52 protein-coding genes and 1 tRNA gene (1 of these 53 cut by a window edge) are annotated in these 56,893 nt (G+C 57.0%); 14 read left to right on the top strand and 39 right to left on the bottom strand.

Annotation, left to right across the window (positions count from 1 at the left end):
- A protein-coding gene (locus HMPREF2796_RS02735; RefSeq protein WP_246826816.1) for a hypothetical protein crosses the window boundary here: on the top strand, positions 1-601 show its 3' portion. The gene continues 80 nt to the left of window position 1, outside the view; 601 of the gene's 681 nt are visible here — the last part of the coding sequence; its start codon lies beyond the left edge, outside the window; the stop codon is at positions 599-601.
- Positions 602-724: 123 nt separating this feature from the next.
- Positions 725-800 (top strand) — tRNA-Lys (locus HMPREF2796_RS02730).
- A gap of 94 nt (positions 801-894) precedes the next feature.
- Here HMPREF2796_RS02730 and HMPREF2796_RS02725 read toward each other — a convergent pair.
- From HMPREF2796_RS02725 to dapF, 3 genes are read right to left on the bottom strand one after another with little or no spacing between them, the layout of a single operon-like run.
- Positions 895-1,539 (bottom strand): hypothetical protein, encoded by a 645-nt coding sequence (locus HMPREF2796_RS02725; RefSeq protein ID WP_070630791.1) that lies wholly within the window; start codon positions 1,537-1,539, stop codon positions 895-897.
- A complete protein-coding gene (locus HMPREF2796_RS02720; protein ID WP_070630789.1) occupies positions 1,539-2,189 on the bottom strand; it encodes a DUF484 family protein in 651 nt (216 codons plus the stop codon). The genes HMPREF2796_RS02725 and HMPREF2796_RS02720 overlap by 1 nt, the downstream gene beginning before the upstream one ends.
- A complete protein-coding gene (dapF, locus tag HMPREF2796_RS02715; RefSeq protein ID WP_070630787.1) occupies positions 2,189-3,037 on the bottom strand; it encodes a diaminopimelate epimerase in 849 nt (282 codons plus the stop codon). The genes HMPREF2796_RS02720 and dapF overlap by 1 nt, the downstream gene beginning before the upstream one ends.
- A 361-nt stretch (positions 3,038-3,398) precedes the next feature.
- Here dapF and lgt point away from each other — a divergent pair, with 361 nt between their 5' ends.
- Positions 3,399-4,274, top strand: coding sequence for a prolipoprotein diacylglyceryl transferase (gene lgt / locus HMPREF2796_RS02710; RefSeq protein WP_070631021.1), 876 nt, complete (start codon positions 3,399-3,401; stop codon positions 4,272-4,274).
- Positions 4,275-4,352: 78 nt separating this feature from the next.
- Positions 4,353-4,898 carry a DUF1697 domain-containing protein gene (locus HMPREF2796_RS02705; RefSeq protein ID WP_070630785.1) on the top strand — a complete coding sequence of 182 codons (546 nt, stop codon included), beginning with the start codon at positions 4,353-4,355 and terminating at the stop codon, positions 4,896-4,898.
- Positions 4,899-5,064: 166 nt separating this feature from the next.
- Here HMPREF2796_RS02705 and HMPREF2796_RS02700 read toward each other — a convergent pair whose 3' ends face one another.
- The 4 genes from HMPREF2796_RS02700 to HMPREF2796_RS02685 all read right to left on the bottom strand — a co-directional run bounded on the left by HMPREF2796_RS02700 (position 5,065) and on the right by HMPREF2796_RS02685 (position 11,032).
- Positions 5,065-8,076 carry a YadA-like family protein gene (locus HMPREF2796_RS02700; protein ID WP_070630783.1) on the bottom strand — a complete coding sequence of 1,004 codons (3,012 nt, stop codon included), beginning with the start codon at positions 8,074-8,076 and terminating at the stop codon, positions 5,065-5,067.
- Positions 8,077-8,514: 438 nt separating this feature from the next.
- Positions 8,515-9,291, bottom strand: a complete 777-nt coding sequence (locus HMPREF2796_RS02695; protein ID WP_070630781.1) for a 1-acyl-sn-glycerol-3-phosphate acyltransferase — start codon at positions 9,289-9,291, stop codon at positions 8,515-8,517.
- 45 nt (positions 9,292-9,336) lie between these two features.
- Entirely contained in the window at positions 9,337-10,158 is an 822-nt protein-coding gene (gene mutM / locus HMPREF2796_RS02690) for a bifunctional DNA-formamidopyrimidine glycosylase/DNA-(apurinic or apyrimidinic site) lyase (protein ID WP_064087134.1), read from the bottom strand.
- 217 nt (positions 10,159-10,375) lie between these two features.
- A complete protein-coding gene (locus tag HMPREF2796_RS02685; RefSeq protein ID WP_070630779.1) occupies positions 10,376-11,032 on the bottom strand; it encodes a hypothetical protein in 657 nt (218 codons plus the stop codon).
- Between the two features lie 337 nt (positions 11,033-11,369).
- Here HMPREF2796_RS02685 and rarD point away from each other — a divergent pair, with 337 nt between their 5' ends.
- The 5 genes from rarD to HMPREF2796_RS02655 all read left to right on the top strand — a co-directional run bounded on the left by rarD (position 11,370) and on the right by HMPREF2796_RS02655 (position 16,737).
- Positions 11,370-12,305: an EamA family transporter RarD gene (rarD, locus tag HMPREF2796_RS02675; RefSeq protein ID WP_246826979.1), complete on the top strand. Its 936-nt coding sequence runs from the start codon at positions 11,370-11,372 to the stop codon at positions 12,303-12,305.
- Positions 12,306-12,463: 158 nt separating this feature from the next.
- Positions 12,464-12,874, top strand: coding sequence for a hypothetical protein (locus HMPREF2796_RS02670; RefSeq protein WP_070630774.1), 411 nt, complete (start codon positions 12,464-12,466; stop codon positions 12,872-12,874).
- A gap of 115 nt (positions 12,875-12,989) precedes the next feature.
- Complete coding sequence (gene gyrB / locus HMPREF2796_RS02665) at positions 12,990-15,389, top strand: DNA topoisomerase (ATP-hydrolyzing) subunit B (RefSeq protein WP_070630772.1); 2,400 nt, start codon at positions 12,990-12,992, stop codon at positions 15,387-15,389.
- Positions 15,390-15,486: 97 nt separating this feature from the next.
- Positions 15,487-16,008 carry a hypothetical protein gene (locus tag HMPREF2796_RS02660; protein WP_070630770.1) on the top strand — a complete coding sequence of 174 codons (522 nt, stop codon included), beginning with the start codon at positions 15,487-15,489 and terminating at the stop codon, positions 16,006-16,008.
- A gap of 60 nt (positions 16,009-16,068) precedes the next feature.
- Positions 16,069-16,737, top strand: a complete 669-nt coding sequence (locus tag HMPREF2796_RS02655) for a hypothetical protein (RefSeq protein ID WP_070630768.1) — start codon at positions 16,069-16,071, stop codon at positions 16,735-16,737.
- A gap of 345 nt (positions 16,738-17,082) precedes the next feature.
- On the opposite strand, the gene ftsZ is transcribed toward HMPREF2796_RS02655, so the two are convergent.
- The 13 genes from ftsZ to mraY form a co-directional block, all read right to left on the bottom strand.
- Positions 17,083-18,255 carry a cell division protein FtsZ gene (gene ftsZ / locus HMPREF2796_RS02650; protein WP_064087023.1) on the bottom strand — a complete coding sequence of 391 codons (1,173 nt, stop codon included), beginning with the start codon at positions 18,253-18,255 and terminating at the stop codon, positions 17,083-17,085.
- Positions 18,256-18,354: 99 nt separating this feature from the next.
- Positions 18,355-19,593 (bottom strand): cell division protein FtsA, encoded by a 1,239-nt coding sequence (ftsA, locus tag HMPREF2796_RS02645; protein WP_070630767.1) that lies wholly within the window; start codon positions 19,591-19,593, stop codon positions 18,355-18,357.
- A 131-nt stretch (positions 19,594-19,724) separates the two neighbouring features.
- Positions 19,725-20,480, bottom strand: coding sequence for a cell division protein FtsQ/DivIB (locus HMPREF2796_RS02640; protein WP_070630764.1), 756 nt, complete (start codon positions 20,478-20,480; stop codon positions 19,725-19,727).
- The gene (locus tag HMPREF2796_RS02635; protein WP_070630762.1) at positions 20,464-21,384 is read right to left on the bottom strand and encodes a D-alanine--D-alanine ligase; all 921 of its coding nucleotides are present in this window, start codon (positions 21,382-21,384) and stop codon (positions 20,464-20,466) included. The genes HMPREF2796_RS02640 and HMPREF2796_RS02635 overlap by 17 nt, the downstream gene beginning before the upstream one ends.
- Before the next feature lie 73 nt (positions 21,385-21,457).
- A complete protein-coding gene (locus tag HMPREF2796_RS02630) occupies positions 21,458-22,504 on the bottom strand; it encodes a hypothetical protein (RefSeq protein ID WP_070630759.1) in 1,047 nt (348 codons plus the stop codon).
- Between the two features lie 3 nt (positions 22,505-22,507).
- Positions 22,508-23,557 (bottom strand): hypothetical protein, encoded by a 1,050-nt coding sequence (locus HMPREF2796_RS02625; protein ID WP_070630757.1) that lies wholly within the window; start codon positions 23,555-23,557, stop codon positions 22,508-22,510.
- Complete coding sequence (murC, locus tag HMPREF2796_RS02620) at positions 23,550-24,947, bottom strand: UDP-N-acetylmuramate--L-alanine ligase (protein ID WP_070630755.1); 1,398 nt, start codon at positions 24,945-24,947, stop codon at positions 23,550-23,552. Before murC ends, HMPREF2796_RS02625 begins: the two co-directional genes overlap by 8 nt.
- Before the next feature lie 296 nt (positions 24,948-25,243).
- The gene (murG, locus tag HMPREF2796_RS02615) at positions 25,244-26,314 is read right to left on the bottom strand and encodes an undecaprenyldiphospho-muramoylpentapeptide beta-N-acetylglucosaminyltransferase (protein ID WP_070630753.1); all 1,071 of its coding nucleotides are present in this window, start codon (positions 26,312-26,314) and stop codon (positions 25,244-25,246) included.
- A 10-nt stretch (positions 26,315-26,324) separates the two neighbouring features.
- Positions 26,325-27,479 (bottom strand): putative lipid II flippase FtsW, encoded by a 1,155-nt coding sequence (gene ftsW / locus HMPREF2796_RS02610; protein ID WP_070630751.1) that lies wholly within the window; start codon positions 27,477-27,479, stop codon positions 26,325-26,327.
- 110 nt (positions 27,480-27,589) lie between these two features.
- Complete coding sequence (locus HMPREF2796_RS02605) at positions 27,590-28,234, bottom strand: hypothetical protein (protein ID WP_246826818.1); 645 nt, start codon at positions 28,232-28,234, stop codon at positions 27,590-27,592.
- Between the two features lie 16 nt (positions 28,235-28,250).
- The gene (gene murD / locus HMPREF2796_RS02600) at positions 28,251-29,594 is read right to left on the bottom strand and encodes a UDP-N-acetylmuramoyl-L-alanine--D-glutamate ligase (RefSeq protein WP_070630749.1); all 1,344 of its coding nucleotides are present in this window, start codon (positions 29,592-29,594) and stop codon (positions 28,251-28,253) included.
- 101 nt (positions 29,595-29,695) lie between these two features.
- Complete coding sequence (locus HMPREF2796_RS02595; protein ID WP_083308624.1) at positions 29,696-29,998, bottom strand: hypothetical protein; 303 nt, start codon at positions 29,996-29,998, stop codon at positions 29,696-29,698.
- 109 nt (positions 29,999-30,107) lie between these two features.
- Positions 30,108-31,190, bottom strand: coding sequence for a phospho-N-acetylmuramoyl-pentapeptide-transferase (gene mraY, locus HMPREF2796_RS02590; RefSeq protein ID WP_023887042.1), 1,083 nt, complete (start codon positions 31,188-31,190; stop codon positions 30,108-30,110).
- A gap of 283 nt (positions 31,191-31,473) precedes the next feature.
- Between mraY and HMPREF2796_RS02585 the strand changes: the two genes are divergently transcribed.
- A complete protein-coding gene (locus HMPREF2796_RS02585) occupies positions 31,474-32,241 on the top strand; it encodes an alpha/beta fold hydrolase (protein ID WP_070630748.1) in 768 nt (255 codons plus the stop codon).
- Between the two features lie 93 nt (positions 32,242-32,334).
- Here HMPREF2796_RS02585 and HMPREF2796_RS02580 read toward each other — a convergent pair whose 3' ends face one another.
- The 7 genes from HMPREF2796_RS02580 to mraZ form a co-directional block, all read right to left on the bottom strand.
- Positions 32,335-33,363, bottom strand: coding sequence for an MBL fold metallo-hydrolase (locus tag HMPREF2796_RS02580; protein WP_070630746.1), 1,029 nt, complete (start codon positions 33,361-33,363; stop codon positions 32,335-32,337).
- Entirely contained in the window at positions 33,353-34,735 is a 1,383-nt protein-coding gene (murF, locus tag HMPREF2796_RS02575; RefSeq protein ID WP_070630743.1) for a UDP-N-acetylmuramoyl-tripeptide--D-alanyl-D-alanine ligase, read from the bottom strand. The genes HMPREF2796_RS02580 and murF overlap by 11 nt, the downstream gene beginning before the upstream one ends.
- 113 nt (positions 34,736-34,848) lie before the next feature.
- Positions 34,849-36,330: a UDP-N-acetylmuramoyl-L-alanyl-D-glutamate--2,6-diaminopimelate ligase gene (locus tag HMPREF2796_RS02570; RefSeq protein ID WP_070630741.1), complete on the bottom strand. Its 1,482-nt coding sequence runs from the start codon at positions 36,328-36,330 to the stop codon at positions 34,849-34,851.
- 20 nt (positions 36,331-36,350) lie between these two features.
- A complete protein-coding gene (locus HMPREF2796_RS02565) occupies positions 36,351-38,087 on the bottom strand; it encodes a peptidoglycan D,D-transpeptidase FtsI family protein (RefSeq protein ID WP_070630739.1) in 1,737 nt (578 codons plus the stop codon).
- A gap of 89 nt (positions 38,088-38,176) precedes the next feature.
- Positions 38,177-38,440 (bottom strand): cell division protein FtsL, encoded by a 264-nt coding sequence (gene ftsL / locus HMPREF2796_RS02560; protein ID WP_023887048.1) that lies wholly within the window; start codon positions 38,438-38,440, stop codon positions 38,177-38,179.
- Positions 38,433-39,389, bottom strand: coding sequence for a 16S rRNA (cytosine(1402)-N(4))-methyltransferase RsmH (rsmH, locus tag HMPREF2796_RS02555; protein ID WP_070630737.1), 957 nt, complete (start codon positions 39,387-39,389; stop codon positions 38,433-38,435). The genes ftsL and rsmH overlap by 8 nt, the downstream gene beginning before the upstream one ends.
- Entirely contained in the window at positions 39,386-39,841 is a 456-nt protein-coding gene (gene mraZ / locus HMPREF2796_RS02550) for a division/cell wall cluster transcriptional repressor MraZ (RefSeq protein ID WP_070630735.1), read from the bottom strand. Before mraZ ends, rsmH begins: the two co-directional genes overlap by 4 nt.
- Positions 39,842-40,101: 260 nt before the next feature.
- Between mraZ and HMPREF2796_RS02545 the strand changes: the two genes are divergently transcribed.
- Positions 40,102-41,253, top strand: a complete 1,152-nt coding sequence (locus HMPREF2796_RS02545) for a class I SAM-dependent methyltransferase (RefSeq protein ID WP_070630733.1) — start codon at positions 40,102-40,104, stop codon at positions 41,251-41,253.
- A gap of 408 nt (positions 41,254-41,661) precedes the next feature.
- On the top strand, positions 41,662-42,057 hold the full coding sequence (locus HMPREF2796_RS02540) for a nuclear transport factor 2 family protein (protein ID WP_067440452.1): 396 nt from the start codon (positions 41,662-41,664) through the stop codon (positions 42,055-42,057).
- An 86-nt stretch (positions 42,058-42,143) separates the two neighbouring features.
- On the opposite strand, the gene HMPREF2796_RS02535 is transcribed toward HMPREF2796_RS02540, so the two are convergent.
- The 3 genes from HMPREF2796_RS02535 to HMPREF2796_RS02525 form a co-directional block, all read right to left on the bottom strand.
- Positions 42,144-42,515, bottom strand: a complete 372-nt coding sequence (locus tag HMPREF2796_RS02535; RefSeq protein WP_023887054.1) for a SirB2 family protein — start codon at positions 42,513-42,515, stop codon at positions 42,144-42,146.
- A 174-nt stretch (positions 42,516-42,689) separates the two neighbouring features.
- Complete coding sequence (locus tag HMPREF2796_RS02530; RefSeq protein ID WP_070630732.1) at positions 42,690-43,127, bottom strand: hypothetical protein; 438 nt, start codon at positions 43,125-43,127, stop codon at positions 42,690-42,692.
- Positions 43,128-43,132: 5 nt separating this feature from the next.
- The gene (locus tag HMPREF2796_RS02525) at positions 43,133-43,717 is read right to left on the bottom strand and encodes a tRNA 5-(aminomethyl)-2-thiouridylate-methyltransferase MnmM (protein WP_070630730.1); all 585 of its coding nucleotides are present in this window, start codon (positions 43,715-43,717) and stop codon (positions 43,133-43,135) included.
- A 108-nt stretch (positions 43,718-43,825) separates the two neighbouring features.
- Between HMPREF2796_RS02525 and gshA the strand changes: the two genes are divergently transcribed.
- Positions 43,826-45,169 (top strand): glutamate--cysteine ligase, encoded by a 1,344-nt coding sequence (gene gshA, locus HMPREF2796_RS02520; RefSeq protein ID WP_070630728.1) that lies wholly within the window; start codon positions 43,826-43,828, stop codon positions 45,167-45,169.
- A gap of 184 nt (positions 45,170-45,353) precedes the next feature.
- On the opposite strand, the gene HMPREF2796_RS02515 is transcribed toward gshA, so the two are convergent.
- The 4 genes from HMPREF2796_RS02515 to rpe form a co-directional block, all read right to left on the bottom strand.
- Positions 45,354-46,691, bottom strand: coding sequence for a sodium-dependent transporter (locus tag HMPREF2796_RS02515; RefSeq protein ID WP_070630725.1), 1,338 nt, complete (start codon positions 46,689-46,691; stop codon positions 45,354-45,356).
- Positions 46,692-47,030: 339 nt separating this feature from the next.
- A complete protein-coding gene (locus tag HMPREF2796_RS02510) occupies positions 47,031-47,579 on the bottom strand; it encodes a carboxymuconolactone decarboxylase family protein (protein WP_070630723.1) in 549 nt (182 codons plus the stop codon).
- A 302-nt stretch (positions 47,580-47,881) separates the two neighbouring features.
- Positions 47,882-49,594: a proline--tRNA ligase gene (locus tag HMPREF2796_RS02505; protein ID WP_070630722.1), complete on the bottom strand. Its 1,713-nt coding sequence runs from the start codon at positions 49,592-49,594 to the stop codon at positions 47,882-47,884.
- A gap of 260 nt (positions 49,595-49,854) precedes the next feature.
- Positions 49,855-50,538: a ribulose-phosphate 3-epimerase gene (rpe, locus tag HMPREF2796_RS02500; RefSeq protein WP_070630720.1), complete on the bottom strand. Its 684-nt coding sequence runs from the start codon at positions 50,536-50,538 to the stop codon at positions 49,855-49,857.
- Between the two features lie 183 nt (positions 50,539-50,721).
- Here rpe and HMPREF2796_RS02495 point away from each other — a divergent pair, with 183 nt between their 5' ends.
- Complete coding sequence (locus HMPREF2796_RS02495; protein ID WP_070630718.1) at positions 50,722-51,129, top strand: Spy/CpxP family protein refolding chaperone; 408 nt, start codon at positions 50,722-50,724, stop codon at positions 51,127-51,129.
- A gap of 135 nt (positions 51,130-51,264) precedes the next feature.
- On the opposite strand, the gene HMPREF2796_RS02490 is transcribed toward HMPREF2796_RS02495, so the two are convergent.
- The 5 genes from HMPREF2796_RS02490 to HMPREF2796_RS02470 form a co-directional block, all read right to left on the bottom strand.
- Complete coding sequence (locus tag HMPREF2796_RS02490) at positions 51,265-52,500, bottom strand: sugar transferase (protein WP_083308623.1); 1,236 nt, start codon at positions 52,498-52,500, stop codon at positions 51,265-51,267.
- A gap of 252 nt (positions 52,501-52,752) precedes the next feature.
- Positions 52,753-53,616 (bottom strand): glycosyltransferase family 2 protein, encoded by an 864-nt coding sequence (locus HMPREF2796_RS02485; protein WP_070630716.1) that lies wholly within the window; start codon positions 53,614-53,616, stop codon positions 52,753-52,755.
- Positions 53,613-54,437, bottom strand: coding sequence for a beta-1,6-N-acetylglucosaminyltransferase (locus HMPREF2796_RS02480; protein ID WP_070630713.1), 825 nt, complete (start codon positions 54,435-54,437; stop codon positions 53,613-53,615). Before HMPREF2796_RS02480 ends, HMPREF2796_RS02485 begins: the two co-directional genes overlap by 4 nt.
- Before the next feature lie 24 nt (positions 54,438-54,461).
- Positions 54,462-55,547, bottom strand: a complete 1,086-nt coding sequence (locus HMPREF2796_RS02475; protein ID WP_070630711.1) for a glycosyltransferase family 52 — start codon at positions 55,545-55,547, stop codon at positions 54,462-54,464.
- A complete protein-coding gene (locus tag HMPREF2796_RS02470) occupies positions 55,540-56,739 on the bottom strand; it encodes an oligosaccharide flippase family protein (RefSeq protein WP_070630709.1) in 1,200 nt (399 codons plus the stop codon). The genes HMPREF2796_RS02475 and HMPREF2796_RS02470 overlap by 8 nt, the downstream gene beginning before the upstream one ends.
- Positions 56,740-56,893: the final 154 nt, after the last annotated feature.

Below are 56,893 nucleotides of genomic sequence, written 5' to 3'. Positions count from 1 at the left end.
GCAGTGGTACGAGCAAGGCTGGCTGCCGCATTACGCCGTCGGCCTGTCGCGCCGAGAGGCCAACCGCGCCTATATGGTTTACGGCTTCATGCGCTTCAAGCGCGATGTGCTGCTGTTTGGCCGCCCCGAATATTTGGCAGCCAAATCCCCCGTCGGGCGCAAAATTGTTGGCTTCAGCACCCACCTGGGCACTTACGGCATGGGCGGCCCCGGCTTTTTCGGCCTGCTGCTGGACACAGATGAATACTTGGTTTACACCGCATGGCACGCGGGATACAGCACTTTGCTGGACAACCGCGCAGTAAAAATTTACCCATACGGCAACACCGAAGCACGCGGTTGGGTTGGCAGCTTAGATGGAAACAAATGGGACGAACTCTCGCCCCTGCTCATCGGCTGCAAAATCACCGACTGCACCCTCACCGAGCACCGCTGCACCCTGCAGCTGCAAAAAGACGGCCAAACCCATTTGCTGGAATTCGTACGCCAAGACGAACGTATTCCACCCAATCCCAACAAAGAACCCCGCCTGGCATATGAAGACGGGGAAATCGCCGACTATTTGATGTATCAGCATAAAAACGCTTGGCTGGTGGTGTAGGCAGGCCTGTCTATGCGGCAAAAGGCTACCTGAAAATCAGTTTTCAGATAGCCTTTCCTCTTTCACCATGCCAACCATACTTGACAGTCTATTAAAGCATTTTTACAATACACAACATCACATGGGTCGTTAGCTCAGTTGGTAGAGCAGCGGACTCTTAATCCGTAGGTCGAGCGTTCGATCCGCTCACGACCCACCAAAATAAAACCAGCCTAAGCAATCACTTAGGCTGGTTTTTTGTTTTTCGCATAGCGCTTCAAATTAAATCACTTTGGCAAAATCTTGCCCTATCCCTACCCATAAAACAGCATCCACAGCGCGCGCAGCAGGGCAATCAGCAGGATTTTTTCGCTCGCCAACAAACAGGCTACCTGAAAAAGCAAACTAATCAGCAATACACCCTGAAGCTGCAAAGGACTGAACAGCAGCACGTCGTCGCGGCTCAAATAACGCCGGTGCAGCCACATCAGCAGCATCAGCATCGCCTGCCCGGCTATCCACAGCAGCGGTTTGAGCAGATACAGCGACATCAGGCCGGTGAGCAGCGGCACCGACATCCCATGCGGATACTGCCAGCCCGCCAGCAAGAGCAAAAACAAAAACGTTATGTGCTGCACCGCGCCGGCCACGGCGAAATAAGCTAGAAACACCCCGCCGCCGTCCAGCCGCCAGCCCATCTGCCGCGCGTCGTAACGCCAACCGTTGGCAAACAGAAACAGGCTGCCCAACGCAAAATAGCCATACACCGGATAAAGGTTGGCCACATGGGTAATCCCCAGCACGCCGGGCATAATCCGCGCGCTGAGGATACCGAAGCCCAGCCACAGCATCACGCTGCCCCACAGCCAGGAAAACTGCTGCCGCTGGAATGCTAAAGTCAGAAACACGGCGATATACACCGATAGCGCCCATAAAGTCGGGCTTTGCCAAGCCATCATTACCACCCGCCGGCTCTGGCCAGCGCCGCCGACGTGCAGGCAGCCAGCTCGTGCATCCAATCCAGCGGCAAATCGGGCGTAAAGCGCGTTTCATCTGCATCGCCCGCCACCATCGCCGCTATGGTTTGCCCGTTCACGCGCAAAGGCAGCAGCAGGAAGCTCTCCAGCCCCCTGCCCTCTTGCGGCAGCGCCTTCATCAGAGCCGGCGCGATGCGGTTGCCGCACAGCGGTTCTTTCAGGGCAGACAAGGCAGCATGGGCGGCATGGTTTTCAGGTAGCCTGTAGCTGCCGGAAACCGCGCCTTTTTTCGGCGGCTCGGCCAACAGCCACACCCGGCCGGACGGCAGCGCAAAATCTTCCTGCCAGCCTGCTTCCGCCGCACGCAACACCTGCAACAGCGTATTGGCCGCCAGCAATCGGCGCACGAAGCCGAGCATCCGACCCAGCGTTTGGTGGTTGCTGTCGGCATCCTGCATGATTTGCGCCAGCTGCCCGGCCATTTTGGCCGCCTTTTTCTGTTGTGCCAGCCATTGCGCCTGTGCAAACGACTGCACCCGCCCTTCTGCCGGACGCACGCCCAAATCGGCGGCATGGTTCAACAGAAATTCCGGGTGATCCTGCAAATAAGCCAATATTTTCTTTTCATTCATCAGTAAGTTACCGTTCCTTCAAACACCGTGGCCGCCGGCCCTGCCATCAACACATGGTTATCCGCCGCCCACTCAATCTGCAAATCACCACCCGGCAGGCTCACGCACACTGCGCCTTCCCGCGCCAGCAATCCGGCCCGCATGCCGGCCACCGCCGCCGCACACGCGCCCGTGCCGCAGGCCTGGGTTTCGCCCGTTCCACGCTCAAATACGCGCAGTCGGATATGGTGCGCATCCAGCACCTGCATAAAGCCCACGTTCACCCGCTCGGGAAACTGCGGATGCCGCTCCAGGCGCGCGCCCCACTCGGCCACCGGCGCACGGTGCACCTCATCCACCGCCAGCACGGCGTGCGGATTGCCCATATTCACACAGGAAAAACGCGCGCTTGCGCCATCCAAACCAATCTCGTGCCACAAGGCATCGGCAGCCTCGCCCGGCGCGGGCGCAAACGGAATATCCGCTGCCGCCAAACGCGGCTCGCCCATATCCACCGTAACCAGGCCGTTTTCCTGCAAATTCAACACAATCAGCCCTTTGGCCGTAGCCACCTTGATGCGGCGGTTCCGGCTCAGGCCTTTTTCGTGCACAAAACGGGCAAAACAGCGCGCGCCGTTGCCGCACTGCTCCACCTCGCTGCCGTCTGCATTGAAAATACGGTAGCCGAACTCGGCTTCGGGCAGCGGCGGCGCTTCCACCAACAACAGCTGGTCGAAACCGATGCCACGGTGGCGGTCTGCCCATTCGGCAATCGGCGCAGCCGTCGGATCAAAATACTGGCTGATGCCGTCGATAACCATAAAATCGTTGCCCAAACCGTGCATTTTGGTGAATTTCAATACAGCCATCACGGCCTCCGCCGATGCTTCCAAAGCGGGCTATCATACCCAATCCACGCCGCAAGTTAAAGCTGCGTTTCAACTTTCAGGTAGCCTTCCCGGCACAGGCTACCTGAAAATCAACATAGCCATGCCATACGGCAAGATGCTTCCGTTTCCAGCAGACCTCTTAAGCTTGATAAGCCCAATCGCCTTTTTCAGGTAGCCTCCCCCTCCACCCAGGCTACCTGAAACCCCTCCTTCCCAACAAAACCGCAACACAACCCGGCAAAATCCAACCCAAACCGGGTTTTCTTTACGCCTCTGCCCGTTATCGGCCGATAGCCAGATGCGCTATAATGCGCCCTTTTGTTTCAGCCGCATTTTCCCTATGTTGATCCATCCCGCTTTCAATCCCGTTATGCTCAAGCTCGGCCCGCTCGCCATCCGCTGGTATGCCGTCAGCTACCTCGTCGGCTTCGCCCTGTTTATGTGGCTCGGGCGGCGGCGCATCCGCCAAGGCAACAGCGTGTTCACCACGCAAACCCTAGACGACTTCCTCACCTGGGGCATCATCGGCGTGATTGTGGGTGGGCGGCTTGGCTATGTGCTGTTTTACCAGCACGCCTACTATTTCGCCAATCCGTTAGAAATTTTCAAAGTATGGCAGGGCGGCATGTCGTTTCACGGCGGCTTCCTCGGCGTGGTAATCGCCGGCCTCCTGTTTGCCTACAAACATAAAATCAACCCGCTCAAGCTGGCCGACTCCATCGCACCGCTCACGCCATTAGGCTTTGCTGCCGTGCGCCTGGGCGGCAACTTTGTGAACGGCGAGCTCTGGGGGCGCGTCACCCGGCCGGATGCCTTCTGGGCCATGGGCTTTTCCCAAGCACATAGCGAAGACTTAAAACTAGCAACCGAGCAGCCGCAGCTGTGGGGTGCGATTTTCCAGCAATACGGCATGCTGCCGCGCCATCCCTCCCAGCTCTACCAATTTGCCCTGGAAGGCATTTTGCTGTTTGTGCTGCTGTGGTGGTTTTCCAAAAAACCACGCCCCACCGGCCAGGTAGTGAGCCTGTTCCTGCTCGGCTACGGCACCGCCCGCTTTATCGCCGAATTCGCCCGCGAGCCCGACGAATTCCTCGGCCTGCTCTATTTAAACTTCTCCATGGGTCAGTGGCTCAGCCTCCCCATGATCGCCTGCGGCCTGATCGGCTTCCTCTACTTTGGTCGGCGTAAGGCTAAACCGGCAGAGGGAGATGTTTGATATCATAGCTTTGAGAACAAAAAGGCTACCTGAAAAATGGTTTTCAGGTAGCCTTATATTAATCAAAAGGAAATAAAAATGCGCTATGTGCTTTTACTGCGAGGCATCAATGTCGGCAAGAACAATAAGGTTGTGATGGCTGATTTAAAGAAAAGTTTAGCCGAAATGGGTTTTGAGCATCCCGTTTCCTATATCAACAGCGGCAATCTTTTCTTCAACAGCCCAGCGCCGGAACAGGAAATCAAAGAACTGCTAACTGCCCATTTCAACAACACCTACGACTTTCCTCTGCCTTTTGCCCTAATCCGCGCCGATATTCTGCAACAAGAAGCAGACAAACTGCCGGACTGGTGGCGAGACGAAACCGCCTATCGGCGCGATGCTCTCTTTTATCTGCCGGAAGCAGACCGAGAGCAAATCAAAGCCGAAACACTTTCGTGGGTAGATGAGAAAGAGCATTTGCATTTTGGCGAAACTGCCTTCTTCTACAGCAATCACAACCAAGCCGACTATCTGCGCTCAAACTACCATAAAAAACTGATAGGCTCTGCCTTCTATAAAAGCCTGACAATACGCAACGGCAGAACCTTTCAGAAAATTATCGAACTGGCGAATCAAGCATAAAGCAGCCATATTGGCTGGCGTAGCTGGCGGCCAAGTGTGCATTCCATATATGCAGCCTTCTAGCCTTACATCCCATTCAGGCTACCTGAAAAATAAAAAAGCCGCCTGCACTTTGAACATTAAAGTGCAGGCAGCTTTTTTGAGCCTCAGCGAACTGTCTATGGTATTACCACTGATACAGCGCGCCAGCGCCAACGCCGGTACGGCCTTGGGAGTTGACGGAGAACGAGCCTTTCATAATCCAGTTACCGCCATCGCTGATAGACGATACGCCCACAGCGATAGCAGATTGGCCGCCATAATAACCAGTGCCTACGCCGATACCGGACGCACCGGCGCGGGTTACCTGCGGAATGGAGCTTTGGGCAATACCGCCGGCGATACCGGCATTGCTGTTGTCCTCCAGCTTATCGATACGCTGGTTCAAGTTATTAACGTGGTTGTTCACCTGCTGAATCAGTTGTTGGCCGGCAGCGTTGCTGCCGGCAGCCACGGCCGCCTGAAGCTGACGTACGTTCACAGCATCGGTAGGATTGTTGCCATCGGCTAGATTACTAATCTGCTTGTTGCCTGCGTCAATACCGTTGTTGGTCACGCTCGGGCCGTTATTGATGGTCAGACCGCTGTTGTTTACGGTGGTATTGCCGGTTTTCAGGCTGCCTGCATTGCCCAAATCCACGTTTTGCGCAAGTTTAATCCGCAATGTGTTGCTGCCATTATCGGCCACTACGCCGATGTTGTTGTCGGTGAGCGTGCCGGTGGCGCCGCCTTTTATGTTGAGCGTGGTGCCGAGCTTGCGCTCAACGGTGGTGCCGCTGTCGCCGTCAAACTTGAGCGGATTGAAGGCTTGGGCGGCGGTTTGGTTGATGGCGTTGTTCACGTTGGTTACTGTGTTGCCATTTACCGTCATCGGCGTGTTGTTCAGCGTGTTGCCACCGGCGGTCACGCTGGTAAACGTCGGGTTGGCAACGGTTTTGACGGTGTAAATGGTTTGACCATTACCGCCTGGAGAATGGGTTACCTGAATATTGTCGCCCGCCACCACTTCGGTTTTTGCCGCTTGAATGTTGGTGGAAAGTTGGTTGGTTATGCGTTTCACATCGCCGATATTGGCGGCGTTGCTGTCGATGTTGCCGCCGCTGGCCACGTTGGTAATCTGCTTGTTGCCTGCGTCAATGCCAGTGTTGGTCACGCTCGGGCCGCCGGTAATGGTCAGGCCGCTGTTGTTCACGGTGGTGTTGCCGGTTTTCAGGCTGCCTGCATTGCCCAAGTCCACGTTTTGCGCGAGTTTGAGGCGCAATGTGTTGCTGGCCTTGTCGGCCACCACACCGATGTTGTTGTCGGTGAGCGTACCGGTGGCGCCGCCTTTCACGTTGAGCGTGGTGCCGAGCTTGCGCTCAACGGTGGTGCCGCTGTCGCCGTCGAATTTGAGCGGATTGGCGGCTTGGGCGGCAACGTGATAAAGCTGGCTGCCGTTGATGGCATCGGTGGACGTGGCAGAAATTTCACCTGGGGCAACATGTTTGATTTGGCGTTCATAACCTGCCGTACCGATGGAAACCTGCGAACCATCCGTAATATTGGTGGCACCGGCAAAACCGCTGTAGGTCACACCGTTCACGGTAGCGCTAGTTACTGGGGTTGCGATGGTGCTTGTGCGCGAACCTGCGCCGATGGCTACGGCTTTGTCTTTGTCGGCTTCCGCACCCACGCCGAATGCAGATGCGCCTACTTTTGTGGCCTGCGCCCCCGGGCCGAAAGCAGTGGAAAGTGCGCCTGTGGCTTGGGCTTTCACACCCACGGCAATCGCAGCCTCAGCCGCTTCTGTGCTTTGATAACCGGTGCTCATTGACGTGCCGGTCAGCCGTAGATAATCCGCGTCCACTTGGGCTTTGGCTAAATCCCAATCATCGCTGCCGATCGCGATGGAAGAATTGCCCCTGGCGCGGGTGTTGTTACCGATAGAAGTGGATTGCCCGCCCAATGCCTGAGCATCCGGGCCGATGGCCACTGCTTGGGTAAACCCTGTTGCCTGGGCCGTCCAGCCGATGGCCACAGACTGTCTGCCGGTGGCTTTGGCAATATTGGTGGCCGTTTCGTTCGAGCCAATCACAACAGATTTCTCACCCGATGCCTCTGCTTTGTTACCAATGGCAATCGCATACAATTTTGAAGCCTGTGCCGTGTCACCTACTGCCACAGTACCGATAGATTTCGCACCAGCATTCCAGCCCATGGCGATTGATTGTGCGTGTGTCGCTTCTGCACCCGCGCCGACAGCGATGGAATACGTACCCCCTGCCTGTGCCGACTGCGCAGCGCTGCGGCCGCCGCCAACAGCAATCGAGTTTGCACCGGCAGCTTGGGAGAAGCGGCCTACTGCCACTGAGCTTTCAGTGGCCGCATTGCTGCTGTTGCCCAAAGCCAAAGCACCAATGTTTTTAGCAGAAGCCGCTGTGCCGATGGCAACCGACTGTGATGTTACAGCAGAACTTTTATAGCCGATGGCCACCACTTGGTTCACACCGGACACGCCCTGATTGGCATCCGTACCGATGGCAATAACGTGCTGACCGCTAATTTTCTGCGCAGCGCCGGTACCGATACCAATCACATTATTGGCCAACACCGCATCTTTTACCGCACCCTCGCCCACGGCAATATTACGCCCTGTGCTGTTGGCGTTTTCACCCGCAGCTTTACCGATGGCGATATCCGCCTCACCCAGCGCACTAGCACGCTCGCCAATGGCAACCGTTTGATTATGGTGTGCTTTGCTGTTTGAACCAATTGCCAAACCGGAGGTGCTGGAAGCTGAAGCACTCGAACCCAAAGCTACATTGCTCTCACCGGCAGCCGTAGCAGACATACCAATCGCAACAGATTTACCGGGCTTGCTGTCTACAACATCGGCAGCCGTAGTAGTGGTATCACCGCAGACCACGTTTTTACTGTTGTCGTCGTAATAACAAAATTTATAGTCTGTCCCAGATGGCAATGCATTGCCGCCGGAAGTGGTCGTGCCGGTGTTTGGTGCGCCCCAAGCGGGGGAAACCGCCAGCAGCACCAAAGTGGCGGCAGCTCGTGTGGTGTTTTTGCCTTGTGATTTAGCAAGCTCGGAAACGGCCGCCCAAGTGCCGCTCACGGCGTTGTAAACAGTCTTGTAGGTTTTGTTCATTGTGGTATTCCTTATCTGTTGCTGGTTTCGCGGATTGTTGCAAAACCAAAAAACCAAATGCCTTGTTTCACTGCGCACTCTATAAAATCTACACAGCTAGGTTGATACATGGCAAGAAACCGCGCATTATACTCAATACAATCAATATGGTGAATGTAAAAAACTATTCGCCATATAGGCAGAGGCTACCTGAAAACTTGCCATCTATTTTTTAGCATGAAGGCTCTACCACCAACACAGCAAGCTACAAACAGACAAAAATCCGCTACTGACGGGCTTCAAGCTGAAATACTTGCCAAGGTGGGATTGAGTATAAAACAGCGCATCTGGTACACAAACAGATCATTCACAAAAAAACAACAGCCTCCCAGTTATTAATAGAGGCTACCTGAAACTTTTCAGGTAGCCTTTTTTCATTCTTGTAACAGTAAGCAGCAATCAGCCCTTATCCTCTCCGTTCACAATCTCACCAACAAAAGCTTCCGCCTTATCTTTGAGCAAAAAGCGTGCGGAAGCATCAGCGGCTTCCTCTGCATTTAGAGTCAGCGGCTCGGAGCAATCGGCGCGGACGATGATTTCGGGCATGGATACGATGCGCCACAGCGCGGTGAGGAGGCTGGTATTGCCGGCATAGGCGGGGGCGGTGCTACGACGGCCGGCGCGGTCGCAATAGCGCAGAGCTACAGCCACTACAGGCAGGCCGCTGTCCAGCGCGGATTGGAACAGCGCGGCTTTAAACGGCAGCAACGCCATCCCGTCTGAGGCTTTGGATTCAGGGAAGAACGACACGCTGTGCCCCGCACTCATCGAGCGCACAATGGCTTCGTTTACCGGTGCCACGTCATTACGGCTGTTGCGGTTGATGAACACCGCACCGGTGCGCGCCACCACCGCACCCAACACCGGCCAGGAACGGATTTCGCGCTTGGCGATAAACACCGTGGGGTACATGGCCATCAGAATCATCGGATCGAGCCAGGACACATGGTTCGCCGCCCCGAGAAACACGGGCGGGAACGGCGGGTTGCTCGGATTGGCTTCGATTCGGATATGCAACACTTTCAACATACTGCGCGCCAAATCCTGCATCACGTCTTTGCTATGCTGGTTGTATTCACGCAGTCGGAACAGGCGGTAGCCAGCGCGGAAGAACCAAAATAGCAGGTGCAAAATACGGAACAGGCGGGTAAAGATTGAAGTGGATTGCGTGCTCATTTGTGTTGGTTTAATTATTAGATTGAGAAGGCTGCCTGAACGGCTTCAACGCTGGCATTTCGGGCAGTAAAAGCTGCTGCGCTGGCCGACAATCTGCCGTGCAATCGGCGTACCACAATGATGGCAAGGCTCTCCCTCGCGGCCATATACATGATATTGCTGCTGGAAATAGCCGCTTTGCCCATCGCTGTGCACAAAATCGCGCAAGCTGCTGCCGCCAACTTCTATGGCACAGTGCAGCACGTTACGAATTTCGGTCACCAAACGGCGGCACTCTTCGGCAGACACACGGTCGGCGCGGCGGGTAGGCAGGATGCCGGCGGCAAACAGCGCTTCGTTAGCATAAATATTGCCCACACCCACCACGACTTTATTATCCATCAGCGCAGTTTTGATAGCGCTTTTGCGGCGTGAAAGCGCATTTTTCAGGTAGCCTGAAGTGAACTCTTCTTGTAGTGGCTCAGGGCCCAAATGTTGCAATAGCGGATGTTGCTCGGCCGCGCCAGTAAACCACAACACTGAACCGAAACGGCGTGGATCACGCAGGCGCAACACCGTTTGGTCGACCGTAATGATGTCGATATGATCGTGCTTTTCCGGCGGTGGTGCGCTGTCATTAGGGTATACGCGCAGACTGCCCGACATACCCAAGTGCAGCAGCATCACGCCATGGGGAAATTCAAACAATAAATACTTGGCACGGCGATGAATATACACAATATGGCTGCTGGCAAGCTGCTGAGCCAAATCAGGCGACACCGGCCAACGCAATTTCGGCTGACGCACCACCACTTCGGCTACGGTTTTGCCCTGCATATAGGGCTGGATACCCCGTCGGGTGGTTTCAACTTCTGGTAGTTCGGGCATAGCAAAATTCAGGGTTGAAGTGAATAAAGCGGGAAGTTTAGACGTTTTATCTAATTTAGGCTACCGGGAAACGTGAGCTTTAACTCAATAAAGTGGATAGATGTTTTTAATCAAGCCAAGGCCTAGTTTTGGATAGCAAAAAATACAGTCGCTATTTTTCAGGTAGCCTCTTTGTAGTGCGAAGGCTACCTGAAAAAACCAGCTGAAACCTGACAGGCTATTGCTGCCCCGCCTGCTGTTTGGCGGCCTCCTGCCGCTGCCATTTGGCGCGGTGTTCCGGCTCGTAGGCGAGGTTCATGATAAAGATTCCGGCCTTGCCATTGTTGACACCCTTAGTCATCACAAAAGCCAGCAGGCTGCCGCGCTTAAACTGCTGTATACCGTTTTCGGCCAAAAACTTTTCCCGCTCTTCAGCCGTAACGAACATACCGCTGTTGAGCACGGTAAATTCTTCCGCACTCAGGTGCGGATAGAGCGCAAACCCGGCGGCTTCCAAATCTTTCACCAAGGTTGCCACTTCATTATCTGTGCGCGCCAAAATCATCATTTGCAGCAGCTTGCTCTCGCCATCAAACGCAAACATGCGCAACGGAAAGCCGTTCTGAACATTGCTCTGATACACTTCCACCGCACCGGATTCGCTGCCGAGCCTCCGGTTGCCGAAAATTATCTCGCCATCTTCCATCTTCACCGCATCGGGATACAACGCCCGTATCTGCTCCACTGTGGTTTTGCCCACTTCCACGCTTTGCAAAACAGGCGCGGCGGCAGCGGCCTGGCTGGCAGCCTCGCCATCATGGTGGCCCACCTCCACACGGCAGGCACACAAGGCGGCCAACAGCAGCGGCAGAAGGGCTTTAGCATAAACAGACATCTCAGCTTCCTTAAACAAGATTACAGGGAGGCAGCAGAGTACAAGAGAAAGACAAACTGGGCAATGTTTAATCAACAAGAGGGGCTGCCTGAAGCACCGCGATATTTTTCAGGTAGCCTTTGAGTGCGCAGAAGGCTACCTGAAAAATCGTCTTAATCACGCAACCCCAAATCCTTTCCATCTTAATTAACCCAACTTCACACAAACCACCGCCGGAATCTTTCAGGTAGCCTTTGCCCACGGAGCAAATAGGCAAAACATTGCCATGTTTCTCTTTCCCCACGGCTATTTGGGCAAAAACTGCCCAAACGTGCCAAGCAGCGCGAAGACGTTTATAATGTTAACTATCTTTAATTCCGAAAGGCTGTATATGTCGAGAATGGCCAAGGGGATTATTGCGGCCGTGGTCTCCAATATTCTGTTCGGCTCGCTGTTTATGTTTGGCCCATGGATGCGGCCGATGAGCGGCACGGATGTGTTTGCCTGGCGTATCGTGGGTACGTTTACCTGCGCGCTCTCCATTATGCTGCTCACTTCGGCCAAACGCGATGCGGCCAAATTTCTGCGCGAAATCGGCGGCAATCTTCGACGCTGGGCGCTGGTGCTGCTGCCCGCGCCGATTATGATCGGGCAGATTTGGCTTTACATGTGGGCGCCGGTAAACGGCAAGGGGGTGGACGTATCGATGGGCTACTTCCTATTCCCGCTCGCGATGATGCTGGGCGGGGTGATGGTGTTCCGCGAGCGGCTTGATCGCTTGCAGCTGATTGCCGTACTGCTGGCTTCAGCGGCGGTGGCACTGGAAATCTGGAACAGCGGCACGTTTTCCTGGGTAACCATTGCCGTGTTCGCCACCTTTCCGATTTATTACATCATGCGCCGCTGGCAAGGCGTGCCGCCGCTGCTCGGGCTCTTGCTGGATTTGATTTTGGCGCTGCCTTTCGTGATTTGGTATCTGGTGATGTATTCACCCAGCCCGGCCATGATCGAGGCCAAGCCGATTCTGCTTTTGTTTGCCGTGCTCTTGGGGCTCAATGGCGCAGTATCAATGCAGGTTAACCTCACAGCCAATGAGCTTTTGCCGGTGGTGCTGTTCGGTATGCTGAGCTATCTGGAGCCGGCGCTGCTGTTTCTGCTTTCGGTGTTTGTGCTGGGCGAGCATTTAGATTGGGTGGCCATGGTGAGCCACAGCCTGATTTGGGCGAGCATCATCGTGATGCTGTATCACGGTATCCAAACTATGCGCCGTGAGAAGGCAGAACAGGCTGTCTGAAATTATCTGCTTCAATGTAATGAAACCAGGCTTCCTAAGCGGAAGCCTGTTCTTTCTCAGGCCAAAACGACTTAGGTAATGTGTTATAATTACACGTTGAGTCTCAGGTAACCTGAAACCCTGAGCCTCAGCACACATCTGTATGATTACCATAGAAAATGATTACAATAGAAATCCGCTTTAACCACATCACTATCCGTTACAACAACACCGTGGTGGAACATCACGGCATGTTCAGCAACAGCCACCTGATTATTGCGGACGGCTTCCAATGGATGACCGCTCTAATAGCTGCGGTAGGCAAAGCCGCAGACCAAGGCATTTTTGAACAACAACACTGGTCCACGCACAAACTGATAACGTCTGAAAGCGATAACCAACCAAACCGTCCCTGCCTCTGTTTTGATGTATGCGAAACACTGGAAGGCGGCTTATCCCCAGTTGAATGGTATATCCTGATCAATACCTTAGAGTGGATTAACCCTAAAAACACAATGAAACAGCCGGAAATACTGATTCTCTATCGAGGCAAACCGCCCACTTATGAAGAAGCACTCCAAGCAGCGTGAAAAAACAATCTAACACGCTAAAAAACTAGAAAACCTACCCTGATAAATCAAACCTACTTGTAGCAAACACTATTTCAGGTAGCCTCAAACTCATTCTCATCACAGCAAAACAACCATGACAGAACAAACCCAGCAAGAATACGGCGCAGACAGTATCCAAGTCCTCGAAGGTTTGGAGGCCGTGCGTAAACGCCCCGGCATGTATATCGGCGACACGCAGGACGGCTCCGGCCTGCACCACATGGTGTTCGAAGTGCTCGACAACGCCATTGACGAAGCACTGGCCGGCCATTGCGACAGCATCACCGTGTCCATCAACGCCGACGAATCCATCACCATCGAAGACAACGGGCGCGGCATCCCCACTGGCATCCACCCCAAAGAAGGCCGCTCCGCCGCCGAAGTCATCATGACCATCCTGCACGCGGGCGGCAAATTCGACAACAACAGCTACAAAGTCTCCGGCGGCCTGCACGGCGTGGGCGTATCCGTAGTAAACGCCCTGTCCGACTGGCTGAAACTCACCATTTGGCGCGAAGGCAAAGAGCATTTTGTCGAATTCCGCCGCGGCGAAACCGTTGCCCCGCTCAAAGCCGTAGCCGATTGCCCGGCCGACAAACACGGCACGCGCGTGCAATTTATGGCCAGCGAAGAAACCTTCGGCGAGGTGCAATACAAATTTGAAACCCTGGCCAAACGCATCCGCGAATTATCCTTTCTGAACAACGGCGTAAAAATCGAACTGTTCGACAAACGCGACGGAAAACACGAAAACTTCGCCGAATCCGGCGGCGTGGCCGGTTTTGTGCGCTACACCACCGGCGGTAAAAAACCCTTGCACGACAAAATCTTCTACACCCTCGGCGAAAGAGACGGTATGACGGTAGAGTGCGCCATGCAATGGAACGACAGCTACCAAGAATCCGTGCAATGCTTCACCAACAATATCCCGCAGCGCGACGGCGGCACCCACCTCACCGCCCTGCGCGCCGCCATGACGCGCACCATTAATCAATACATCGAAGCCAATGAAATCGCCAAGAAAGCCAAAGTGGATACCAGCGGCGACGATATGCGCGAAGGCTTAGTGTGCGTGCTTTCCGTGAAACTGCCCGACCCGAAATTCTCCTCCCAAACCAAAGACAAACTGGTTTCCAGCGAAATCGCCCCCGTGGTGAACGAAGTGCTCAGCCAGGCGCTGCACGAATTTTTGGAAGAAAATCCGCAAGATGCCAAAATCATTTGCAGCAAAATCGTGGATGCCGCCCGCGCCCGCGAAGCTGCCCGCAAAGCGCGTGAAATCACCCGCCGCAAAGGCGTGATGGACGGCTTAGGGTTGCCCGGCAAACTGGCCGACTGCCAAGAAAAAGACCCGGCCCTATCCGAGCTGTATCTGGTGGAGGGTGATTCCGCCGGCGGTTCCGCCAAACAAGGCCGCGACCGCAAATTCCAAGCCATCCTGCCGCTGAAGGGCAAAATTCTCAACGTGGAAAAAGCCCGCTTCGAAAAAATGCTCGCCAGCCAAGAAGTGGCTACCCTGATTACCGCGCTGGGCACCTCCATCGGCAAAGAAGAATTCAATCTGGAAAAACTGCGCTACCACCGCATCATCATCATGACCGATGCCGACGTGGACGGCGCCCATATCCGCACATTGCTGCTCACCTTCTTCTACCGCCAAATGCCCGAACTGGTGGAACGCGGCTACATCTACATCGCCCAACCCCCGCTTTATAAAGCCAAATACGGCAAGCAGGAACGCTACCTGAAAGACGACACGGAAAAAGACGAATTCCTGCTCGGCCTCGCCGTGGACAAAGCCAAAATCGCTTCCGGCGGCCGCACGCTGGAAGGCGCCGAGTTGGAACGCGCCGCCAAGCAGTTCCTCCGCGCCCGCAGCACCATCGAACAGGAAAGCCGCATCATCGACGGCCTCGTGCTGCGCGCCCTGCTCGACACCGCCCCCATTTCGCTCGAAAGCGCCGAAAGCACCGATGCCGCCATTGCCGCCCTCTCCTCCCTGTTGGCCAAAGAAGAAGTGGCACTGGAACGCCTCGACGGCCACGAAGGCGGCCATTTCATCAAAATCACCCGCCAGCTGCACGGCAACGTGATGGTTTCCTATCTCGACCAAAAATTCATCGACAGCAAAGCCTACCAAACCATCAGCCGCACCGCCGAACAGCTCCAAGGCCTGGTTGAGCCCGGCGCCCTACTCCACAAAGGCGAAGCCGAGCCGCAAACCGTAAACAGCTTCGAGCAGGCCATCGACATCCTGCTCGCCGGTGCACAAAAAGGCATGGCCATCCAGCGCTACAAAGGGCTGGGCGAGATGAACGCCGAACAGCTGTGGGAAACCACTATGGACCCGGAAGTGCGCCGCCTCCTGAAAGTGCGCATCGAAGACGCCATCGCCGCCGACAAAGTATTCGTTACCCTCATGGGCGACGAAGTCGAACCCCGCCGCGAGTTCATCGAAACCAACGCCCTGATTGCGCAAAACATTGATGCGTAGAGCAGCGCAGATTTTTCAGGTAGCCTTTCCCACAAAGGCTACCTGAAAATTTAAAACCCATTACCCCACCGTTCAACCACCACAGAAAGGACACCCCATGTTCCGCCGTCTCACCGCCATCGCCGCCCTCCTCATCGTCGGCCAAACCTACGCCCAAAGCTTTATCGCCGACACCATCCCCTACTCTCCCGAAGCCAAAGTGGCCGACCGCATCCGCCAAGAATGCACCGATTTAGGCGCAAACTTCAGCCGCAAAATCATCGAGCAAGCCAAAGCCGGCGGCATCGAACTGCAGGCCACCGGCGCCGACAGCCTCGCCGGGCAGCCCAACCGCCTCGACGTGCAGATTACCGACGCCCGCAGCTACGGCAGCGCCTTCACCGGCCACTACAAATCCATGCACATCCGCCTCACCCGCTACGAAAACGGCCAGCAAACCGCCACCACCGAGCTTTCCCGCCGCTCACTCGGCGGCATGGGCGGCATGTTTAAAAGCTCCTGCTCCGTGCTCGAACGCGTAACCGACACCCTCGCCAAAGACACCGCCGCCTGGCTGAAAAACCCCGCCGACGCCTCCGCAACCCCGGCCGCCAACGAAGCCTCCGGCACAGCCCAATAACCTGAAAGGCTACCTGAAACATTTTCAGGTAGCCTCACATCCCATTCAAAGAGACCCCGCATGAAATACATCCACACCACCGCCGACACCCTCGAACACCTCCGCCAGCAGGCCAAAAAACGCCAAAACAAACAAGGCGGCAAAATCGCCGAGCTGCTCAACCGCGCCGCCCAAGAAGCCAAATACCAAAGCTGGCGCCACGCCGAAATCTGCCACCAGGCCGGCGAACGCTTCGGCCGCACCCCGCTCACCGAAGAATGCCACACCGTAGTCGAGCACACCCGTGCCGGCCAAGACTATGTAACCGCCACCGGCTTTGAAACCGCCACCCCCAGCGCCTACCTCCTGTTCAACACCGATCAAGGCGACGCCTGGCTCTACGACGTATTCAGCCGCCAAGCCCTGTGCCTGATGCACCGCCACAAAGAAGCCGAGCTCACCCCCATCCGCTTTGCCGACAAACGCTTCACCATCGAATGGGACGGCCAAGTCGACCTCTCCACCCCCATCCCCAGCCTCGACCCAGAAACCAATGCCGCCCGCGCCAAACTCGGCGGCCGCTACCTCTTCCCCGAATACGTCTCCCTCATGATTGAAGACCTTGGCAGCCAAGCCGCCCGCCAAGCGCACCAATTCTTCCAAAACGAACATGGCGGTGAGACCCTGCCCGCGCCTGAACACGAACATCACGGGCATAAACACAGCCACAACTGCGGCTGCAACCATTAAGCATACCAAGTTGAACCGCATATAAATCCGCATTATCTATTTTCAGGTAGCCTCAACGGCTACCTGAAAACATAAGGGGCAACGGATTACGGTGCTAGCCTAGCCGAACCAAGTTTAGATCTTTGTTGGGCTAAAACATCTCAGTATATATTTTATGGAATGGCTATTCATGATTCGCAGCCAGCAATCATCAATAGCATAAGAATGACCTTGGATCGCGCAAGGATGTTTATCAGCTATCCACTGAGCTCAACTAATAAGTAGCCTTTAACCATCCTAATCCACCAAACCAAACAAAAAACCTACCTCAAAAGAGGCAGGTTTTGCATTGAGAACCAGACTGGCTTAATCAGCCTGGCGGCGGATTACCGCCGGAATTTCGAAATCGTCCAACACAGATTGGTTGGCAAAATCAGAAGCAGCCAAGTTCATAGTGCGGGCAGTGCGGCCGGAGCGGATAACGCTGTCAATTTCCGGGAATCCGCCATCTGTGCCAGTGGCTTGGGCAGCTTTCACCATACGCAGGTTGCTGCTCTGACTGTTGTCGCCCTGCTCTTTCAGGCCGGTGGCAATGATGGTTACGCGGATTTCGCCTTCCGCCATGGCAGCGTCTTCAGCCGTACCATATTTCAGCTCTGCATCGGGATGAGCATATTCGCTCACTACCGACATGATTTCTTTGTATTCTTTCATGGTCAGGCCGTCGGGGGCGGTAGTGATGTTCACCAGCACGCCACGCGCACCTTCCAGCGTTACGTTGTCCAGCAGCGGGCTGGCAATTGCCTGCTCGGTGGCCAAACGGGCACGGTCGATGCCTTGTGCGAAACCAGAACCCATCATGGCCATGCCCATGATGCCCATTACATTGCGTACGTCGGCGAAGTCCAAGTTGATCATGCCGGGGCAGGTAATCACTTCGGCAATACCGGCCACCGCGTTGCGCAACACGTTATCAGCAGCACGGAATGCTTGGCGCACGGTTACATCTTCGCCCAGGGCGGTCATCAGTTTGTCGTTCGGGATAACGATGAGCGAGTCTACTTGGTTTTTCAGGGTTTCCAAGCCATCTTTGGCAATCTGGATGCGTTTGCCTTCATGTTCGAACGGGCGGGTCACCACAGCCACGGTCAGGATACCCAGCTCACGGGCAATCTCGGCCACTACCGGAGCAGCGCCGGTACCGGTGCCACCACCCATACCGGTGGTAATGAACAGCATATTGGCGCCTTGAATGGCGTCGGCGATGGTTTCACGGTCTTCTAGAGCGGCATTGCGGCCGGTTTCCGGATTGGCGCCAGCCCCCAAACCTTTGGTCAAATTAGTACCTAGCTGGATGCGCTTGGGCGCTTTGCTGCCCTGCAAAGACTGGGCATCGGTGTTGGCGCTAATAAATTCAACGCCTTGTACCGTGTTGTCTATCATATTGTTAATAGCATTACAGCCGCCGCCACCAATACCGATAACTTTAATGACCGCCGGACTGGCTGCGGATTCGACAACATCATAAACCAACTGCATTTAACACTCCTTTTGCGCCCCGGAAGGCTACCTGAAAACTGAAATCGCCCGTATTATAAAGGTTTGAACGGATTTTGTGTGCAAGAATAAGCAAAAAGCTTAGAAATTGTTTTTCAGCCACTCTTTGAGGCGGTAGAAAACAGAATCTCCCTCTGCAGCCTGCCGCACGGGGTTATGCGTGCCATGCTGGCTGCTGTATTCAGCAGCGGTTTGCAGGAGGCCGATGGCTGTGGCGTAGCGCGGGTTACGGATGCGTTCCGACAAACCGCCCATTTCCTTCGGCACACCGACACGGGCAGGCAGATTGAACACGTCTTCAGCCAGTTCCACCACACCGGAAAGCAAAGATGCGCCGCCGGTGAGCACCACACCAGAGGTGAGCACTTCTTCGGGGAAACCGGAACGGTGCAGTTCATTGCGGGTCAGTTCCAAAATTTCTTCCACGCGCGGGCCGATAACGCTGGCCAACACACGGCGTGAAATCTGGCGTGGGCTGCGGTCGCCCACGCTGGGTACTTCAATCATTTCATCCAAGCCATCGCCGGTAGCCAAGGCTACGCCATGGTTGATTTTGATGTATTCGGCGGCGTTATAAGGAGTACGCAGGGCTTGCGCCAAATCGCGGGTAATCAAATCGCCGGCCACCGGAATCACAGCAGTGTGGCGGATGGCACCGTTGGTGTACACGGCGATATCGGTCGTGCCGCCGCCGATATCGATGACGCACACGCCCAGTTCTTTCTCGTCTTCAGTCAGCACAGCACGGCCGCTGGCCAAGGGCTGCAGAATCATATTGTCGATGTGCAGGCCGCAGCGTTCGATACATTTTTGAATGTTCTGCATGGCAGTAACAGCGCCGGTTACGATATGAATGCGCGTATCCAGCCGCACGCCGCTCATACCGATGGGCTCGCGCACGCCGGGCTGGTTGTCGATGATGTACTCCTGCACCACGGTGTGCAGAATCTGGTGATCCGGCGGAATGTTTACGGCTTTGGCGGTTTCGATAGCGCGGTCGATGTCGGCCTGCGTGACTTCGCCTTCCTTGATTTTCACCACACCTTGCGAATTCATGCTGCGGATATGGTTGCCGGCAATGCCGGTTACCACGCTGCCAATTTGGCAATCAGCCATCAGCTGGGCTTCTTCCATAGCCTGGGTAATAGCTTGGGCGGTGGCATCAATATTGGTTACCATGCCGGCTTTCAAGCCGTGTGACGGCGCTTGGCCAAAGCCGATGATGTGAATTTCCTTATCGTCTTGCACTTCGCCGATCAAAACGATGGTTTTCGAGGTACCGATGTCCAGTGCGCCCACCAGTTGTTTGTTGTTTGACATAACTCTGTCTCGCTTATTGTTGAAATGGTTGTTTATCGCTAAAGCACTTATTTCTTTTCTACTACGCTAACTCGCTTTGCTGTACGTGTGCACTATGCTACTGCTCGCCGTCTTATAGAAAAATAATTGCTTCAGTCATGCCCGCCTGATGGCGGTTGTTGCTTGTTGTTGTCTTCATCTGCCGCGCCCTGTTTGTAGCGCACGGCAAAGCCGTCTTTATAGCGCAAATCCACGTATTGTACGTCGGCTGCGCGTTCTTTCAAGATTTCGTGCCATGCCTGCACAAAGCGGCGCAGGCGATCTTGTGCGTTGACACGACCCAGATGCAGCCGGATGCCGTTTTCCAAAGCCAGCTCCCGCGAGGAACGCGAACTATAGTCCATGCGGCTGATTTTCAGATTAGTCGGCGCCAAGATGGCTTGGAACTCCATAAATTCCTTCACCATAATTTTACGCATTCCCGGCGTGCCTGCAAATACGGGAAAGTTTTCATCGGTGGGGGCATCAAAGCCTTTGCCTTCGCTATCCACCAGCCCGCCGCCTTCCCAGCGTGCCACAGGCTGCCGCTCTTCCACCCGGATTTGCACCGTATCCGGCCAGATTCGGCGCACCTCCGCCTTAGCCACCCAAGGCAGCGTTTCAAACGCCTGCCGTGCTTCGTTCAAATCGGCTTTGAATATATTGCCGCGGATGTGACGATGAGCGGTTTGTTGCAGCTGGGTGGCACTTAAACGGTGTAGGTCGCCGTCGATTTTCACCAGTTTCACCGGAAAATACGGCGAATTCATCATCCACATCACCGCTGCCGCAATCAGGCCGACAGCAGCCAAAAGATAAAGGCTGCTGTTGATGCGTTTGAGCGCGCCAGCGTTATCCCAAAGTCGCATGGCTCAATACTTCAACGCATAAATCGGCAAAATCCAAGCCGGTTTGCGCGGCGGCTTTCGGTACCAAGCTGTGGCTGGTCATACCGGGCACAGTGTTGATTTCCAACAAATAAAGCTTTCCGCTCTGGCTGCGCAGAAAATCCACCCTGCCCCAGCTGCGCCCGCCGATGGCTTCAAAACCGGCTTTGGCCAGGCGGCGGATTTCGGCCTCGCCCGCCGCATCCAAATCGCTGGGGCATTGGTATACCGTGTCGTCGCGGAAATACTTGGCGTCGTAATCGTAAAACTCGGTGGCGGGGATGATGCGGATGCTGGGCAGCGCCTGTTGACCGAGCACGGCGCAGGTGTATTCGCCGCCGTCGATAAAGCGTTCGGCGATGATTTCGCCGTGCAGGTGGCGTTCGCGCAGCTCGCGGTACACTTTCGGCAACTCGCCGGGCTGCTTCACTTTCACCACGCCCACGCTGCTGCCTTCGGCGGCGGGCTTCACAAACATCGGCAGGCCGAGCTCGGCTTCCACAGCGGCAAAATCGGTATCATCGTGCAATACGGCGAAATCGGGTACGGGCAGGCCGAGTGCCTGCCAAATCAGTTTGCAGCGGTATTTATCCATACCCAGCGCGGAGGCGGCCATGCCGCAGCCGGTGTAGGGGATGCCGATGGAATCGAGCAGCGCCTGCACGGTGCCGTCTTCGCCATAGGTGCCGTGCAGCACATTGAAGGCTACCTGAAAACCCTGCGCTTTCAGTTGCAGGATGTCTTGTTCTTTCGGGTCGAACCGGTGGGCATCGATGCCCCGGCTCTGCAAGGCGGCCAATACGGCCGCGCCGCTGTCGAGCGACACTTCACGCTCGCTGGAAAATCCGCCGTTCAATACGGCCACTTTGCCAAACTGCTTGTTCATTTGCTTTGCTTCTTTCTTACTTCTACTTTCAGGTAGCCCCATCAAACGCCCGTCTGAAAGGCTACCTGAAAACTTAAAACCGGTAATGCCGCCAGCTCGGGTCGTATTCGCACGCGGCCTGCGGCTTGAGTTCGGCAAACTGCTCGCACAGTGCCTGCGCTTTTGCCATGAGGCGCTCCGGCTCGCCGGTAGCGGCAAATATGGTGCGCTCACCCCGCGTGAGGTTGGTGACGGCAATCGTGCCGATGCCTTGCTGTTGATGGCAGGCCTCGGCGTCGAATTCGTCTTGCAGCCGGTAGGCCGCCATCAGCGCGTCTTCGCCGTTGATTTCGCAGTGCACGGAAACGCACCAGCCCATATCCGCCCGGCCAAGCAGGCCGTTGGCCGATTCATTGCGCAGCAGCACCAGGGCATCTTGTTCGTTTTCTTCGTCTTCATCGCGCTGATAGGCGGTATACTGCCATTCCGGCTCGGGATAGAGCGCATCGCGCCCCAAAGCTTTCCAGACTTCATCTAATTTCTCAGGTAGCCTGTGCAGCGGCACGGCTTCTGGAGGCGCGGTATCCACAAAATCCAGTGCACCCACTTTCACCACCGCATCCCACTCGCCCAACACATGGTCGAGCATAATCAGCGCCAGCCGCTGCGAGGTTTCCAAATCTTCTGCCTTGGGCGGCTTGGCAAAAGCCACGTCCAGCGCGGGCAGGCCGCGCCATTCTTCGCAGCGCACCAAAATATCCGCCGCCTGCATTTCCACGCCGCCCATGCGGATGGCAAACTGCTCCGGCGAGCCCAGCCGTTGGCGGAAACACAGCACCGAACGCTCGGTGGATTCCGCTGCCGTGGCAATCAGCGCCAACACTTGTGGGAAATGTTCCAAATCGCCGTTGGCACTGAACACCAGCGCGCCGGCGGCCGGCGGCCCTTCCAACTCCACCACCACACCGGGGCAGTATTCGTGCAGCAGGTTGTTGGCCTCGGTAACAAAGGCCACCGGGTCTTCCAGCGCTGCAAGCCGCGCCTCTTCGCGCCGCCACACCGTCCAGAAACAATGGGCATTATCTTGCCATTCGCTCAGGCTGTGCCGGCCTGCGGCTTCGTTGGTATCTGATTTCGTCATCTTTTATCCTTGCAAGCGGTAATGCCGCCATGACGGGTCGAACACACAGTTGACCCGTGCGTCCAGCCGCTCGTAGCGTGCGGTGATTTCCCGCACCTTCTCCCACAATCCTTCCGGCTCGGCCACCATGGCAAAGGCGGTGTATTCGCCTTTTTCCGCGTCGGCCAGCATGGCAGTCAGGATGCCTTGCTCATGCTGCCCGACGCAGCCGGAAAACTCGTGTACCAGTTCCTGCGCCAGAGCCTGGCTCATGTCGTCGTACACTTCACAGCGCACGCTCAAACACCAGGCCAAATCGGCACGCCCCAGTAGCGAAGCAGCCGATTCGTTGCGCACCAAAATCTTGGCCGGCTCGCCATCATCGTTTTCCGCGCCATACACGCGGAATTCCGCCTCGCCGCTTGGATACACGCCGTTGTGCCCCAGCTGGGCACGCCACAACTTATCAAAAGCAGCGGGCAGCTCGGCCAACGGCAGCCCACCCCGAGGCGGCTGCTCCACCAGCTCCACATAGCCGGTTTTCACGTTTAAATCCCACTGCCCCAAGGCCTGCGCCAAAAGCAGCCACACCGCCAACCGGCGGTCGTCGGCATCCGTGCCATCAGGATTATCGTTCACAAACACCTGCAAATGCACCAGGCCGTCGTTACCCGACGCACAGGCTACCTGAAATTGGCTGCCGGAAAGCTGCGTTTTGCCAAAACCAGCCCGGCGCTGCGGCAGTTCGTCAGCCCGGCAGCGCCGCAGCAAGGCCTGCACACCGAAGGGCAAACCCGGCGGTGCAGCCTCGGCCAGCAACACTGCATCGGCCATCGGCTCCAGCCGGCCGCCACTGCTGAAGGCTACCTGAAATTTAGCGCCGGCATCAACAGCATAATCCGACACGGCCTGCAAAAACACGCCGGGGAAATAGTGGTGCAGCAAATAGTTTCCGCTATTCACCAGCGCCACACAACCGCCGCCGGCCTGCCAGGGCTGCTCCCACTGCCAGCTCTGCCAAAAAGAGGCGGCACGCTGCCGCGCCTCTTGGCGGCGTTTCAGGAAATCATCCATGCGCTGCTAAATCCCGCAAAGCCTGCGGTACTTTATTGATGCTGCCTGCGCCCATATTCAGCAGCAGGTCGCCATCTTGCAGCATATTAAGCAAGGTGGCGGGCATATCGGCCACATCAGCGCAGTAAATCGGCTCCAGCTTGCCGGCCACGCGCAGGGCACGGGTGAGCGCACGGCTGTCGGCGGCCACAATCGGCTCTTCGCCGGCAGCGTATACATCGGTCAGCACCACTGCATCGGCGGTGTTCAGCACGCGCACGAAGTCTTCAAACAAATCGCGGGTGCGGGTGTAGCGGTGCGGCTGGAATGCCAACACCAGGCGGCGTTCTGGATAAGCGCCGCGTGCGGCGGAGAGCGTGGCAGCCATTTCCACCGGATGGTGGCCGTAGTCGTCGACCACCAAGGCGCTGCCGCCTTGCGGCAGCTTGACTTCACCGTAGCTCTGAAAGCGCCGCCCCACGCCGCCGAAACCGGCCAGGCCACGCTGAATGGCTTCCACGTCCGCGCCACACTCCAGCGCCACACCGATGGCAGCCAGCGCATTGAGCACATTGTGCCGCCCCGGCGCATTCAACCGCACTTCAAACGGCGCGATCGGGCGTTTGTTCAGGTGCACGGTAAAGCACATCTGCGCGCCTTCGCTGTGCACATTATCGGCGTAAATATCGGCGGTTTCGTCTAAGCCATAGGTAGCAAACGGTTTCTGAATCTCCGGCAGGATGGCGCGCACATGTTCGCTGTCGATACACAAAAATGCCTTGCCGTAGAACGGCATACGATGCACAAACTCTACAAAGGCCTGGTGCAGCTTGTCCACGCTGTGGTCGTAGGTGTCCATGTGATCGGTGTCGATATTGGTCACCACGGTAATCACGGGCGTGAGATACAGGAAAGAGGCGTCTGATTCGTCGGCCTCGGCCACAATATACTGCCCGCCGCCGAGCTTGGCGTTGGTGCCCGCAGCGGTGAGCTTGCCGCCAATCACGAAGGTCGGGTCGAGGCCGGCGGCGGTGAGGATGGAGGCAGTGAGGCTGGTGGTGGTGGTTTTGCCGTGCGTGCCGGCAATGGCGATACCTTGGCCGAAGCGCATAATCTCCGCCAGCATCATGGCGCGCGGAATTACCGGAATGCCTGTCTCGCGGGCGGCCAACACTTCCGGATTATCCGGCTTGATGGCAGTAGAGGTAACCACCACGTCCACGCCCTCGATATGCTCTGCCGCATGGCCGTGGAACACCTTGATGCCCATATCGGCCAGCTGGCGCGTTACCGCGCTTTGCGCCTGATCCGAGCCGGATACGTCGAATTCTTTATACAGCACCTCGGCCAGGCCGCACATGCCAGCGCCGCCGATGCCGACGAAATGGATGCGTTTTACTCGTTGCTTCATATTTATCACTGCTTCCCGGGCAGCCTTTGCAGACAAAACCGCTATTGTATAGCGGATAAACATTTTTCGATACAACGCAGGCAGGAGAAAAATCCATATTGCAGCTGAGGCTACCTGAAAAACAGCCTCCCAGAGTACCGATCAAGCAAAGCCTTTAAACTATGTGCATACTAATCATCAAGCAGTCTTACCAACAGCGCATTCACTTGTTCGGTTTAGCGATCGAATATTGAGTTTCCTTTATCGTTTGAGGCTACCTGAAACTTCAAAACCGCTTTTCAGGTAGCCTCAACCAATCACCCGCCCACTGCCGCCAGCGCCGCTTCCGCCACCTTGGCCGCACTATCCGGCTTGGCCATTCGGCGGGCATTTTGTGCCCATTGTCGGCAAGTGTCGCGATTGAGGCCGCCCAACACCGAAGCCAGTCTCTCAGCAGTCAATTCGCTCTGCGGCAACAGCAGCCCGGCCTCACCGGCAGCCACGAAGCGGGCGTTGGCGGTTTGGTGGTCGTCCACCGCATAGGGGTAGGGCACGAGCAATGCGCCCACGCCGGCCGCCGCCAGCTCGGCAATGGTGAGCGCGCCGGAGCGGCACACCACCAAATCTGCCGCACCGTAGGCCGCTGCCATATCATCAATAAATTCGCTGCATTCAGCCTGCACACCGGATTCAGCATAACGCTGGCGCAAGCCTTCCAGCTTGCCGCGCCCGCTTTGGTGCCGCACTTGGGGGCGTTGCTCGGCAGGCAGCAAGGCCATTGCTTCGGGCAGCAGGCGGTTGAGAATATCCGCGCCCAAGCTGCCGCCGGTAACCAACAGCTTCAGGCTACCTGAACGCTCAGCAAACCGCTCTTGCGGCGCGGGCAATGCGGCAATATCGGCGCGCACGGGGTTGCCCACCAGCCCGTTTTCATCGCTAAACGCCTTGGGGAAGGCATACAGCACCCGGCTGGCCAGCTTGGCCAAAATCCGGTTGGAAAGCCCGGCCACGGCGTTTTGCTCGTGAATCACCAGCGGCACGCCGCACAGCTTGGCTGCCACGCCACCGGGCACGGTAACGAAGCCGCCGAAGCCGATGGCGCCGTCCACCTGATGCTTACGGATGATGCTTCGCGCCGCACGGATGGTGTGCCACAGCGTGAACGGCAGCATCAGCTTGCGTTTGAGGCCGTTGCCGCGCACGCCTTTAATGGCCAGGGTTTCAATTTCGATGCCGTGTTGCGGCACAATACGCGTTTCCATCGCGCCCTCGCTGCCCAGCCACACCACTTTGTGCCCGCGTTCGCGCAGCGCGGCAGCCACCGCCAGCGCGGGGAAAATATGCCCGCCGGTACCGCCGGCCATCAGCAAAAAGGTTTTCACGCCCATATTCGGCTCCTTACACTGCAAAACCACGCATTTTGCGCCGGTTTTCATAATCCACCCGCAGCAGCAGCGCCACGGCTATCAGCATGGCCACCAGCGCCGAGCCGCCGAAGGAAACCAGCGGCAGGGTCAGCCCCTTGGTGGGCAACAGACCGATGTTCACACCGATATTGAAAAAACTCTGAATACCCAGCCAGATGCCCACACCGCTGGCCACAAACGCGCCGAAAAACTGCTCCAAATCGCGCGCCATTTTACCGATGGAAAACGAACGCCACACCAGCCACAAATAGCAGGCAGTGAGCAGCATCATGCCGAGAAAGCCAAATTCCTCGCCAATCACGGCGGTGATGAAATCGGTATGCGCCTCGGGCAGGTAGAAGCGTTTTTCCAAGCCTGCGCCCAAGCCCACGCCCGTCCAGCCGCCGCGCCCGATGGCCATCAGCGCATGGGTGAGCTGGTAACCGCTGCCCAGCGGATCGGCCCACGGATCGAGGAAGGCGGTCACACGCGCCATGCGGTAGGGCGAAATCAGCACCAGCGTCACCATGCCGCTCAGGCCGGCCAATACCACCACGATAAACCAGCGAAACGGCAGCCCCACCAAAAACAACAAGCCCACGCTGATCACCGACACCACCACAAACGAGCCGAAATCCGGCTGCAGCATAATCAGCCCCAGCCCGCAGCCCACCGGCAACGCCACCCAGCACACTTTCTTCAAATGCTGCAACACTTCGGCGCGGCGCATGAAAAAGCCGGAGAGATAAAGAATCACCGCCAGCTTGAAAAATTCGCTCGGCTGCAAATTGGCCACGCCCAAAGGAATCCAACGCCGCGCACCGTTCACATCGCGCCCCACCAGCAACACTGCAATCAGCATCAACAGACTGATCACCAGCAACACCATCGAATACTTCTGCCAAGTACGCATCGGCACCCGGAATGCCACCAAAGCTGCCCCGCCACCCACGCCAATATAGGCCGCTTGGCGGATAAGGAACGCCCATTTATTGCCGCCGCCCTGCCCGGCAAAGGCCACCGAGGCGGAATACACCATCACCAGGCTGAAGCCCAGCATCAGCACCACCAGCCACAGCAGCGATTGATCGATGGTGTGGCCGTGGCGCAGGATTTTGCGGTCGAGGAGTTTGGATTCAGTAATCATTCGGGTACTTCAAGTTACTTCAAAAATCAATGGAACAAGATTTCAGGTAGCCTTTTTGGCTTCAACAGAGGCTACCTGAAAATTCTGCTTTATTTCAAACTTGCGGCAAACTAACCGCAAGGATACTGCTTAGGGTTAGCAATCGCCTCCGCCAACAAAGCCGCCTGCTTGGCGGTTTCTGCATCTGCGGAAGCGGCCAAACCCGCTATCAGGTCGCGGTTTGCCGCAAACAATTCTAAAACAGACACGTGTAAATAATGCCTATCTAATGTTTTGGTTATTTTAAGAAACTCGTCGTCCATCCTGCCATCGAAGGCGGGATCAAACAGCTTGGCTTTAAATATGCCGTATTTCAGCGCCTTGCCCTTGGTTTCTTTAAACGCCTGGGCCTGCGGAGATTGGGCGCTATAGTTGGCCGCTTCAAATAGCGTACTCATTCCCTTGAGCAACCAGGCCTTATTCGGCTTCTCTTCCGCCAGCAACGCCAGGCAAACCTTCAGCCCCCAGGGCGACAATTTCACCAGCCAAGCCTGCGATTCCAAGCTGTCAATCAGCCGCTCGTAATCTTTTTCCACCGCAGAGCCGGCCAATATATTCAAAATGTTCTGCTGCACCCCTTTGGCGTGAGTTTCATAGGGCGTGCCAAACCGGCGCCACGGAAAGTTTTCCAAAAAAGTGTGCAATACCATTTGTGCTTTCCCCTTTCGGTTTGCCTGCCGCTGCAGCATTTTCAGGTAGCCTGTCTGTTTCGACAAAGGCTACCTGAAAACATTACAAAGCCTCAAACGCCTCAATGAACACTTGCGAGCGGTGCGCATAGCCTTTAAACATATCGAAGCTGGCGCAGGCGGGGCTGAGCAGCACGATGTCGCCGGGCTCGGCCAGGCGGTAGGCGGTTTGCACCGCTTCCTGCAGGCTGGCGCAATCCATCATCTCCACGCCGCAGCCGGCCAGGTCGCGGCGGATTTGCAGTGCGTCTTCGCCAATAAGCAGCACGGCACGGGCTTTGCCGGGCAGCACGTTTTTCAGCGGGGTAAAGTCTTGCCCTTTGCCCTGCCCGCCGGCAATCAGAAACAGCGGGCTTTGCAGGCCGGCGATGGCGGCTTCGGTGGCGCCCACATTGGTGCCTTTGCTGTCGTCGATAAACACCACACCGTTCTTCTCGCCGATTTTTTCCACGCGGTGCGGCAGGCCTTTGAAGGTGCGCACATGGCGCAGCAGTTCGGCACGCGGCAGGCCGACGGCTTCGCACAAAGCCAGCGCGGCCAGTACGTTGACGGCGTTGTGCAGGCCTTGCAGCGGAATATCGGCGGCGGCAATCAGCGTTTCCGCGCCGTGTTTCAGGTAGCCCGATGCGGCGTCAAACCAATAATCGGTTGCCTGCTGCAGTGAAAAGCGGCGCACTTCGCGGCCGCTGCGTTTCATGGCGCGGCACAACGCATCGTCGGCATTGATCACCTGCACGCCGTTGCCGCGGAAGATTTTGTCTTTGGCGTGGGCGTAGTCGAGCAGGTCGTCGTAGCGGTTGAGGTGGTCTTCGGAAATATTGAGCACGGCGGCGGCGGCGGCGTTCAAATGGTCGGTGTTTTCCAGCTGGAAGCTGGAAAGTTCGAGCACCCACACATCGGCGCTCTGCTCCTGCCGGTCTTCATAGGCTTCGAGCACCGGCGTGCCGATATTGCCGGCCACCACGGTATCCAGCCCGCATTCGCGGCACAAATGGCCCACCAGGCTGGTTACGGTGGTTTTACCGTTGCTGCCGGTGATGGCGATGATTTTGTCGCGCTTGCCGAAAAGCTCGTGTGCCAAGATTTCCACATCGCCCAACACACGGCCGCCGGCCTGTTTGAAAGCTTCGATTTCGGGCGTGCGCTCGCTGATGCCGGGGCTGAGTGCCAGAATGCCGAAACCTTCTGCCAATGCGTTTTTCAGGTAGCCTGTATGGCAGGCCAGGCCGGGGAAACGCTGTTGCAGCTCGGCTTGTTTGGCTGCCGGAAAATCAGCATCATAAGCGGCTACCGCCGCGCCTTTGCGGCGCAGGAAATCCAGCATGGAAATGCCGCTGCCGCCCATCCCGGCCACGAGGATTTTTTGGTTTTGCCATTCGCTTTTCATTCTATTCTCCATGCCGCCCGGTTTACCGGCGGGCAGCTGCTTTCTCAGTTTTTCGCTTCGCTCATTTTGACTGCGTTGAGACTTATGCTTTCAGGTAGCCTTTACTGCACGGCTGTATTAGCCAGTAGTTTCATCAACAGCAGCCACGGCAGCATAATCCCGCCGATGCACACCATCAGCCACAAAATCAAACTGTCTGCCATCTGCCGCAGCAGGGCGAAATAGCCCCATGAATATAGGCCCCAAATCACGGCAGAAATAGCTGCCGCAATCAGGGGGTCGCCAAACAGGCCGAATAAAAAAGTTACAACGGCAAAAGCCAGCGCCCATTGCCAGGCATAGGAATCCTCAGCGAAATCCTGCATTTTGGCAAAAGCCAGCAAAATTAGCATGTGTAGCAGCATAACCTAGGTTCTTTAAATTGGGTTGCAATGGGTTTTGGCTTCACGAAAGCCTGCAGTGTCCGCTTTCAGGTAGCCCCTCTTGAGCCGGATAAGGCTACCTGAAAACCGTTTAACGGATTTTCAGCGTGCTCAAGCCCACCAGCACCAGCACGATGGTGATGATCCAAAAGCGCACCACCACCTGCGTTTCCTTCCAGCCCTTCTGCTCGAAATGGTGGTGGATCGGCGCCATCAGGAAGATGCGTTTTTTGGTTCTCTTATACCAGCCCACCTGCAGCATCACCGACAAAGCTTCCACCACAAACAGCCCGCCCATAATCACCAGCACAAATTCCTGGCGCACGATTACTGCCACCGTGCCCAGCGCCGCGCCCAGCGCCAACGCGCCCACGTCGCCCATAAACACCTGTGCCGGTGCCGCATTGAACCATAAAAAGCCCAAACACGCGCCGCACATGGCCGCGCAGAACACCATCACCTCGTTCGCCCCCGGCACGAAAGGCAGCTGCAGATAGCGTGCAAACTGCCAGTGCCCGGTGGCATAGGCAAACACCGCCATCCCGCCGGCCACCAGTACCACCGGGAAAGCCGCCAGGCCGTCCAAGCCGTCGGTCAGGTTTACCGCGTTGGACGTGCCGACAATGGTGAAATACGACAGCACCACAAAGCCCACCACGCCCAAAGGCAACGCCACTTGTTTGAAAAACGGCACGATTAAAATATTGTTCGCCGAATTGCTCGCCACATAAAACAGCAGCAAGCCCGCCGCCAGCGCCACGCTGCTCTGCCACACCATCTTAAACTTGGCCGACACGCCGTGCGGGTCTTTATACACCACCTTGCGCCAGTCGTCGTAGAAGCCCAGCGCGCCCGTGCCCAGCAGCACGCCGAGCAGAATCCAGATATACGGGTGCGACACATTGCCCCACAACAGCGTGGACACCGTAATCGACACCAGAATCAGCACCCCGCCCATGGTGGGCGTGCCAGCCTTGGCCAGATGGGTTTTCGGCCCGTCGCTGCGGATGGCCTGGCCGGCTTTAAGCTCGGTGAGCTTGCGGATGGTCCACGGCCCCAGCATCAGGCTGAACGCCAGTGCCGTAAGCGCCGCCATCACTGCGCGGAAAGTGGTGTATTGGAAAATGTTCAGCGCCGAAATCCAGTTGCTGAGTTTGGCCAACCATAAAAGCATAAAACTTCCTTAAATCATTTCTCGTAAGTTCAATTTAAACCGGTACTGCATTGTCTCGCCGTACTGTATTACTTTGCATTATCTGCGGCTCGCCGCCTTGTCCTGATTTAAATTGAATTCGCTTAATTAACCTAGGCAGCCGGAAATAGAAAAGGCTACCTGAAACATCATTATCTGTATTGCACCACTGTAAAATGGGCAAATGTGGCATTATAAACTAAGCCGCTACCAAAGAGAGGTTACCTGAAAACCGAAATTCCCACTGCCATGCGAGGCACAAACTATGCAAACCATGCACTCCCACAGCGCACGCTGCCGCATCCGATTTATGGATCTACCAGCCCATGCGGGCAGAAACAGCACCCCTTGCTTATTTATCCACGGCCTAGGCTGCGCTGCCAGCTACGAGTACCCCCGAGTCGCTGCCAGCCCGGCCTTGGCAGGCCGCCGCACTATCCTGCTTGACTTGGCAGGTCACGGCTACAGCGAACGCCCACAGGATTTCTCCTATTCCACCAGCGCGCAAGCCGCAATCGTATCCGAACTGGCCAACCATCTTAACTTGCCGCACTTCTATCTCTATGGGCACAGCATGGGTGGCAGCATCGCTATTGAAGCCGCCGAACAGCTCGGCAGCCGTGTGCGCGGACTCATGGTAAGCGAATGCAACCTGATTGCTGGCGGCGGCATATTCAGCCGCAACATTACCGCACAGAATGAAGCGTATTTCATCCACAATGGCTATGCCGAATTGCTAAATAACGAACTCTCGCCGTGGGCGGGCAGCCTACAAAGTGCTGCCCCGTGGGCATTGTGGCGTAGTGCACATCATTTAGTGAACGGTATATCGCCCGATTGGCTGTACCGCCTCTCCTCCCTGCCCCAACACAAAATTTATTTAGTTGGCGATCGTTCCCTGCCCAACACAGACTACGACCTTATCCTTCAATACGGTATTCCCTGCGCCGTGATTGCCGATGCCGGGCACTCGATGTCTTGGGAAAATCCGGAAGGCTTGGCTACCGCTTTGGCAGAATTTATGTGCGCTTGAGCTTGGGTTACCAACATGGCTGTTTGTGTTTCAGCCCACTTTGAACCAGTAAGGCTACCTGAAAGTAAACGAAGCCGAATTTGTCCAAACCGCTCAAACCTCTTCCCACCACAATTCAGTTTCCGTATCCACATCAAACACCTGCCCGATTAGCGGCGTGAGCACCGGCAGGCCGCGCTCGATGGCCAGCGGGATGCTGCGGCGCACGGGTTCGTCCCAATCGTGCATGGCCAGGCTGAAGGCGCCCCAGTGAATCGGCATCATGCGGCGCGCGCCCACGTCGATGGCGGCCTGCACGGTTTGCCCGGGGAACATGTGGTTGTCTGGCCAGCGGCGGTCGTATTGGCCGTTTTCCATAAAGGCCAGGTCGAAGCCGCCGAAGTGCCGGCCGATGTCGGCGAAGTGGCTGCCGTAGGACGAATCGCCGCTGAAATAAAGCCGCTGCCCGCCGCCTTCGATAGCCCAGCCCGCCCACAGCATGCGGTTGTGGTCGGCCAGGTTGCGCGAGCTGTCGTGGCGGGCGGGAGTGGCGGTAAATGTTACGCCGCCAACGGTATGGCTCTGATACCAATCCGCCGCCGAAATGTTTTCCGCCTTCACACCCCAGCGGTGCAGCAGCACTTCCATGCCCAGCGGCACGAGAAAATGCACCCCGCTGTCTGCCACGCTGCGCACGAAGGATTCCTCCAAATGATCGTAGTGGTTGTGGCTGTAGAGGATGATGTCGAGCGGCGGCAGTTCGTGCGGCGCGGCGGGCGGCGGCTGGAAGCGGCGGAACATTTTATTGTGCGGCGCCGCGCTCATGCCGAACACGGGATCGGTGATGATATTCAACCCGGCCACGCGCATCAGCAGGGTGGAATGGCCGAACCAAACAAACCGTGCCTTTTGTTCGTCTTCAGGTAACCCTTCCTGCCGCATGAAGGCAGCAAAATCAGGCTTCTCAAACGGCAGCGGCTGCGCGGGAAAGCGGCCTTGCCGGCTGAGCATTTTGAACGCTCCGCCAAAATCCAGCGGCTGCAATCGGCGTTTGGGCTCCGGGTTGAAAAAGCGGCGGCGGATCGGGTCGTAATGGTTGCTGGCCGGATAGAGCGGATAACCGCCGTGCGGCCTACGCTTCATGACCCTGCAAGGCGGCCACCACCTCTTCCATCTGCATAAAACGCGAACCTTTCACCAACACCGAAGCCTGCTCCGGCAATTCGTGCACCAGCACCTGCTGCAACGGGTCTTTGGCGGCAAACCACAGCCCGGCCGCGCCGAAGGCTTCGGCGGCTTCCACGCTGAAATCGCCCACGAAATAGGCAACCTCGATGCCCTTATCCCGCGCATAGCGGCCGATTTCGGCATGCAGGGCGGAAGCCTCGCCGTCACCCAATTCGCCCATATCGCCCATCACGAAAATACGCGGCGCCGGCAGCCCGGCCAGCACATCCAGCGCGGCCTTCATGCTGTCTGGGTTGGCATTGTAGGTGTCGTCGATAATCGTGCTGCCGCGCAGGCCGGCTTTGCGTTGCAAACGGCCTTTGATGTTGGCAAACCCGGCCAGCGCGGCGGCGCTTTCAGGTAGCCCCACGCCCGCCTGCAAAGCCAGCGCGGCCGCGGCCACGGCATTGGCCACGTTGTGTTTACCCGGCACCGGCAGCTCTACCGCCGCGCGTTGGTCTTGCCACACCAAATCGAAGCGGCAGCCCAGGGGCAGCAGCTGAACGTTTTCGGCATGCACTTCGCCCTTGTCCACGCCGAATTCGATTTGGCGCAAATTCAGGGCGCGGCAGGCGGCGTGGAACACTTCGGCGTATTCGTCTTCCGCCGGAATCAGCGCCGTGCCGCTTTCAGGTAGCCCGCGGTAGATTTCGCTTTTGGCACGAGCAATATCGCCCACGCCGTCGAAACCGCAGCCGATATGCGCGCGCAGGGCATTGTTGACCAGCGCGGCATCGGGTCGGGCGATGCGGGTGAGCGCATCAAGCTCGCCGAAATGGTTCATGCCCATTTCGATAACGGCGTAGCGCTGCTGCGGCCGCAGGACAAGCAGGGTGAGCGGCAGGCCGATGTGGTTGTTGAAATTGCCGGCGGTGGCCAACACAGCCGCTTCGCCGAATTGGCGGCGCAGGATGGCGGCCAGCATTTCCTTCACCGTGGTTTTGCCGGAAGAACCGGTAATGCCGAGCACCAGCGGGTTTACCGCTTCGCGCCAGGCCGCAGCCAGGGTTTGCAGCGCCGCCAAAGTGTCGGTCACCGGCAGGCTACCTGAAAGCGCAGCGCAATCTTGGCGCGATACCAGCGCCAAAGCGCCCTGCTCCAACACGGCAGGCACAAAATCGTGGGCGTCGTGTTTATCGCCCACCAAGGCAACAAACAAATCAGTACCGCGCTCGTCGGCAGCAGCGGCTTGGCGGCTGTCGGTGATGACGCGGCGGATGGGGAGATTGTGCTGCGGCGCAGGCAGGTTCAGGGCGCGGCAGACAAGAGCTAAATCGAGTGTGGGCATGGGCATTCCATTGAAAATATTACGGGGCGGCAGGCTAGCTGAAAAGGTATTAACGCTTTCAGGTAGCCTGTAGCAAGCTCAAAAGGCTACCTGAAAATCCGATGCGCCTGTTTTCAGGTAGCCTCATCCAGCGCGGCTTCGGCGATTTCAAAATCGGAGAAATGGTGCTTCTCACCCTGCACGTCTTGATAGGTTTCATGGCCTTTGCCGGCAATCAGCACGATATCCTGCGGCGCGGCGCGGCGGATGGCGGTTTGGATGGCGACGCGGCGGTCGGCCTCCACCAGTTCGGGCTGCGGCACGGCAGGCAGGATGTCGGCGATGATGTCTTGCGGCTCTTCCATGCGCGGGTTGTCGCTGGTGATCACCACTTTATCCGCGCCCTGTGCGGCGGCGCTGCCCATCAGCGGGCGTTTGCCGCGGTCGCGGTTACCGCCGCAGCCGAACACGCACCACAGGTTCGCGCCCTGCGGTTTGATTTCGCGCAGGGTGGCCAGCGCTTTTTCCAGCGCATCGGGCGTGTGGGCATAGTCCACCACCACCAGCGGGCGGCCTGCGCGGCTGATGCAGTCCATGCGGCCGGTAGCGGGGCGGATTTGCGCGAGCACGCGCAATACGTCAGGCAGCGCATAGCCTTCGGCGCACAACAGGCCGACGCAGGCAGCAAGGTTTTGTGCATTGAACCGCCCCAAAAGACGACTGTGGATTTCGCCGCTGCCCCAAGGCGTATCGAAGGCTACCTGCATGCCTTGAGCGGAAGCGGCAAAGCGGGTGATGCGGATATCGGCTTGTTCATTGAAGCCGTAGCCGTATACGTTCAGGCTTGGGCGGTCGGCATGCAGCCCGGCGGCCAGCTCGTGGCCGAATTCGTCGTCCGTATTGATGATGGCGTGTTGAAGGCTCTGCCAATAGAACAGTTTGGCCTTGCTCGCGCCATAGGCAGCCATGCTGCCGTGGTAATCGAGGTGGTCGCGGGTAAGGTTGGTGAAGATGGCGGAGGAGAAGGGCGTGCCGACCACGCGGTTTTGGTCGAGGCCGTGGCTGGACACTTCCATCGCCACGGCTTTTGCGCCCTGCTGCTTGAATTGATGCAGCAAGGTTTGCACGCGCACGGGGTTGGGCGTGGTGTGGGTGGTTTCTTCGAGCCGCCCCCAAAAGCCGTTGCCCACCGTGCCGATGATGGCGCAGGGCGTGCCGAGCAAATCGGCGGCTTGGGCAAGCCATTGCGAAATCGAGGTTTTGCCGTTGGTGCCGGTTACCCCCCAGCAGGAGAGGCTACCTGAAAAATTGCCGTAGAGCTTGGCTGCCAACAGGCCGGCGTTTTGCTTCAGGTGCGGCACGCCGAGATTGGCGATTTGCCACTCCGGCTGCCAAGCGAAACCGTCACCGCTATCCCAAAACACCATCGCCGCGCCATTGGCAATCGCGGCGGGAATATAGTTGCGGCCGTCGGCATATTCGCCCTGGCAGGCCACGAATACGTCGCCCGGCTGCACCAGGCGGCTGTCCATACGCAAAATGCACCCCGCCGCCACATCGGGCGGCAGGGTGCAGTTGTCGGGCAAGTCAAACTGTTTGTCCTTCAAGCAATACATGGTCGGCTCCAAGCACCGATTTATTTGGCAGCAACTTGCTGCACAGGTTTGGTGGGCGTTACGCCCAGAATATTCAGCGAACCGGCCATGATGTCTTTAAACACTGGCCCGGCCACCAGGCCGCCGTAATAGCCGTTTTGGGTGGGCTCGTCGATGTTCACCGCCACAATCACGCGCGGATGCTCGGCTGGAGCGAAACCGATGAAGGTAGCCATGTGTTTGTTGTCGGCATAGCGACCGCCCACCAGCTTGCGTGCGGTACCGGTTTTCGCACCCACGTTGAAACCGGGCACAGCGCCCTGAGTGCCAGTACCGCCGGGCTCGGTAACGGATACCATCATGCGGCGGATGGCGCGTGCGGTTTCAGGCTTAATCACCTGCTCGCCCTGCGGCGCGGTGCTCTGGCGCAGGAAGCTTACCGGCAAAAGTTTGCCGTCGCTGGTGAAGATGGTGTAGCTGTGCGCCAGCTGGAGCAGGCTCATCTGCAAGCCGTAGCCGAACGACATGGTAGCCTGCTCGATAGGCCGCCAGTTGCGCCAGTCGCGCACCAAGCCAGGCGATTCGCCGGGGAAACCGGAGTGCATGCGGCGGCCGAAACCGACTGATTTATAAAAATCGTGCATCTCTTCTGGCTTAAACATAGCCGAAAGCTTGCTCACGCCCACGTTAGAAGATTTCTGCATGATGCCACGCAGGGTGAGCGAAGGGTAGTTGTGCGTATCGCGCACGGTAGCCGGGCCAATATTATAAGTATTGGTGTTGAACACCATATTCTCGTTCACTTTACCCGAATCCAAGGCTTTGGCAATCGGGAAAGGTTTCATGGCCGAGCCGGGCTCGATCATATCGGTCACCGCACGGTTGCGGCGCAGGGAGATTTCGGCACCGCCTGGCTGGTTCGGATCGAAATCCGGCAGGTTTACCAAAGCAAGGATTTCGCCGGTTTGCGCATCCAACACCACTGCGGTGCCGGCTTTGGCCTGATGATAAGCAATAGCCTGGGCCAATTTATCGTGCGCCAGCGATTGAATACGCTGATCCAGTGAGAGCACCATATTGCGCCCATCCACTGCATCGCGGTTGCGCGGCGAATCCAATTGATCTACATAATTGCCTTTATTGTCGCGCAGCACCACGCGCGCGCCGTCTTGGCCGCGCAGGTCGTCTTCACGCGAGAGCTCCAAACCTTCTTGGCCCTTGCCGTCGATATTGGTGAAGCCGATAACGTGGGAGAACAAATTGCCCATCGGATATTGCCGTTTGGGCTCAGTTTGGAAGGCCAAACCCTCAATTTTCAAAGCCCGCACTTTGGCAGCGGTTTCCGCGCTCATCTGCCGTTTCAAAAACACGAAATCGCTATTGGTGCGCGCCAGGCGGTCGGCGATGGTTTCCACCGGCACTTCGATGATTTCGGAAAGCTGTTCCAGCTGCTCTTGGCTGGGCATTTTTTCCATGGCCGAAGGGATGGCATACAGCGAATCGGTGGGTGCGCTCAGGGCCAGCACTGCGCCGTTGCGGTCGGTAATCGTGCCGCGGTTGGCCTGCTGCACCAAAGTGCGCACAAAACGCTTGTTACCCTCGGTTTGCAGGCGGTCTTGCTCCACCGTATGCAAATGTACGCTCCAGCCCGCCGCTGCGGCGAAAGCCAAAGCAAAAACCAGCAAAACAAAGGCAATCCGGCCATTGGTGCTTACCGGTTTCTTCTGTTTAACTGGTTTCTGCCGCATCTGCGGCTTGTAATCGCTTTTAATCAGCATGGTATTTACTCTCTACGCTGCCGCCCACACGGCAGCAAAACTGCTTATTTAATATTATTCAACTACTTTTATTAGCTTCATTCGCCTAGTTAATATTGCAAACGCACGATTTTGGTGTTCTGCATGGTGGGCGGCTGCAACTGTTGCTGCTGAGCCGCCTCTTTGATGAAACTATGGTTGGCCAACTTGGCTTGCTGCCATTGTAGGCGGCGGTATTCCTCTTCCAAATCTGCCTGACGCTGGTGCTCTTTTTCCAGCACAATAAACGATTCGCGCGAGCTATCCTGCACCGACACCACGCCCAATGCAGAGAGCACCACCAACACAAACAGCATAATATTCAGCTTATTCATCTGCAAACTCTCCCGCCGTCCGCTCGGCCACGCGCAACACAGCGGAGCGTGCACGCGGATTGGCCGCGGTTTCGGCTGCCGAAGCCCGCTGTGCCTTGCCGATTTCCCGCAAGGGCGGCTCGGGGCGCTCACTTTCGCGCACCATCACCCACTTAGGCAGCGGCGCCGGACGGCTGTAGCGGCGGATAAACTGTTTTACTATCCGGTCTTCCAGCGAATGGAAGGCAATCACTGCCAAACGTCCGCCGGTTTTCAGGTAGCCTGCGGCCTGCGGCAACACCGCGCTTATTTCTTCAAGCTCACGGTTGATGAAAATCCGAATGGCTTGAAACGTCCGCGTCGCCGGGTCTTGGCCGCGTTCGCGAGTACGGACGGCTTGTGCCGCCAACTGCGCCAGCTGGCCGGTTGTAAGGATGGGGCGCTCTTGCCGCTGCTGCACAATGGCGCGCGCAATCTGGCTGTTAAACCGCTCTTCACCATAATCTCTGATTACCTCGCGAATCTCTTCTTCGCCGGCCTCGGCCAGCCATTGCGCGGCGGTTTGTCCGCGCGTGGTATCCATCCGCATATCCAGCGGTGCATCGTAACGGAAGCTGAAGCCGCGTTCGGCATCGTCGATCTGCGGCGAAGACACGCCCAAATCAAACAGCGCACCGTCCACCGCTTCAATACCCAATTCTTTTAAGGCTAACTGAAAGCTGGAAAACCCACCGTGCACCACTTGTACGCGCTTGTCTGTTTCCGCCAACTGCCGCGCTACGGCAATGGCCTGCGGGTCTTTATCAAACACCACCAGCCGGCCATTTGCGCCCAGCTTCGACAAAATCAGGCGGGAATGCCCGCCGCGGCCGAAAGTGCCGTCCACATACACGCCATCCGGCTTCACTGCCAAAGCATCCACTGCCTCGTGCAGCAGCACGGTAACGTGTGCCAATTCCTGCGCGCTCATAGGTGGAACCCGGCTTTGTCGAGCTGTTCGGCCAATTCGTCCGGATCCATATCCAGCACCGCGTTCATATTGGCTTCCCAACGTTCGCGGTTCCACAGCTCCAGCCGGTCGGCACGGCCCACCAGCGTTACTTCTTTATCAAACTGTACGCGGCGGCGCAGGCTCGGCGGCAGCAAAATTCTGCCTGAAGCATCCAAATCCAGCGTTTCGGCGTGATTCAGCATCAAATCGCGGAACATTCTGGCCGCCGGATTGCCCGACACATTCATCGCCTGCAAATTTTCCGCCGTTTTCTGCCACTCCGCCTCCGGATACATTACCAGATGCGTACGCGCCTCCACGGTAACCACCAAAGACGGCGTGTAGTGGCGCGCGAGCAAGTCGCGGAACTTGGCCGGAATCGCCAAACGCCCCTTGCTGTCGATGCTCAATTCATGTACACCGCCAAACACTTTTTCCCACCTTCGGTTAATTTTTGGAACTAAAAAGGCACTTTGCCCCACAATTCCCCACAAAGCGACACTATACGGCAAAGCAGCGGCATCGGTCAATTGCAAACACAGTAAAAATCCACGATTAACAAACTGTTTTTACATAAGATAGTTAGTCTCAATCACCACGCCTGCCATTTTCCGAGCAGCCCCGATTTTGCCTCCAGGCAGCAAGCCTTTATAATTGCGCACGTTTTCCAGATTATTCGCATAATTGCTCTATGAACCGCCCTACTCTGCCCGCCCCCGGCCCCGAAGCCCTTGCTGCCTCACAGGCACTATGTGCCCTGATACAACAACGCATTCAGACCAACCACGGCTTCCTGCCCTTTGCCGACTTCATGCAACTTGCGCTCTACCAACCGCAATATGGTTACTACACCGGCGGCGCGCACAAAATCGGCGCTGCCGGCGACTTCATCACCGCCCCCGCGCTCACCCCGCTGTTCGGGCAAACCCTCGCCATCCAGCTTCAATCCCTGCTGCCGCAAACCGCCGGCAATATCTACGAATTCGGCGCCGGTACCGGCGAGCTGGCTGCCCAGCTGATCGGCAAACTTTCAGGTAGCCTCCGGCACTACTACATTATTGAAGTCTCTCCCGATTTAGCCGGACGCCAACGCCGCCACCTTGCCGCCGCCCTGCCCCAACACCAGCACCAAATCACGTGGCTCACCGAGCTGCCCGCCGAATTCGACGGCATCCTCATCGGCAACGAAGTGCTCGACGCCATACCCTGCGACATCGTGCGCTATCAAAGCGACCAATGGCAGCTGATGGGCGTGGGGCTGGATGCAAACCAACAATTCCAATGGCAAAGTGCCGCCCTGCCGGCCGAACTGCTGCCCACCGCCCAAGCGCTGCTGCCCGCCATCGATGGCTACACCAGCGAACTACACCTGCGCCAGCAAGCCTTTATCCGTACCCTCGCCCAGCGCCTCACGCACGGCGCCCTACTCTTTATCGACTACGGCTTCGACGCCGCCCAGTATTACCACCCCCAGCGCAGCAGCGGCACCCTCATCGGCCACTACCGCCACCACGCCGTACACAATCCCTTCGAGCACATCGGCCTCACCGACCTTACCTGTCATGTGAATTTCACCGCCATCGCCGAAGCCGCCTGCCAAGCCGGGCTCGACCTCATCGGCTACACCACCCAGGCCGCCTTCCTCCTCAACCTCGGCCTCACCGACCTGCTTGCCGCCCAAGGCGAACCGGAAAGCCAAGCCTACATCCGCGCCGCCACCGCCTGCCAAACCCTGCTCGCCCCGCAAGAAATGGGCGAACTCTTCAAAGTTATCGCCTTCGGCCGCAATATCGATCCCGACTGGCCAGGCTTCGCCCTCGGCGATTTGTGCCACAAGCTGTAGCCGTCGGTTTGGCGCCGGCACTTTCAGGTAGCCCCCAGCCCGCACCCTCCAACAACAAAACGCTTGCGGAGCATGATTCCGCAAGCGTTTTGTTTGTCTTGATGGTGTTACCGGAAGCCCGGAGGTTACCTGAAAGCCACAAGTACTCGGTTTTTCAGGTAGCCTTTGGGAGGAGTGTCGGATTCAAGAATCTGACCTACGGTTGTTGCCGCTGTTCGAGCCGGTGGAGTTTTTGGGCGATGAGGGCGTGGCGGTGCTTTGAAAACGGGCGGGAGTATTTTTCAAGCAGCCCGAAAATTTCCGGACGTGCCGAAAAAACCGCCCTGCATATTCAAACCGGATTATCGGCCGTATAATGGTTTTCGGAAAAACCGAAATTACCAACCTCGTTAAAGAAGGAGCGTTTTCATGAAAAACGAATCAGCGGAAGTATTTAAAACTTATACGGAAGCCTTGGCAAAAGGCGATTTCGATGCCGTATTCGGAACCTTGGCCGACAATATCGTATGGCATATGGGCGGCGAAAGCCCGCTTTCGGGCGATGTTGCGGGAAAACAGGCATTGGGCAGACGCTTGGCCGAATTTTCGGAAAGAAGCAACGGAACATTCCGCGTGGTGACGAACTGGTTTGCAGGCAACGGCTGCTTTGTCGCCGCAAGCGTTGTCTCCCTAGCCGAAAAAGGAGCCGAAAAGCTAAACAATCCAGGTATCGATTTATTCAGAATAGAAAACGGGAAAATACAGGAAGTGTGGACTTTCTCCGAACGTCAGGCAGAAGAGGACAACTTCTGGAGTAAACCGTAAACCGCAAAAAGAAGAGAATATATAAGGCAGCCTGAAAAGCACATAACGGCTTTTCAGGCTGCCTTTATTTGTTCAAACCGCCAAACTTAAAACATCGGCTTATACGTGGCCAGCCAATAAATGGTGCAGAGGCAGCCGATAGACAGGGCATAGCCGATCCACCATTTGGCCGAGCGTGGCGGGCTTTTCAGGCAAAACATGCCCACCAGCACATACAGCACCACCAAAATCAGTTTCACGCCCAGCCAATCGGCATTGCCGAAAGGCACGTAGCGGGTGATGGTCATCAGCATCATGCCGGTGAAGAGCAGCAGGGTGTCGTTGATGTGCGGCACAAAGCGCAGCACTTTGGGCACGGGGCGGCTCGGCAGGATGGTGCGCATCCAAAAGCGCAGGTTGAACAGAACCACGGTAATCACAACGAATACCAGATGGCTGTGTTTCACGATAAGGTACATGGGTGCTCCGAATATTTTGATTGAGTGTGTGATGGGGCGGCAGGCTACCTGAAAGTTGTGCGGCCGCCAATAGCCCGTTCGTGGGATATCGTGAATTTAAATAAAAATACTGCGGTATTAGCTTGCCGCCCTGACCCGTTCTGATTTTAAACCATGATAGCTTTCAGGTAGCCTTTACCAATCGTGGTCGATACAGCCGCGTTCATCGGCCAGACGGTAGGCAGCATCGAGCTGCGCCTGCATGGTGGGCGGCAGGGCGTCGCGTTCGCCGCTGCGGTAGCGTTGCCAATAGGGCGAAAGGTTGAAGCGGCAGGTTTCGGCCAGCTCGCTCTGAATCATAATGAGGTGGCAGATGGTGTAGCCGAAAGCATCTTGCGCATCGAAGGCCGCCAGTTCGATCACGTCGCCCGGGTAGAAGGTTTGCCCCAAATCGGCGCTTACGTAGCCGTTTTGTTCGTACACGATTTGCTTGAGCGCGGCGACATGGCGTTCGGCTTCCATACCGTAATCGAAGCGGCTGATGCAGTGCAGGGTATCGTCGCTGGCCTGTCGGATGTAGGGAAACAAGGCGGGCGGAAAGGTGGAGATGCTGGGTTTGCGTTTTTTAGCCATCGGTTTCAGGTAGCCTTTGGGTTGGCAGAGGCGTTGTGCTTTTCAATCGCCAGCAAATAAGGCGGACGGTTGCGGCGGTTGAGAAAGCCGTAGTGCAACACGGCAAACTGTTGCTGCGGCAGGGCAGCCGCCCATTCGGACACAGCCTGGGCTTCGAGCGCGCCCGCCTCGTGGCCGGGATAAAGCACCACAGCCAGCAGCCCGCCGGGGCGCAGGATGTGCACGGCTTGCGCCAAAGCGGAAAGGGTGCTGCCGGTTTCGGTGGTGAGCGCTTTGTTGCCGCCGGGCAGGTAGCCGCAGTTGAACACGATGCTGTGCACAGGCTCGTTTACATATTGCGCCAAATCAGCATGGCTCTCGGCAATCAGGCGCACCTGCCTTTCTTCTCCGGCTGCCTGCAAACGTGCCTGCGTGGCAGCCAAAGCCTGCGGCTGGATATCGAAGGCATACACACGCCCGCCGCTGCCCACGCATTGCGCCAAAAACAACGTGTCGTGGCCGTTGCCAGCGGTAGCGTCCACCGCAATGCCGCCTTCTGGCGTGGCTTGGGCGAGCAGGCGGTGGGCGAAAGGAAGGATGTTGTCGAGCATAGAATAAAACGGGATAGCCTGATGGTATGTAGGGAAATTCGCTGTAGCGGCACGGGCTTGGAGTATAATGCCCGCCATCTGCACACACTTTTTTGAAAGGAGCTCAGCATGGGTATTCCGGTTATTTCCCCGCAATACGCGCAATATCTGCTGGATTTTGAAACACTCATCCTGCAAAAGCAAGCCGAAATCGAGGCCTGGTTCCGCAGCCAGTGGAAGCGGCACAAGCCGCCGTTTTACGGCTCGGTCGATATCCGCAACAGCGGCTACAAAATGGCCAGCATCGACATGAACCTCTTCCCCGGCGGCTTCAACAACCTAAACACCCAATTCAGCCCGCTGGCCGCCGCTGCCGCCACCGACGCGGTGGAACGCTACTGCGAAACGGCCAAATCCGTGCTGATCGTGCCGGAAAACCACACACGCAATACGTTTTACTTGGAAAACGTGTATGCCCTGAGCAATATCCTGCAACAGGCCGGCTTTGCCGTGCGCCTGGGCAGCCTGAACCCCGAAATTACCGAGCCGTCTGAATTCAAAACCGCGCTGGGGCACACCATTTTGCTCGAGCCCCTGCTGCGCACCCGCGAACGCGTGCACCTGGCCGACGGCTTCTCGCCCTGCCTCGTGTTGTTGAACAACGACCTCTCCGGCGGCGTGCCCGAAATCCTGCAAGGCATCCGCCATACTGTGCTGCCGCCCCTGCACGGCGGCTGGACCACGCGCCGCAAAACCGCCCACTTTGCCGCCTACAACCAAGTGGCCGCCGAATTTGCCGAGCTCATCGGCATCGACCAATGGCAGATTAATCCCTATTTCGAAAAAGTGTCCGGCCTCAACTTCCACGAACGAGAAGGCGAAGACGCCCTGGCCGCCGCCGTGGAACGCGTGCTGGCCAAAATCCAGGCCAAATACGACGAAAAAGGCATCACCGACAAACCCTTCGTCATCGTCAAAGCCGACGCCGGCACCTACGGCATGGGCGTGATGAGCGTGAAATCCGCCGACGAAGTGCGCGCGCTCAACCGCAAAAACCGCAACAAAATGGCCACCGTGAAAGAAGGCCTGGCCGTAACCGAAGTGATTGTTCAGGAAGGCATCTACACCTACGAAACCCTCAACGGCGCCGTGGCCGAGCCGGTGGTGTATATGATCGACCGCTTCGTGGTGGGCGGTTTCTTCCGCGTGCACGAAGGGCGCGGTGCCGACGAAAACCTCAACGCCAGCGGCATGCGCTTCGTGCCATTAAGCAGCAACGTACCGCAAACCGACAGCAGCGGCGACAACCCGGAATTTCTTGCCGGCAGCAAGCGCGTGTTTGAACAATGGCAAACCCTCGGCCAGCCCGACCGCAGCCAAACCTGCGACTGCGCCGGCAACCGCCTGTATGTGTACGGCGTGATGGCCCGGCTCTCGCTTTTGGCCGCTTCGATTGAGTTGGATAACTACTGATATCGCCAGCAAAGGCTACCTGAAACTTTCGCTATGTAGAGTTTTAACTGCGTTGAAGCCCACGCTTTCAGGTAGCCTCATGTTGCAACCATGGGTAACTGATAAACCAGTTCTCATAAATAAGCCGGCAAACCGTTCTTTGATACGGTTTACCGGCTTATTTATTCTTTTCAGGTAGCCTGAGTTAAATCCAACCCAACGTATTGGCAAACACCAGTAAGATTGCCACCGGCGCAAGGAAGCGCAGCGCATTGAGCCACAGCGCAATCACAGCCTGCGGCACGCTGCTGCCTTCACGCATGTGCTCGAACACATCGCTCTTCTGCCGTATCCAACCCACAAACACCGCCACCAAGAGCGAGCTGATCGGCATAATCAGCGCGGTAATCATGTAGTCCCACAAGTCAAACAGCGTTTTGCCAAACAGCTTCCATTCGGAGAGCACACCAAACGAGAGCGCGGAGGGGATGCCGACAATAAAAATTGCCGTACCGATCAGCCAAGTGGTTTTGCTGCGTTTGCTTTCATCTTCGCGGATAGCGGCGGCAATCACGGTTTCCAGCATGGAGAAGGCGGAAGTAAGCGTGGCGAACACCACCAGCAGCATAAACACGGCAAACAGAATTTGCCCCAGCGGCAGCTTCATAAACACGGCGGGCAGTACCACGAAAATCAGCCCCGGCCCCTGCCCCGGCTCAAAGTTGAAGGCGAACACGGCGGGGAAAATAACCAAACCGGCCAACAAAGACACCAGCAGGTTCATCCACATAATGCTGTTGCCGGAGCGGAACAAATCCTGTTTTTTATCCAGATAGGCGGCATAAGTAATCATGGTGGACACGCCCAGGCTCAGCGCGAAAAAGGCCTGCCCCAGCGCGGTGAGCATGGTTTGCGGCGTGAAGTGCGACCAATCGGGCTTGAGTAGGAAGGAGATACCCGCCGTCGCGCCATCCAGCGTGAGCGAGCGTACCGCCAGCAATAGCAGCAACACAAACAGCGCGGGCATCATGTATTTATTCGCCCGCTCAATGCCTGCCGCGATGCCGCTTTTCACCACCCACACCGTCATCAGCATAAACAGCCCCTGATAGGCGATTGAGCCGGCCGAGCTGGAAATCGTACTGCCGAACAGCGCGCCGAAATCCGCATTTTGGTGGATGCTGCCGTCAAACGCGTGCACCACATAATTCAACACCCAGCCGCCCACCACGCTGTAGAACGACAGCAAAATAAAGCAGGCAAACACGCCCATTCGCCCGATCCACGGCCACAGGCTGTTCGGTGCGAGCGTTTTAAACGCATCCACCGCGTTTTTGCCGCTCTTGCGGCCGATATAAAACTCGGCCAGCTGCACCGGCAGCGCCACCAAAACGGTAAACACCAAAAACATCAGCACAAACACCGCACCGCCGTTGGTGCCGGCGGTGTAGGGGAATTTCCAGATTGCGCCCAAGCCGATGGCAGAGCCGGCGGCAGACAAAATAAAGCCGATTTTAGATGACCAGGAAGCAGGGGTTTTCATAAAACTGCAATAATCCAAAACGATTCAGAATGGCGTGATTTTAACAAAAACAAACATCACAACCGCCGCCAGAACTGTGCCGCCGCCACATTACGCAGTTTTCCTGCCCGAATCGGCCGGCATACAGGCTCGGCTGACAGATGTTTTCTATATTTATAGCATTTTATGCTAAATAAAATTATAAATAGCATGTTAATTGCTTAAATAATATGTTTTAGATTATCAAACAGATGGTTATACCAATATCACTAGTTTTGGCTGACTATAAAACAAGCAAGACAAAAGCTACCTGAAAGTTCAGGTAGCCTTTATTTCGCTCACCGTAGCAAGCTGCGTGTGTTAAGCGTAATCGCGTAACTCGGGGTTGATGTCGGTTTGCGCCAGGTTGTTGGTGTAGTTGCACAGGGTGGCCAGCGCCACGCCCATCACCACTTCCACCGATTGCTGTTTGTTGTAGCCCGCGTCTAGAAAGGCTTGCAGCTCGGCATCGGACACCGCGCCTTTTTTCGCCATCACGGCTTGGGTGAAGGCGGCCAGAGCGGCCAGTTTGGCATCGTCGAATTCGGCGGGGTTCAAATTGCGCGAAGCTTGAACAGCTTTTTCGGAGAGCAGTTTTTTCAGCGTGGCGATTTTGGTGTGGCCGGCCACGCAGAAGCCGCACTCGTTGGTTTTGGCGGCAATAATCTGCACCACTTCCACCTCGCCCGGGGTGAGGCTGTTGGCGGCATTGAGCTTGCCCACTTCCTGATAAAACGCCAGGGCTTCGGGCGCATTGGCCAACACGCCGATGAGGTTGGGGATAAAGCCGTTGGCCTTGAGCGCGGCTTCCACGCGCGGTTTGGCGGCTTCGGGGGCGGTTTCTACGGTGTGGACGGGAAGACGTGCCATGATTGGGTTCCTTTATGCTGTGTTGTGGGGAAAGCGGCATTGTAGCGGAAAGCGCGCCGGCGGCTAAATAACGGTTTGTGCGGATCGATAGAACTCATAGGCATAAAGGCTACCTGAAAGCCGAAACCAACGCCATATCTGCGTTGATGCTTCGCTTTCAGGTAGCCTTTGGCATACTTGCTAAGACTTAAAACGAATACAGGTGCGGTAAGCCAAATATATGAATGGCAACAGAACCCGCCTGCGGCAACATAAAAGGCTACCTGAAAACATATTCAGGTAGCCTTCCCTCGCATAAGCCTTTAAGCCAACAAACCTTTCAGCTTGGCGGCAATCTCGTCCACTACCACCAGTTCGGTTTCGCCGCTGCGCCGCTCGGTGTATTCTACTTTGCCTTCTTTCAGGCCGCGGTCGCCAATGGCGATGCGGTGCGGGATGCCCAACAGTTCGCTGTCGGCCAGCAGCACGCCGGCGCGGTCGTCGCGGTCGTCGAGCAGCACGTCCACTCCGGCGGCGGTGAGTTCGGCGTAGATTTTATCGGCGGCCTCGCGCACGGCTTCGGATTTTTTGTAGTTCATCGGCACGATCACGGCTTGGAACGGCGCCATGGCGTTGGTCCAGATGATGCCGCACTCGTCGTTGTTCTGCTCGATGGCGGCGGCCACGATGCGGGTGATGCCGATGCCGTAGCAGCCCATTTCCATGATTTGCGATTTGCCGTTGTTGTCTAAGAACGAGGCGTTCAACGCGGCGGAATATTTGTCGCGCAGCTGGAACACGTGGCCGACTTCGATACCGCGTGCGAGTTTCAGGTAGCCTTTGCCGTCGGGGCTGGGGTCGCCGGCGATCACGTTGCGGATGTCGGCAAACTCGGGCTCGGGGCAGTCGCGGCCGAAGTTGAAGCCGGTGTAGTGGTGGTCGTCTTCGTTGGCGCCGATCACGGTGTCGGCCAGTTTTTCTACGGCGAAGTCGGCATACACTTTGCCTTTGAAGCCCACCGGGCCGAGCGAGCCGCCGTTTGCGCCGAATTTTTCTTTAATGGCTTCGGGCGACGCCATGGCCAGCGGGCTTTTCACGCCGGGCAGTTTTTCGGCTTTGATGTCGTTGAATTCGTGGTCGCCGCGCAGCAGCAGCAATACGAGTTCGCCCTCTTCTTCGCCTTCCACCACGATGGATTTGAGCGTGCGTTCAATCGGAATTTGCAAAAATTCCACCAACGCAGGAATGGTTTTCACGCCCGGGGTGTGCACTTTGGCGAGTTCAGCTTGAGCGGGGGCGCGCTCGCCGCTTTGGCGCAGGGTGGGGGCGAGCTCGATATTGGCGGCGAAATCGGATTCGCTGCTGTAGGCGATGACGTCTTCGCCGCTTTCGGCCAGCACTTGGAATTCGTGCGAGCCGGTGCCGCCGATGCTGCCGGTGTCGGCGGCCACGGGGCGGTAGTCGAGGCCTAGGCGGTCGAACACGCGGCAGTAGGCGTCGTACATGGGCTGGTAGCCGTCACGCACCAAGGATTCGTAGTCGGCGTGGAAGGAATAGGCGTCTTTCATCACAAATTCGCGCGCGCGCATCACGCCGAAGCGGGGGCGGCGCTCGTCGCGGAATTTGGTTTGGATGTGGTAGAAATTCTTGGGCAGCTGTTTGTAGCTGGTGATTTCTTTGCGCACGATGTCGGTAATCAGCTCTTCGCAGGTGGGGCTGAAGCAGAAGGTGTTGTCGTGGCGGTCGGTGATGCGCAGCAACTCGTCGCCGTAGAAATCCCAGCGGCCGGACTCTTTCCACAAGTCGGCCGGTTGGATAACGGGCATCAAAAGCTCGATGGCGCCGGCGCGGTTCATCTCTTCGCGCACCACGGCCTCCACTTTGCGCAGCACGCGCAAGCCCATGGGCATCCAAGTGTAGAGGCCGGAGGCGTTGGCTTTAATCAGCCCGGCACGCAACATGAGCTTATGGCTGGCCAGCGCGGCTTCGGCGGGGGCTTCTTTGAGGGTGGAAATAAAGAACTGGGAGGCTTTCATGACGGGCTTTCTGCGGGATTAAGAATAAGCGGGGAATTGTATCAATGTTTCAGGCGGGCTGCAGCATGAGGCTACCTGAAAGCTGCAGTTTGGTTTTTCAGGTAGCCTGCAGCACAGGCTACCTGAAAAAGCTTGAGCGGAAGCACTCAATTCCCCTGCCCTACTGCTAGCCATACCCAGTATGCCAAGGCGGCTCACACGGCAGGAAGAAATGAAGCACTTCCGCTGTATCCGAGAATTTCAGGTAGCCTTTTGCCGTATCAACTGTCGGCCTTTTCCAACTGCCGACGCATTTCGGCAATTACCGCTGCGTAATCGGGCTGATTGAAAATGGCGGAACCGGCCACGAAGGTGTCGGCACCGGCGGCAGCGATTTCGGCGATGTTGTCGGCCTTGATGCCGCCATCCACCTCAATCAGGATGCGGCGGCCGCTTTCGGCGGCGTAGAGGTCGGTGAGCGAGCGTACCTGTTCGATTTTCTCCAGCGTATGCGGAATAAATTTCTGCCCGCCAAAGCCGGGGTTAACCGACATCAGCAGCACCACATCGAGTTTGTCTAACACATGTTCCAACACATACACCGGCGTGGCGGGGTTGAGCACCAGCCCGGCGCGGCAGCCGCTGTCGCGGATCAGGCTCAGGCTACGGTCGATATGGCGGCTGGCTTCGGGGTGGAAGGTGATGATATCCGCCCCGGCCTTGGCAAAGGCCTGAATCATTTCGTCCACCGGCTCCACCATCAAATGTACATCCAGCGGCACGGTGGCATAAGGCTTGAGCGCGGCGCATACCATCGGCCCGAAAGTGAGGTTAGGCACGTAGTGGTTGTCCATCACATCAAAATGGATCCAGTCGGCCCCGGCGGCAATCACTCGCTGCACTTCTTCGCCCAAACGGGCGAAATCAGCAGATAAAATGCTCGGAGCGATACGGTAGTGGGTCATGTTGGTGCTTTCTTCTATAAATGGGACTATAATTCATCGCACATCGTGCCAAAAACGTAGTGATTTCCACTACATTGTTGTTTACACAGGTTTACTAAGATTATACCGTGTTTCACGCCGCCATTCGTATACTGGCGGCAATAAATTTACTTGGTTCGATACCGAATCTAAAGAGTTAATCCCATGACTCCTCTTCCCCGCCGCCAAACCCTTTGCCGGATTGTGTTTTCCACCGTCCTGCTCACTACCGGCAGCCTTGCCTTGGCCGACAGTCCCAACTGCGATATGCGCCAGCTTGCGCTCAGCAGCAGCCAACAGGAGCAGCTGCGCCAAGTGCGCGCCGAATACCGCCAACGGATGGACAACCTCGTGGCACAATCGCGTAACCTGCGCCAATACACCACACAGGCTTCTAATTTGGTGCTCTCCGGCCCGGTGTTTGATGAAAATATGGCACGACATTATGTGAACGAAAAATACACCCCGCAAATGCAGCGCGAAGTGGAAAACCTGCGCGCCCAACACGCCCTGCTGCAAATCCTCACGCCGCAACAGCGGCAGGAATGGCGTCGGCATTGCCAGTATCAATAAAATGCCCTGCCCGATTGAAAAGGCTACCTGAAATTTCAGGTAGCCTTTATTGTTTGGCCGACGATGCAGGTGAGGCTACCTGAAAGGATAAGCCTCAAATATAACTAAGATGAGGTTCTCGCAGCAAACCAAACCCTATCTCGCGCCGAAGCCGGTGATGATCGTTTTCAGGGTTTTAAACAGAATCAGCACGTCCAGCGCGAAGGAGAAGTGCTTGATGTAGTAGAAATCGTGCTCGATTTTTACTTGGGTTTCGTCTGTGTTGCCCGCGTAGCCCTGCATCACCTGCGCCCAGCCGGAAAGGCCTGGACGCACGATATGGCGGTAGCCGTAAAACGGGATGTTTTGTTCAAACTGCTGCACAAAGGCTTTCTGTTCGGGGCGCGGGCCGATGAGTGCCATGTCGCCTTTGATGATGTTCCAAAACTGCGGCAGTTCGTCCAGCCTAGTTTTGCGGATGAAGCGGCCGGTGCGGGTAACGCGCGCGTCGCCTTCCTGCGCCAGTTGCGCGCCGTGTTTTTCCGAATCGCACACCATGCTGCGGAATTTATAAATTTTAAACTCGCGCCCGCCGCGGCCTACGCGGTTTTGCACAAACAGCACCGGCCCCGGGCTTTCCAGCCGGATGGCCAGCGCGGTGGCCAGCATCAGCGGCAGGGTGAGCGGCAGGCTGGCCACCACCATCAAGGCTTCCAGCGCCTGCTTAATCGCCATATAGGCCGGGCTGGGCAGCAGCGAGCCCAAATCGTTTTCATACATATGCCGGATTTTCACGCGGCCGGTGAGCGACTCCTCCACCTGGCGGATGTTGTACACCGCAATGCCGCGCAAGGTGCAATCGGCCAGGAAACGCTGCCAATCCGCCCCCAAATCGGGCGCGTGCAGATTGGTTACCACCGTATTTACGCGGCCGGTTTCAGGTAGCTTCGGCTCGGCAAGCTCGTGCCAACGGATGTTGGATAGTTGCGGCAAATCGCGCATGCCTTCCACATCGATATAGTACAGATGGCGGATGTGCCGCTTTTCCAGCCAGGTTTCGGCAAACAGATACAACACCGTGAGCGCAAACCCGGCGGCCAGGTAATACACCGAATACGGCAGGCGCAACATGGCGGCAAACACCAGCGGCAGCCCCAGCCCGATGGCCGACACCGGAATCACCGACAGCTTGGAACGCTCGCCGGGGAAACGCGTCAGGTTGCGGCTCAAAGCGTAGGAGAGCAGCAGGCCGGCCAAGAGCAGGCTGTAGCTGGAAAGATTGGTGGCCGTGGGATGAGTCCACTCGCGCGGCGGCCAAAACCACCACGCCGGCGCAATCAGAATCACTAAGGCAGCGGCGACAAAGCGCAGAATCATTTTTATCGTTTTCATTATTTCCGTTATTTCTCGTTTGGCAGCTGGGTCGATACAGGCTACCTGAAATTTTAAACACCCTATAAAACCAAGCACAGGCCATTATGAGCATATGGTTCGGGCTGTGTTTTCTCTGCTGGCACAGCCGAACGGAGCGCGGTTTTTCGGGGAGCAATGGCGAATGGAGTAAAAATGGTAGAGGCTACCTGAAATTCAGCAAGCTGCCCAAACCCAACTTATGCTTAATAAAAGCCCGGCTTCACAGCAAATCTACTTCCGCAACAACACTCGATACACCCACTGCCGAACCCCATTCGGCAGCAGCCGCACCGGCAATCGCAACAGCACGTTTTTCGCCGACTGCGTCGCGCTCAAAAAGCCCGCGCGGTAGAAGCGCCATTGCATGGCCAGCTCGTTTTTAGCATACGCCCAGCCGCCGCGCCGCCGATACATCTCGTCGCCTGCACGCGCATACACCAGCACTTCGGGCAGGTTGGCGAAACGGCAGCCGTTCAGCAGCATACGCACCCACAAATCGTAATCCTCATACAGCGGCGCGTGCTGATAATTACCCGCCGCCAGCACGGCCGATTTGCGGTAGCACACCGTCATGTGGTTGATGGGATTGCGGCTTTTGGCAAAGCGGGCAATTTCCTCGTGTTCGCAGGGCACGCGGCGGCTGTGCGCGGTATCGGCCGGCGTGTGTTCAAACTCGTCAATCTGGCTGCCGCACACGTCAAGCTGCGGGTGCGCCGCCACAAACGCCAGCTGACGTGCGAAACGCTCGGGGTGGCAGATATCGTCAGTATCCATGCGGCACACCCATTCGTGCTCACAGGCCTGCAAACCGGCATTCAGTGCCCGCCCCAGCCCCACGTTTTGCGGCAGCCGCACAATCTTCAGCGGCAGGCTGGCTGAAAAGCTTGCTACAACGGCTTCCAGGTTTTCAGGTAGCCCGCCGTCATACACCAGCACGATTTCGTTTGGCGGCAGGGTTTGCGCGGCCAGGCTGGCCAAACATTGGCGCAGATATTCCGGCTGCTCGCGCGCATACAGCGACATCAACACGGAAAACGGCGACGCGCTTTCCACCGAAAGGCTACCTGAAAGTTGGTTTTGCGCTGGCGCAATCATGACGCTACTCCTTCTGTCTCGTCTAAAAAGCGCAGCGCGGTATCGTCGTCCACTTTGCGTGCCAGCCAATTCGGGCTGTGGCGCAAGGCTTGCAATTCAGCCAAAGCCAGCGTATCGGGGTGGTTGCTGCCCGGGGCGAAACGGATGTGGCGGTGGTTGCTGGGCCACAGCGTGATGCCTGCCGTTTCAGGTAGCCTTTTTGCCAGATATTGGAAGAAATGCTCGTCCGGGCAAAGCTTCTTTCGGAAGAAGGTGCAGGCCTGCTCATCTGCCGCATTCAGCAGGGCTGCCAAGGCTGCACGGTCGGCAGAAAACCATTGGCTGCCGGCATAGGCCGTTTGCGTGGCAGGCAGGATTTTATCGGCTGCCTGAAATGCTTTGGTGAGCAGTTTGCCGGGCAGGTGGCGCTGCCAAGCGGTATCGGCGTGCGGCGTGTTGAAACGCACGCGGTAGCGCAGGCGTAGCTCGGCATGGCATTCCAGCAGCAGGCTGCCGCGCGGCAGTGCGGCAAATTCACGCTCGATTTGCGCGGGGGCGTGCAGCAACACGCAGTTGCCGCTCACGAGGTGCACAAAGCGGATGTCTGCATCGGCCAGCGCGGCACGCATCAGGTGCAGCGTGGCTTCCACCATACTGAAACCCGCCCAGCGGATGTTGACGCGCTGCGGAATCAGGCCCACATTCGGCGGCAGGGGTGGCAACGCGCCGATATCTGCCTTGGCATCGTAGTGCAGCAGCAGTCGGATTTCGGGGTGGCGCTCGGCCAGCCGCAGCCAATACAGCGGCGGGCGGTGGCACAAAATTAAAAAGGCGCTGCTCATAACGCTAAACAGTTATCGTGAAACTCACTCAATATCGATAATCGGAATGCCCAACTGCGTCATCACTTCATAAATCCGCACCACGCCGGGCGTGTGAAAGGCGGCTTCTGCGGGGCGCACGGCATACACGATAGTGCGCGGGAAGGCGTGCACATTCAGCGCAGCGGTGCTGACGAGGTGGTACACCTCGAAGCGGGTATCAGGCTCGCGGCGCAGGCTTTCCAATAGATAGTCTTCAAAAATCAGCGGGCTGGCAATGTATTCGGTGCCCGATACGCAGTAGGTTTCGCGCGGGTGCGGGAAATATTCGCCAATCTCAAAACGGCGCAGCAGGCTTTCGGCCAGCGCAGCGTTATCTGCCGCGTTGGGCAGCAACGGTTGGCCGAGCAGGATGCGGCGGGTGCGGACGGGCGTAGGGTTTGCGGCAGCCACGTCGGCCATATTTTTTTCAGGTAGCCTTTCGTTTAAGCCACACTCATCCACTGCCCCATTTTCGCTTCTCAGCACCTCTCTGCCTTCGCTTTGGCGAAGCCCACCTTGCCCGCTTTCAGGTAGCCCTTGTTCGGCTGCCGCCCATAAATCCAGCGGCACGGTGGGCGCGGCAATATTGGGCTGGCCGGGATAGAGCGTGTGGTGCCGCCGCGAGAGGCGACGCAGGTCTTCGGTTTGCAGGCGGATGCCGCGCAGGCGGTTCATCAGCTGCCGCTGGCGGTTGCTGCTGTTGCGGTAGAGCACGCTGCCGGGAATCAGGTTGCCCGTGCCGTCGTCGAAGGTTTCCAGTGCGGCAAAGCGGATGCGGTTCAGCACATATTGCACGTTCGGATTATCGATGCTGGCGGCAAAGGCGGTGGCGTATTCTTTCTCCAGCCCGCGCAACAGGTGGGGCAAACCCAGCTCGCGCCGCCATTTGTTTTGCGGAATCAGGGCATATTCGGCATGGCGGCTGCCCGCAGAGGCTACCTGAAAATAATGCCGAAACTTAGCATTATCCGCATCTTCGTAGCACAGCATCAGCAAATCGAACGGTTCTGCGCGCCGCGCCATCAGTCGCTGCGCCATCAAGGCCTGTAGGGGCGTGAGGCAGATGATTAAATTCGCCAAATCAGCCATACGGTTTCACCTGCCGGAACAATATCGGGAAAATCAGCGCGTTGCCCGCAATCATCGCCAGCGGCACCCATTGGATGCCCACCCGCGCGGTGAGCAGCAACACCAGCAGATAGCCGCCCGCCGAGAGCAGCGAAGTGAGCGCGATGCGCTGGTTTTGCGCGTGGTAAAACAAATAATTCACCTGCAAATAATAGGGCACGGCCAAACCGAAACCCAGCAAAAACAAGCAAATATAGTAATGCACTCCCGCATACTGCGCCCCGAGCAGCCACAGAAACAGCCGCTCCGGCATCAGCCAGGCCACCACTGCCGGCAACGGCGCAGCCAAGAGAGAGAGCAGCGCCCAGCGGCGTACCGTGGCCGCCGTGATTTTGCCGCTGCGCAAGGCTTGGTAGTAATACGGCACGGTGGCTTTGTTTAGCGCCATCAACAGCACGCTCAGCACGCTGGCGGTTTGGTAGCCCGCCGAATACACGCCCAGCGTGGCGGCGGAATAGCCCTGATAAATCACCACGCGGTCGAACTGCCCTTTCACATAATTGCCCGCATGGTGAATCACTAAAGGCAGACCGAGCGCGAAAATATAGCGCAAAGCCTGCCGCACCCGCCGCCGGTTGAATCCCAGCCGCTGCCCGGCACTGCGCCGATAGAGCAGATAGGCCGCCAGCGACACCAGCGCATTGCCGGCAAACAGCGCCAAAAAGCGCCGCTCCACCGGATAATCCGCACTCATTTCCAGCAGCCACACCGTGAACACGGTGGTGAACAGGCTGCTGCCGAACTGAATGGCCGTATAGGACAAGGCCTGTTTGCGGCATTGGCGCAGGCTCAATTGCGTGGCCAGCACCGTTTGTGCCGCTGCCGCACACACCACCGCCGCCAGCGCCAGCGAATGCAGCTGCCATGCTGCCAATAGGCCGATGAGCGCGGCAAAGGCGGTATACAGCGCGCCGGCATACACCACGCTGTGCAGGTTGCGCTGGCCGTATACATAGTAATACCGCGTAACCGCGCCATCCTGGCTCATACCAAAGCCGATAAGCAGCAGCGAAAACGCCGCCTGATAATACGACAGCTCGCCAAACCCCGCCGTGCCCAGCTTGCGCGTGAGATAAGGCAGCAGCAGAAAAGGCATGGCCTTGGCCAGCATTTCGCCAACGAGGTAGATGAGGCTGTCTTTTAGAATCTTCATGTTTCACTACGAAGCTAATATTAAACTTCCTACATATCCAAGCACAGAATATTTGGCACAAACGGTTGGGCTGCGTCCTGCTCTGCTGGCACAGCCGAACGGAGTGCGGTTTTTCGGGGAATAAGGGCTTGCATGTTCGAAGCGGCGCAGCCGC

It is taken from the genome of Eikenella sp. HMSC071B05 (genome assembly GCF_001811325.1).
Lineage (GTDB): Bacteria > Pseudomonadota > Gammaproteobacteria > Burkholderiales > Neisseriaceae > Eikenella > Eikenella corrodens.
Note: the sequence above shows the minus strand (reverse complement) of the source record. Positions and strands in the feature narration are given on the sequence as shown.

Bases quoted from the DNA above. Each gene is read 5' to 3' on its own strand.
- HMPREF2796_RS02470 (WP_070630709.1), bottom strand. From the start codon at position 56,739: ATGAAGATTCTAAAAGACAGCCTCATCTACCTCGTTGGCGAAATGCTG.
- HMPREF2796_RS02635 (WP_070630762.1), bottom strand. From the start codon at position 21,384: ATGAACAAGCAGTTTGGCAAAGTGGCCGTATTGAACGGCGGATTTTCC.
- HMPREF2796_RS02585 (WP_070630748.1), top strand. From the start codon at position 31,474: ATGCAAACCATGCACTCCCACAGCGCACGCTGCCGCATCCGATTTATG.
- HMPREF2796_RS02700 (WP_070630783.1), bottom strand. From the start codon at position 8,076: ATGAACAAAACCTACAAGACTGTTTACAACGCCGTGAGCGGCACTTGG.
- HMPREF2796_RS02510 (WP_070630723.1), bottom strand. From the start codon at position 47,579: ATGGCACGTCTTCCCGTCCACACCGTAGAAACCGCCCCCGAAGCCGCC.
- HMPREF2796_RS02580 (WP_070630746.1), bottom strand. From the start codon at position 33,363: ATGAAGCGTAGGCCGCACGGCGGTTATCCGCTCTATCCGGCCAGCAAC.
- HMPREF2796_RS02515 (WP_070630725.1), bottom strand. From the start codon at position 46,691: ATGAAAACCCCTGCTTCCTGGTCATCTAAAATCGGCTTTATTTTGTCT.
- HMPREF2796_RS02495 (WP_070630718.1), top strand. From the start codon at position 50,722: ATGACTCCTCTTCCCCGCCGCCAAACCCTTTGCCGGATTGTGTTTTCC.
- HMPREF2796_RS02485 (WP_070630716.1), bottom strand. From the start codon at position 53,616: ATGATTGCGCCAGCGCAAAACCAACTTTCAGGTAGCCTTTCGGTGGAA.
- ftsL (WP_023887048.1), bottom strand. From the start codon at position 38,440: ATGAATAAGCTGAATATTATGCTGTTTGTGTTGGTGGTGCTCTCTGCA.
- dapF (WP_070630787.1), bottom strand. From the start codon at position 3,037: ATGGCTGTATTGAAATTCACCAAAATGCACGGTTTGGGCAACGATTTT.
- HMPREF2796_RS02540 (WP_067440452.1), top strand. From the start codon at position 41,662: ATGAAAAACGAATCAGCGGAAGTATTTAAAACTTATACGGAAGCCTTG.
- murC (WP_070630755.1), bottom strand. From the start codon at position 24,947: ATGAAGCAACGAGTAAAACGCATCCATTTCGTCGGCATCGGCGGCGCT.
- HMPREF2796_RS02545 (WP_070630733.1), top strand. From the start codon at position 40,102: ATGAACCGCCCTACTCTGCCCGCCCCCGGCCCCGAAGCCCTTGCTGCC.
- HMPREF2796_RS02505 (WP_070630722.1), bottom strand. From the start codon at position 49,594: ATGAAAGCCTCCCAGTTCTTTATTTCCACCCTCAAAGAAGCCCCCGCC.
- HMPREF2796_RS02695 (WP_070630781.1), bottom strand. From the start codon at position 9,291: ATGAGCACGCAATCCACTTCAATCTTTACCCGCCTGTTCCGTATTTTG.
- rpe (WP_070630720.1), bottom strand. From the start codon at position 50,538: ATGACCCACTACCGTATCGCTCCGAGCATTTTATCTGCTGATTTCGCC.
- HMPREF2796_RS02565 (WP_070630739.1), bottom strand. From the start codon at position 38,087: ATGCTGATTAAAAGCGATTACAAGCCGCAGATGCGGCAGAAACCAGTT.
- gshA (WP_070630728.1), top strand. From the start codon at position 43,826: ATGGGTATTCCGGTTATTTCCCCGCAATACGCGCAATATCTGCTGGAT.
- gyrB (WP_070630772.1), top strand. From the start codon at position 12,990: ATGACAGAACAAACCCAGCAAGAATACGGCGCAGACAGTATCCAAGTC.
- mutM (WP_064087134.1), bottom strand. From the start codon at position 10,158: ATGCCCGAACTACCAGAAGTTGAAACCACCCGACGGGGTATCCAGCCC.
- HMPREF2796_RS02720 (WP_070630789.1), bottom strand. From the start codon at position 2,189: ATGAATGAAAAGAAAATATTGGCTTATTTGCAGGATCACCCGGAATTT.
- HMPREF2796_RS02480 (WP_070630713.1), bottom strand. From the start codon at position 54,437: ATGAGCAGCGCCTTTTTAATTTTGTGCCACCGCCCGCCGCTGTATTGG.
- HMPREF2796_RS02595 (WP_083308624.1), bottom strand. From the start codon at position 29,998: ATGCTGCTACACATGCTAATTTTGCTGGCTTTTGCCAAAATGCAGGAT.
- HMPREF2796_RS02660 (WP_070630770.1), top strand. From the start codon at position 15,487: ATGTTCCGCCGTCTCACCGCCATCGCCGCCCTCCTCATCGTCGGCCAA.
- HMPREF2796_RS02535 (WP_023887054.1), bottom strand. From the start codon at position 42,515: ATGTACCTTATCGTGAAACACAGCCATCTGGTATTCGTTGTGATTACC.
- HMPREF2796_RS02725 (WP_070630791.1), bottom strand. From the start codon at position 1,539: ATGATGGCTTGGCAAAGCCCGACTTTATGGGCGCTATCGGTGTATATC.
- ftsZ (WP_064087023.1), bottom strand. From the start codon at position 18,255: ATGCAGTTGGTTTATGATGTTGTCGAATCCGCAGCCAGTCCGGCGGTC.
- HMPREF2796_RS02530 (WP_070630732.1), bottom strand. From the start codon at position 43,127: ATGGCTAAAAAACGCAAACCCAGCATCTCCACCTTTCCGCCCGCCTTG.
- mraY (WP_023887042.1), bottom strand. From the start codon at position 31,190: ATGCTTTTATGGTTGGCCAAACTCAGCAACTGGATTTCGGCGCTGAAC.
- lgt (WP_070631021.1), top strand. From the start codon at position 3,399: ATGTTGATCCATCCCGCTTTCAATCCCGTTATGCTCAAGCTCGGCCCG.
- HMPREF2796_RS02490 (WP_083308623.1), bottom strand. From the start codon at position 52,500: ATGAAAACGATAAAAATGATTCTGCGCTTTGTCGCCGCTGCCTTAGTG.
- HMPREF2796_RS02625 (WP_070630757.1), bottom strand. From the start codon at position 23,557: ATGGATGATTTCCTGAAACGCCGCCAAGAGGCGCGGCAGCGTGCCGCC.
- HMPREF2796_RS02640 (WP_070630764.1), bottom strand. From the start codon at position 20,480: ATGCGACTTTGGGATAACGCTGGCGCGCTCAAACGCATCAACAGCAGC.
- ftsA (WP_070630767.1), bottom strand. From the start codon at position 19,593: ATGTCAAACAACAAACAACTGGTGGGCGCACTGGACATCGGTACCTCG.
- HMPREF2796_RS02685 (WP_070630779.1), bottom strand. From the start codon at position 11,032: ATGTCTGTTTATGCTAAAGCCCTTCTGCCGCTGCTGTTGGCCGCCTTG.
- HMPREF2796_RS02655 (WP_070630768.1), top strand. From the start codon at position 16,069: ATGAAATACATCCACACCACCGCCGACACCCTCGAACACCTCCGCCAG.
- rarD (WP_246826979.1), top strand. From the start codon at position 11,370: ATGTTAACTATCTTTAATTCCGAAAGGCTGTATATGTCGAGAATGGCC.
- murG (WP_070630753.1), bottom strand. From the start codon at position 26,314: ATGGGCGTGAAAACCTTTTTGCTGATGGCCGGCGGTACCGGCGGGCAT.
- rsmH (WP_070630737.1), bottom strand. From the start codon at position 39,389: ATGAGCGCGCAGGAATTGGCACACGTTACCGTGCTGCTGCACGAGGCA.
- murD (WP_070630749.1), bottom strand. From the start codon at position 29,594: ATGAAAAGCGAATGGCAAAACCAAAAAATCCTCGTGGCCGGGATGGGC.
- HMPREF2796_RS02475 (WP_070630711.1), bottom strand. From the start codon at position 55,547: ATGGCTGATTTGGCGAATTTAATCATCTGCCTCACGCCCCTACAGGCC.
- HMPREF2796_RS02570 (WP_070630741.1), bottom strand. From the start codon at position 36,330: ATGTATTGCTTGAAGGACAAACAGTTTGACTTGCCCGACAACTGCACC.
- HMPREF2796_RS02525 (WP_070630730.1), bottom strand. From the start codon at position 43,717: ATGCTCGACAACATCCTTCCTTTCGCCCACCGCCTGCTCGCCCAAGCC.
- HMPREF2796_RS02670 (WP_070630774.1), top strand. From the start codon at position 12,464: ATGATTACAATAGAAATCCGCTTTAACCACATCACTATCCGTTACAAC.
- murF (WP_070630743.1), bottom strand. From the start codon at position 34,735: ATGCCCACACTCGATTTAGCTCTTGTCTGCCGCGCCCTGAACCTGCCT.
- HMPREF2796_RS02705 (WP_070630785.1), top strand. From the start codon at position 4,353: ATGCGCTATGTGCTTTTACTGCGAGGCATCAATGTCGGCAAGAACAAT.
- HMPREF2796_RS02630 (WP_070630759.1), bottom strand. From the start codon at position 22,504: ATGACGAAATCAGATACCAACGAAGCCGCAGGCCGGCACAGCCTGAGC.
- ftsW (WP_070630751.1), bottom strand. From the start codon at position 27,479: ATGATTACTGAATCCAAACTCCTCGACCGCAAAATCCTGCGCCACGGC.